At 71.5% G+C, this 54,546-nt stretch carries 56 protein-coding genes (1 of these 56 cut by a window edge); 29 read left to right on the forward strand and 27 right to left on the reverse strand.

Annotated elements, in window-relative coordinates; all coding sequences use genetic code 11:
* Positions 1–101 precede the first annotated feature (101 nt).
* The 8 genes from ACFWJW_RS16165 to ACFWJW_RS16200 all read right to left on the reverse strand — a co-directional run bounded on the left by ACFWJW_RS16165 (position 102) and on the right by ACFWJW_RS16200 (position 6,992).
* Positions 102–965 carry a lysozyme gene (locus ACFWJW_RS16165; RefSeq protein ID WP_387240659.1) on the reverse strand — a complete coding sequence of 288 codons (864 nt, stop codon included), beginning with the start codon at positions 963–965 and terminating at the stop codon, positions 102–104.
* A 386-nt stretch (positions 966–1,351) separates the two neighbouring features.
* Complete coding sequence (locus ACFWJW_RS16170; protein WP_387240662.1) at positions 1,352–2,080, reverse strand: transglycosylase SLT domain-containing protein; 729 nt, start codon at positions 2,078–2,080, stop codon at positions 1,352–1,354.
* A 492-nt stretch (positions 2,081–2,572) separates the two neighbouring features.
* On the reverse strand, positions 2,573–3,421 hold the full coding sequence (locus ACFWJW_RS16175; RefSeq protein WP_387240665.1) for an SRPBCC family protein: 849 nt from the start codon (positions 3,419–3,421) through the stop codon (positions 2,573–2,575).
* Complete coding sequence (locus ACFWJW_RS16180; protein ID WP_387240668.1) at positions 3,418–3,762, reverse strand: ArsR/SmtB family transcription factor; 345 nt, start codon at positions 3,760–3,762, stop codon at positions 3,418–3,420. The genes ACFWJW_RS16175 and ACFWJW_RS16180 overlap by 4 nt, the downstream gene beginning before the upstream one ends.
* A 61-nt stretch (positions 3,763–3,823) precedes the next feature.
* The gene (locus tag ACFWJW_RS16185) at positions 3,824–4,723 is read right to left on the reverse strand and encodes an alpha/beta fold hydrolase (RefSeq protein WP_387240671.1); all 900 of its coding nucleotides are present in this window, start codon (positions 4,721–4,723) and stop codon (positions 3,824–3,826) included.
* A gap of 67 nt (positions 4,724–4,790) precedes the next feature.
* Positions 4,791–6,029 carry a beta-ketoacyl-[acyl-carrier-protein] synthase family protein gene (locus ACFWJW_RS16190; protein WP_387240674.1) on the reverse strand — a complete coding sequence of 413 codons (1,239 nt, stop codon included), beginning with the start codon at positions 6,027–6,029 and terminating at the stop codon, positions 4,791–4,793.
* Entirely contained in the window at positions 6,026–6,259 is a 234-nt protein-coding gene (locus tag ACFWJW_RS16195) for an acyl carrier protein (protein ID WP_387240677.1), read from the reverse strand. Before ACFWJW_RS16195 ends, ACFWJW_RS16190 begins: the two co-directional genes overlap by 4 nt.
* A 271-nt stretch (positions 6,260–6,530) precedes the next feature.
* Positions 6,531–6,992: a MarR family winged helix-turn-helix transcriptional regulator gene (locus tag ACFWJW_RS16200; RefSeq protein ID WP_387240680.1), complete on the reverse strand. Its 462-nt coding sequence runs from the start codon at positions 6,990–6,992 to the stop codon at positions 6,531–6,533.
* Between the two features lie 128 nt (positions 6,993–7,120).
* Here ACFWJW_RS16200 and ACFWJW_RS16205 point away from each other — a divergent pair, with 128 nt between their 5' ends.
* Positions 7,121–7,531, forward strand: a complete 411-nt coding sequence (locus ACFWJW_RS16205; RefSeq protein WP_387240683.1) for an organic hydroperoxide resistance protein — start codon at positions 7,121–7,123, stop codon at positions 7,529–7,531.
* Positions 7,532–7,596: 65 nt separating this feature from the next.
* On the opposite strand, the gene ACFWJW_RS16210 is transcribed toward ACFWJW_RS16205, so the two are convergent.
* From ACFWJW_RS16210 to ACFWJW_RS16225, 4 genes are read right to left on the reverse strand one after another with little or no spacing between them, the layout of a single operon-like run.
* Complete coding sequence (locus ACFWJW_RS16210; protein WP_387240686.1) at positions 7,597–8,988, reverse strand: GH1 family beta-glucosidase; 1,392 nt, start codon at positions 8,986–8,988, stop codon at positions 7,597–7,599.
* Positions 8,985–9,878 carry a carbohydrate ABC transporter permease gene (locus ACFWJW_RS16215; protein WP_387240689.1) on the reverse strand — a complete coding sequence of 298 codons (894 nt, stop codon included), beginning with the start codon at positions 9,876–9,878 and terminating at the stop codon, positions 8,985–8,987. Before ACFWJW_RS16215 ends, ACFWJW_RS16210 begins: the two co-directional genes overlap by 4 nt.
* The gene (locus ACFWJW_RS16220; RefSeq protein WP_387240692.1) at positions 9,871–10,794 is read right to left on the reverse strand and encodes a carbohydrate ABC transporter permease; all 924 of its coding nucleotides are present in this window, start codon (positions 10,792–10,794) and stop codon (positions 9,871–9,873) included. The genes ACFWJW_RS16215 and ACFWJW_RS16220 overlap by 8 nt, the downstream gene beginning before the upstream one ends.
* Positions 10,791–12,104 (reverse strand): ABC transporter substrate-binding protein, encoded by a 1,314-nt coding sequence (locus ACFWJW_RS16225; RefSeq protein ID WP_387240695.1) that lies wholly within the window; start codon positions 12,102–12,104, stop codon positions 10,791–10,793. The genes ACFWJW_RS16220 and ACFWJW_RS16225 overlap by 4 nt, the downstream gene beginning before the upstream one ends.
* A 153-nt stretch (positions 12,105–12,257) precedes the next feature.
* On the opposite strand from ACFWJW_RS16225, the gene ACFWJW_RS16230 reads away from it, so the two are divergent.
* Complete coding sequence (locus tag ACFWJW_RS16230) at positions 12,258–13,592, forward strand: ROK family protein (protein WP_387240698.1); 1,335 nt, start codon at positions 12,258–12,260, stop codon at positions 13,590–13,592.
* Positions 13,593–13,727: 135 nt separating this feature from the next.
* On the opposite strand, the gene ACFWJW_RS16235 is transcribed toward ACFWJW_RS16230, so the two are convergent.
* Positions 13,728–15,425 carry an amidohydrolase gene (locus ACFWJW_RS16235; RefSeq protein WP_387240701.1) on the reverse strand — a complete coding sequence of 566 codons (1,698 nt, stop codon included), beginning with the start codon at positions 15,423–15,425 and terminating at the stop codon, positions 13,728–13,730.
* Between the two features lie 82 nt (positions 15,426–15,507).
* The gene (locus tag ACFWJW_RS16240; RefSeq protein WP_387240704.1) at positions 15,508–17,034 is read right to left on the reverse strand and encodes an APC family permease; all 1,527 of its coding nucleotides are present in this window, start codon (positions 17,032–17,034) and stop codon (positions 15,508–15,510) included.
* A 292-nt stretch (positions 17,035–17,326) separates the two neighbouring features.
* Here ACFWJW_RS16240 and ACFWJW_RS16245 point away from each other — a divergent pair, with 292 nt between their 5' ends.
* Together ACFWJW_RS16245 and ACFWJW_RS16250 are read left to right on the forward strand one after the other, a co-directional pair.
* The gene (locus ACFWJW_RS16245; protein WP_387240707.1) at positions 17,327–18,031 is read left to right on the forward strand and encodes a helix-turn-helix domain-containing protein; all 705 of its coding nucleotides are present in this window, start codon (positions 17,327–17,329) and stop codon (positions 18,029–18,031) included.
* Positions 18,032–18,076: 45 nt separating this feature from the next.
* Positions 18,077–19,414 (forward strand): PP2C family protein-serine/threonine phosphatase, encoded by a 1,338-nt coding sequence (locus tag ACFWJW_RS16250; RefSeq protein ID WP_387240710.1) that lies wholly within the window; start codon positions 18,077–18,079, stop codon positions 19,412–19,414.
* Here the strand turns inward: ACFWJW_RS16250 and ACFWJW_RS16255 are convergent.
* Positions 19,375–19,932, reverse strand: a complete 558-nt coding sequence (locus ACFWJW_RS16255; RefSeq protein WP_387240713.1) for a hypothetical protein — start codon at positions 19,930–19,932, stop codon at positions 19,375–19,377. The two genes, ACFWJW_RS16250 and ACFWJW_RS16255, sit on opposite strands and share 40 nt — an antisense overlap.
* A 339-nt stretch (positions 19,933–20,271) precedes the next feature.
* Between ACFWJW_RS16255 and ACFWJW_RS16260 the strand changes: the two genes are divergently transcribed.
* Positions 20,272–20,523, forward strand: coding sequence for a DUF6400 family protein (locus ACFWJW_RS16260; RefSeq protein ID WP_042158132.1), 252 nt, complete (start codon positions 20,272–20,274; stop codon positions 20,521–20,523).
* Between the two features lie 2 nt (positions 20,524–20,525).
* Positions 20,526–20,756, forward strand: coding sequence for a hypothetical protein (locus ACFWJW_RS16265; protein WP_387240716.1), 231 nt, complete (start codon positions 20,526–20,528; stop codon positions 20,754–20,756).
* Between the two features lie 75 nt (positions 20,757–20,831).
* On the opposite strand, the gene ACFWJW_RS16270 is transcribed toward ACFWJW_RS16265, so the two are convergent.
* On the reverse strand, positions 20,832–21,464 hold the full coding sequence (locus ACFWJW_RS16270; protein ID WP_387240719.1) for a S41 family peptidase: 633 nt from the start codon (positions 21,462–21,464) through the stop codon (positions 20,832–20,834).
* Here ACFWJW_RS16270 and ACFWJW_RS16275 point away from each other — a divergent pair.
* Positions 21,384–22,250, forward strand: a complete 867-nt coding sequence (locus ACFWJW_RS16275; protein ID WP_387240722.1) for a hypothetical protein — start codon at positions 21,384–21,386, stop codon at positions 22,248–22,250. The two genes, ACFWJW_RS16270 and ACFWJW_RS16275, sit on opposite strands and share 81 nt — an antisense overlap.
* A gap of 68 nt (positions 22,251–22,318) precedes the next feature.
* Here ACFWJW_RS16275 and ACFWJW_RS16280 read toward each other — a convergent pair whose 3' ends face one another.
* Positions 22,319–23,188, reverse strand: coding sequence for a hypothetical protein (locus ACFWJW_RS16280; protein ID WP_387240725.1), 870 nt, complete (start codon positions 23,186–23,188; stop codon positions 22,319–22,321).
* 238 nt (positions 23,189–23,426) lie between these two features.
* On the opposite strand from ACFWJW_RS16280, the gene ACFWJW_RS16285 reads away from it, so the two are divergent.
* Entirely contained in the window at positions 23,427–24,287 is an 861-nt protein-coding gene (locus ACFWJW_RS16285) for a hypothetical protein (RefSeq protein ID WP_387240728.1), read from the forward strand.
* A gap of 648 nt (positions 24,288–24,935) precedes the next feature.
* Here the strand turns inward: ACFWJW_RS16285 and ACFWJW_RS16290 are convergent.
* Together ACFWJW_RS16290 and ACFWJW_RS16295 are read right to left on the reverse strand one after the other, a co-directional pair.
* On the reverse strand, positions 24,936–25,808 hold the full coding sequence (locus ACFWJW_RS16290; protein ID WP_387240731.1) for an undecaprenyl-diphosphate phosphatase: 873 nt from the start codon (positions 25,806–25,808) through the stop codon (positions 24,936–24,938).
* A 195-nt stretch (positions 25,809–26,003) separates the two neighbouring features.
* A complete protein-coding gene (locus ACFWJW_RS16295; RefSeq protein WP_387240734.1) occupies positions 26,004–26,705 on the reverse strand; it encodes a TVP38/TMEM64 family protein in 702 nt (233 codons plus the stop codon).
* Positions 26,706–27,070: 365 nt separating this feature from the next.
* Here ACFWJW_RS16295 and ACFWJW_RS16300 point away from each other — a divergent pair, with 365 nt between their 5' ends.
* From ACFWJW_RS16300 to ACFWJW_RS16315, 4 genes are all read left to right on the forward strand, one after another.
* Entirely contained in the window at positions 27,071–27,259 is a 189-nt protein-coding gene (locus tag ACFWJW_RS16300) for a hypothetical protein (protein ID WP_387240737.1), read from the forward strand.
* Positions 27,260–27,368: 109 nt separating this feature from the next.
* Positions 27,369–28,541 carry an elongation factor Tu gene (gene tuf / locus ACFWJW_RS16305; protein ID WP_387240740.1) on the forward strand — a complete coding sequence of 391 codons (1,173 nt, stop codon included), beginning with the start codon at positions 27,369–27,371 and terminating at the stop codon, positions 28,539–28,541.
* Positions 28,542–28,708: 167 nt separating this feature from the next.
* Positions 28,709–29,551, forward strand: a complete 843-nt coding sequence (locus ACFWJW_RS16310; protein ID WP_387240743.1) for a patatin-like phospholipase family protein — start codon at positions 28,709–28,711, stop codon at positions 29,549–29,551.
* Positions 29,552–29,612: 61 nt separating this feature from the next.
* On the forward strand, positions 29,613–30,467 hold the full coding sequence (locus tag ACFWJW_RS16315; RefSeq protein ID WP_387240746.1) for a spermidine synthase: 855 nt from the start codon (positions 29,613–29,615) through the stop codon (positions 30,465–30,467).
* 36 nt (positions 30,468–30,503) lie between these two features.
* Here ACFWJW_RS16315 and ACFWJW_RS16320 read toward each other — a convergent pair whose 3' ends face one another.
* Positions 30,504–31,730 (reverse strand): MFS transporter, encoded by a 1,227-nt coding sequence (locus ACFWJW_RS16320; protein ID WP_387240749.1) that lies wholly within the window; start codon positions 31,728–31,730, stop codon positions 30,504–30,506.
* 313 nt (positions 31,731–32,043) lie between these two features.
* On the opposite strand from ACFWJW_RS16320, the gene ACFWJW_RS16325 reads away from it, so the two are divergent.
* Both ACFWJW_RS16325 and ACFWJW_RS16330 read left to right on the forward strand, forming a co-directional pair.
* Positions 32,044–32,499, forward strand: coding sequence for a DUF4442 domain-containing protein (locus tag ACFWJW_RS16325; protein ID WP_190144151.1), 456 nt, complete (start codon positions 32,044–32,046; stop codon positions 32,497–32,499).
* A 223-nt stretch (positions 32,500–32,722) separates the two neighbouring features.
* Positions 32,723–33,373: a DedA family protein gene (locus ACFWJW_RS16330; protein WP_387240752.1), complete on the forward strand. Its 651-nt coding sequence runs from the start codon at positions 32,723–32,725 to the stop codon at positions 33,371–33,373.
* 130 nt (positions 33,374–33,503) lie between these two features.
* On the opposite strand, the gene ACFWJW_RS16335 is transcribed toward ACFWJW_RS16330, so the two are convergent.
* On the reverse strand, positions 33,504–33,662 hold the full coding sequence (locus tag ACFWJW_RS16335) for a hypothetical protein (RefSeq protein ID WP_387240755.1): 159 nt from the start codon (positions 33,660–33,662) through the stop codon (positions 33,504–33,506).
* A 153-nt stretch (positions 33,663–33,815) separates the two neighbouring features.
* Complete coding sequence (locus ACFWJW_RS16340; protein WP_387240758.1) at positions 33,816–35,870, reverse strand: ATP-binding protein; 2,055 nt, start codon at positions 35,868–35,870, stop codon at positions 33,816–33,818.
* A gap of 296 nt (positions 35,871–36,166) precedes the next feature.
* Here ACFWJW_RS16340 and ACFWJW_RS16345 point away from each other — a divergent pair, with 296 nt between their 5' ends.
* The 8 genes from ACFWJW_RS16345 (at position 36,167) to ACFWJW_RS16380 (ending at position 44,056) form a co-directional block, all read left to right on the forward strand.
* Positions 36,167–37,159 carry an alpha/beta hydrolase gene (locus tag ACFWJW_RS16345; RefSeq protein WP_387240761.1) on the forward strand — a complete coding sequence of 331 codons (993 nt, stop codon included), beginning with the start codon at positions 36,167–36,169 and terminating at the stop codon, positions 37,157–37,159.
* Between the two features lie 778 nt (positions 37,160–37,937).
* On the forward strand, positions 37,938–39,170 hold the full coding sequence (locus tag ACFWJW_RS16350) for an ATP-binding protein (RefSeq protein ID WP_387240764.1): 1,233 nt from the start codon (positions 37,938–37,940) through the stop codon (positions 39,168–39,170).
* On the forward strand, positions 39,167–39,580 hold the full coding sequence (locus ACFWJW_RS16355; protein ID WP_387240767.1) for a roadblock/LC7 domain-containing protein: 414 nt from the start codon (positions 39,167–39,169) through the stop codon (positions 39,578–39,580). The genes ACFWJW_RS16350 and ACFWJW_RS16355 overlap by 4 nt, the downstream gene beginning before the upstream one ends.
* On the forward strand, positions 39,577–39,957 hold the full coding sequence (locus ACFWJW_RS16360; RefSeq protein WP_387240770.1) for a DUF742 domain-containing protein: 381 nt from the start codon (positions 39,577–39,579) through the stop codon (positions 39,955–39,957). Before ACFWJW_RS16355 ends, ACFWJW_RS16360 begins: the two co-directional genes overlap by 4 nt.
* A complete protein-coding gene (locus tag ACFWJW_RS16365) occupies positions 39,932–40,522 on the forward strand; it encodes an ATP/GTP-binding protein (RefSeq protein WP_387240774.1) in 591 nt (196 codons plus the stop codon). The genes ACFWJW_RS16360 and ACFWJW_RS16365 overlap by 26 nt, the downstream gene beginning before the upstream one ends.
* Before the next feature lie 10 nt (positions 40,523–40,532).
* Positions 40,533–41,891, forward strand: a complete 1,359-nt coding sequence (locus ACFWJW_RS16370) for a cytochrome P450 (protein ID WP_387240777.1) — start codon at positions 40,533–40,535, stop codon at positions 41,889–41,891.
* 103 nt (positions 41,892–41,994) lie between these two features.
* A complete protein-coding gene (locus ACFWJW_RS16375) occupies positions 41,995–43,248 on the forward strand; it encodes a cytochrome P450 (RefSeq protein ID WP_387240780.1) in 1,254 nt (417 codons plus the stop codon).
* Positions 43,249–43,294: 46 nt separating this feature from the next.
* Positions 43,295–44,056, forward strand: a complete 762-nt coding sequence (locus ACFWJW_RS16380; protein ID WP_387240783.1) for an enoyl-CoA hydratase/isomerase family protein — start codon at positions 43,295–43,297, stop codon at positions 44,054–44,056.
* 289 nt (positions 44,057–44,345) lie between these two features.
* Here ACFWJW_RS16380 and ACFWJW_RS16385 read toward each other — a convergent pair whose 3' ends face one another.
* Positions 44,346–44,885, reverse strand: coding sequence for a gamma carbonic anhydrase family protein (locus ACFWJW_RS16385; protein ID WP_387240786.1), 540 nt, complete (start codon positions 44,883–44,885; stop codon positions 44,346–44,348).
* Positions 44,886–45,026: 141 nt separating this feature from the next.
* On the opposite strand from ACFWJW_RS16385, the gene ACFWJW_RS16390 reads away from it, so the two are divergent.
* Positions 45,027–45,791, forward strand: a complete 765-nt coding sequence (locus ACFWJW_RS16390) for an acyltransferase (RefSeq protein WP_387240789.1) — start codon at positions 45,027–45,029, stop codon at positions 45,789–45,791.
* 42 nt (positions 45,792–45,833) lie between these two features.
* Here ACFWJW_RS16390 and ACFWJW_RS16395 read toward each other — a convergent pair whose 3' ends face one another.
* On the reverse strand, positions 45,834–46,703 hold the full coding sequence (locus tag ACFWJW_RS16395; protein ID WP_387240792.1) for an EamA family transporter: 870 nt from the start codon (positions 46,701–46,703) through the stop codon (positions 45,834–45,836).
* A gap of 105 nt (positions 46,704–46,808) precedes the next feature.
* On the opposite strand from ACFWJW_RS16395, the gene ACFWJW_RS16400 reads away from it, so the two are divergent.
* A complete protein-coding gene (locus ACFWJW_RS16400; protein ID WP_387240795.1) occupies positions 46,809–47,381 on the forward strand; it encodes a helix-turn-helix domain-containing protein in 573 nt (190 codons plus the stop codon).
* Between the two features lie 56 nt (positions 47,382–47,437).
* A complete protein-coding gene (locus tag ACFWJW_RS16405; RefSeq protein WP_387240798.1) occupies positions 47,438–47,983 on the forward strand; it encodes a YbaK/EbsC family protein in 546 nt (181 codons plus the stop codon).
* 36 nt (positions 47,984–48,019) lie between these two features.
* On the opposite strand, the gene ACFWJW_RS16410 is transcribed toward ACFWJW_RS16405, so the two are convergent.
* On the reverse strand, positions 48,020–48,589 hold the full coding sequence (locus tag ACFWJW_RS16410) for a hypothetical protein (protein WP_387240801.1): 570 nt from the start codon (positions 48,587–48,589) through the stop codon (positions 48,020–48,022).
* A 453-nt stretch (positions 48,590–49,042) separates the two neighbouring features.
* Here ACFWJW_RS16410 and ACFWJW_RS16415 point away from each other — a divergent pair, with 453 nt between their 5' ends.
* Positions 49,043–49,219: a hypothetical protein gene (locus tag ACFWJW_RS16415; protein ID WP_387240804.1), complete on the forward strand. Its 177-nt coding sequence runs from the start codon at positions 49,043–49,045 to the stop codon at positions 49,217–49,219.
* Between the two features lie 248 nt (positions 49,220–49,467).
* On the opposite strand, the gene ACFWJW_RS16420 is transcribed toward ACFWJW_RS16415, so the two are convergent.
* Entirely contained in the window at positions 49,468–49,875 is a 408-nt protein-coding gene (locus tag ACFWJW_RS16420; RefSeq protein WP_387240806.1) for a CoA-binding protein, read from the reverse strand.
* A 172-nt stretch (positions 49,876–50,047) separates the two neighbouring features.
* Complete coding sequence (locus tag ACFWJW_RS16425; protein ID WP_387240809.1) at positions 50,048–50,830, reverse strand: type VII secretion system-associated protein; 783 nt, start codon at positions 50,828–50,830, stop codon at positions 50,048–50,050.
* A gap of 263 nt (positions 50,831–51,093) precedes the next feature.
* Here ACFWJW_RS16425 and ACFWJW_RS16430 point away from each other — a divergent pair, with 263 nt between their 5' ends.
* From ACFWJW_RS16430 to ACFWJW_RS16440, 3 genes are all read left to right on the forward strand, one after another.
* A complete protein-coding gene (locus ACFWJW_RS16430) occupies positions 51,094–51,720 on the forward strand; it encodes a YigZ family protein (RefSeq protein ID WP_387240812.1) in 627 nt (208 codons plus the stop codon).
* Positions 51,721–52,028: 308 nt separating this feature from the next.
* On the forward strand, positions 52,029–53,195 hold the full coding sequence (locus ACFWJW_RS16435; protein WP_387240815.1) for an exonuclease SbcCD subunit D: 1,167 nt from the start codon (positions 52,029–52,031) through the stop codon (positions 53,193–53,195).
* Positions 53,192–54,546: the beginning of an AAA family ATPase gene (locus tag ACFWJW_RS16440; RefSeq protein ID WP_387240818.1), read on the forward strand. Its footprint extends 1,897 nt past the window's final position; 1,355 of the gene's 3,252 nt are visible here — the first part of the coding sequence; the start codon lies at positions 53,192–53,194; its stop codon lies off the right edge, out of view. The genes ACFWJW_RS16435 and ACFWJW_RS16440 overlap by 4 nt, the downstream gene beginning before the upstream one ends.

The following is a 54,546-nucleotide window of genomic DNA, read 5'->3' on the forward strand; positions in this document are numbered from 1 at the left end:
GTCTTTGACAAACACGGGGGCCGGGCCGTCCCCCCCCCCCGCACACGGCCGGTCCCCGGCGCCGCGGTGGGCGCGCCGGGGACCGGCCGTGGCGTTGCGGGTCAGTTGCCGTCCGCGAGAACCCTCAGGCGGGTGTACGAGCCGTTGAAGCGGTTGCGGTCGCCGACGACATGGCCCGAGGAGGTGTGCTGCCAGATGCTGTGGAAGTGCCAGCCGGCCGGCAGCGCGCCCACGGACGAGCCGTAGCGCGGGATCCACAGCGGGTTCGTCCGGCCGAACTTCCCGGAGTTGCCGGTGCACTTCTTCCACCAGTTGGTGGAGGTGTAGATGACCGCGTGGCGGCCGGTCTCCTCCCGGTAGGTGCGCACGAAGTCGCGGATCCAGTTGACCATCGCCCGGTGGCTCTTGCCGTAACAGGTCGCGCCGTACGGGTTGTACTCCATGTCGAGCGCGCCGGGCAGCGTCCGGCCGTCCCGGGACCAGTCGCCGCCGTGGTCGACGAAGTACCGCGCCTGGGAGCCTCCGCTGGAGTGGTCGGGCAGCGCGAAGTGGTACGCGCCATGGATCATGCCGGAGTTGTACGAGCCCCTGTACTGATGCGTGAAGTACGGGTTCGTGTAGCTGGTTCCCTCGCTGGCCTTGACGTAGGCGAAACGCACCCCGGACCTGCGCAGCGAGGACCAGTGGACCTTCTTGTTGTGGCTGGAGACATCGACGCCGGACACACCTCTTCTGACCGAGGACCAGGCCCCGGAACCGCCGGCCGCCGCCCGGTCGCCGCCCTCGTGGGCCATGATCGTGGACCCCATCCAGTCCTGCTCGGGGTGGGCGGGTCTCTTCTCGGCGTCCGACGCCGTGGCGGAGCCGGGCAGCGCGAGGGGCAGAGCGAGCACGGAGAGGAGAGAAAGAGTTCCGGCCGCAAGAGGGACTGTACGGCGGGCCGGACCGGATCTGCGCAAGGGCATCGCATGCCTCCGAAAGCCTTCGGTTGAGTCAGGTTCGGCAGCTTTTGAGCAGAATCCTGCCGATAAGGGACATATACGCAGAACCGGCTGACTCTATGACCCAATGGCCCGTCAGTCCGCCGACCGGCCCTGCATCTCACCCGTCCGGCGGGCGGAAACGGTCCCTCACGCCCCCGTTCCGGGCCCCGGGGTGCAGGACAGAGCGAAGCGGGCCCCGGCACCGCCGGGACCCGCTCCACCGCGCAGCGGCGAACGCGCCATTCCGCCGCTTCGCAAGCTGCTCTATGCCGAGCCTGCCGGCTCGCTTGTGTGGTCCGTCATGTCCCTCGCCTCATCTGGCTCGGCCGGCCTGGGGTGCCGGGTGACGGCTCTTCCGCTCGGTCGGCTCAGTAGGCCGAGTTGACGTTGTCGATCGAGCCGTACCGGTCGGCCGCGTAGTTGGCCGCCGCGGTGATGTTGGCGATCGGGTCGGTGAGCTTATGGGGGGTGCCGGAGACGTGGTAGGCGTCGAAGGTCGGCTGGATCACCTGGAGCAGGCCCTTGGAGGGCACGCCGTTGATGGCGTTGATGTCCCAGTCGTTGACGGCGTTGGGGTCACCGGCGGACTCCCGCATGATGTTGCGGTGCAGGCCCTCGTAGGAGCCCGGTATCCCCTTGGCCTTCATGATGTCGAGCGACTCGCGGATCCAGCCGTCGAGGTTGTTCGCGTAGCGCTTCGGGGTCGCCTTCGGGGCCTTGGGAGCGGCCTTCGGGGCGGCCTTCGGGGCGGCCTTCGGCGCGACCAGGGCCTTGCGCTCGATGGAGCGGTTGGCGGCCTGGTCGGCGGCGTGGTGCGGCTTCTCGGCGGGGGCCACCTTGAGGCCGGCGGCGACGGAGGAGGCGACCGCACGGGCCTGCTTGCCGTCGTCGGCCCGGTCCTTCGCGGTGAGCGGCATGCCGTTGGCGCTGACCGGCTTGACCGCGGCCGGCGCGTGGGCGGCCGTGGTGGTCGCGGCATTGCCGGGCGCCGCGGTGAACGCCAGGGCGGCGGCGCAGCCCGCGGTGGCCACGAGTGCGGCCGAGACCTTGTGCGTACGGGTGAGGCGGACAGTGCGGGGCAGGGTGAACTGGGGCATGCGGAGGTGACCTCTTCCAGGGCTTGGTGGCGGGGGAAACGGCCTTCGGTTGGCGCGTGAGGACCGAGGGTCATTGCCGCGTTACGCCGCTCCGGCTGAGATCGCGGGCTCGTTCTCGGTGCTAACGGGAAACATGGTTAGCGCGAGCCCGGGATGGTGGCAAAGATGCCTTGTACTACCTATCTTCGTGAGATTGGGCGGAATGTCCGTTGTAAATGCCGCGAATCGCGGTAAGGGCGGGGTGGAGCCGCGACTAGGAATGCTCGTACGTGACGTACGTCGCGTGCCCGGCGTCACGCGGACCGGACGTCGCATTCCGCTTCACGGCACCGCGAAGTTGCCTGGCTCACACCGTGCGGGGGGTATTTCCGCGGCGGTGCCGGCGGGTCGGCAATGCGGGTCGGCAATGCCGAGGAGCGGCCCCATGCACGACGCCCCCTATGGAGTCCATAGGGGGCGCGAGTATGCGGTGGTAAAGGGCGAGGCGGGAATTCAGTCCGCCATCAGCTGCGCGGCGAGCTGCTCGATCCGTTCGTGCCAGGCGTCCAGCGCGGCGTCCGTGTCGAAGCCCTGCGGGCCGGTCTGGGTGAGGACGAGCCGGGGGCCATGGCCGGTGCCCCGGCCCAGCTCCCAGCGGACCGTGCCCTCCGGGTGCCAGCGGTACGTCAGCACCGCCGGGGCCGCGACCTCGGTGACGGGCCCGGCCGGCGCCTGCCGGCTGGTGAAGCCCGCCGGCGCGGGCGACCCCGCGGCGGGCTCGTCCCCCGAGGTCAGCGCGGCCCAGACGGTCTCGGTGGACCGTACGAGCTGACGCTCGAAACGGACCCGCGGCCCGTCCGCGGTGTCCTCGACCACCCCGCGCCCGAGGTCGAACTGCTCCAGATACGCCTCGTGCAGCTCGCCCGTGTCGCGCTCGACATGCGGCGAGTCACCGTCGAGCAGCTGGGACAGCGCGGTGAGGCACAGATGCCAGCCGGAGGCGAAGCTGGCGCCGCCGAACCGGTCGCCGAAGGTGTGCACCAGGACCAGCAGCGAGCCGTCGCCGTCCGGGGTGATCTCCCAGCGCAGATGGTCCTCGCCCCACGTGAAGGCGAACAGCCGGGGCTCCTCGGCGTCGGTGACCGTGCCGGTCGTGGCGATATCGCTCACCCCGGGCATGGTGAAGGTCATCGCGCCGCCGGGGCGGAGCTCCACGGCGACCTCGGAGGGGAACCACTGCCCGAGGTGCGCCGGGTCGGTGATCGCCGACCAGACCTTCGCGGGCGGATGGGCGAGTCTGCGCTCCATGCGCAGTGCAGTGTGGCCGTCGCCGGTGGTCAGGGTGTCGGAGTGCGGGTTCATCGGGGGTCGTCCTCCATGGCGTCGAGGTGCCGTTCCTGGGGGCACCTCCCAGCGTTGGCTGGGGGAGCGTCCAGGCGGCCGGTCCACAGATGCCGGTAGTGGGCGAGCCAGGCGTCCAGCTCCGCCAGGGGCTCGGGCCGGAGCTCGTACCAGCGGCGCTGGGCGTCCTGCCGGACCCGGACGAGCCCGGCCTCGCGCAGCACCCGGAGGTGCTTGGAGGTGCCGGGCTGGCTCAGCCCGAGCTGCTGCGTGAGCTCACCGACCAGCCGCGGGCGCTCCAGCAGCAGGTCGAGGATCTGGCGCCGGCTCGGCTCCGCGAGTACGTCGAACGGTAGGGGCATGGCACCAGCATGCCACTCGGGTTATATAGTCGCAAGGGAATGCTGTCGGGGTTCCCGCGGCTCACGCACAGGCCGCACCGGCCGGCGACGGCTCCTCGCGCACCGCCGGCGCCAGACAGGGCGCCGAGCTCAGCGGGCCGTCGGTGAAGAACCGGGCCGCCAAGTCCGCGACCTCCTGCGGGCGTTCGAGCACCACCCAGTGATCGGCATCGGGAATCATCAGAAAGCGGCTGTCCGAGATGGTGGCCGCGAAGTCCCGCTGGCGGGCCGGGGAGGTCACCGTGTCGTGCTCGCCGCTGAAGACCAGGGTGGGGACGTCGGACAGTCCGCCGGAGAAGTCCGGGCGGTCCGAGATCCCGCGGCGCAGCGAGTCGACCGCGTGCCGGGAGTTCCGGGCCGCGTGCAGCATCGAGCGCCGGACATAGCGGTAGGCCAGCTTCCGGCGGGCGACGTGCCGGCGGTCGTCGAGGCACATCAGACCCTGGGCGACCAGGGTGGCGAAGGCTTCGGTGTCGCCCTGCGCGAGATGGTCGGAAGCCCGCCGCCACAGCTCGACCTGGGCGTCGCTGATGTGTGCCGGCACCCCGCCGAGGGCGAGCCGTGCGATGCGCCCGGGGAACCGCCGGGCACACCCGTAGGCCAGCCCCGCCCCGTACGAGAACCCGAAGAGGTTGATCCGCGGGACCTCCAGATCGTCGATGATCCGCTCGATCGCCGCGCACACGACATCGATGCTCGGCCCCGGCGGCAGCGGATCCGCACTGCCCATGCCCGGCAGATCGGCGGTGACCACGTCCGCCACCGGCCCCACGTGATCCTCCATCTGCGGCCAGCCGTACATCCCCTGGAGGGCGCCGCCCAGCACCAGAACGGGCTCGGTGATCCGCTCCGGCTGGCGCAGCCGCCGGTAGGAGTAGGACACCCCGCGTACCGACAAAGAACGGATCATTTCCTCGGACATGGCAGATTCCTTCTCGGGGCACCGGCGGGAGGGGCGCGCGGCAAGGGCGGGCGGTGGCGGACAGGCCCTAGCGGGTCAGTACGAGCGCGGCGTTGTGCCCGCCGAAGCCGAGCGACGTCTTGACCGCGCAGTCGAACGCCGCCTGCCGGGCCTCCTTGCGGACGATGTCGATCGGGATCCGCGGATCCGGCACCTCGAGGTTGGCGGTCGGCGGCACCAGCTGCTGCTCCAGGGCGAGCACGGTGAGCGCGGTCTCGATCCCGCCGGCGGCGCCCAGCGCGTGCCCGGTCATCGCCTTGGTCGAGGTGACCAGCGGGTGATCCCCGAGGACCCGCCGCAGCACGGTGGCCTCGACCCGGTCGTTGACGACCGTCGAGGTGCCGTGCGCATTGACATGGCCGACGTCCCGGCCCTGCACCTGCGCGTCCGCCAGCGCGCTGCGCAGCGCCCGCTCGATGCCGTTGCCCTCGGGATCCGGGGCGACGGCGGCATAGGCATCGCTCGACGCGCCGTAGCCGCGGATGTGGGCCCGGACGGGCGCCCGGCGGGCGCTCGCGTGCTCGGGCCGTTCCAGTACGAGGAGCCCGGCACCCTCGCCGACCACGAAGCCGTCCCGGCCCGCGTCGAAGGGGCGGCAGGCCGTGGCCGGGTCGTCCCGGCGGGTGGAGACCGCCTTCATCTGGCAGGCGCTGGCGATCAGCAGCCGGGACAGCACCGACTCCGCGCCGCCGGCGATGGCGATGTCGCAGACCCCGGCGCGCAGCAGCTGGTGTGCGGTGCCCAGGGCGACGGTGCCGGAGGAGCAGGCCGTCGCCACGCCCATGCTGGGGCCCTGCGCGCCGAGGTCCATGCAGACGCTGCTCGCGGCACTGTTGACGACGGTCAGCGGGGCGAGTTTGGGGGAGACCCGGCGGGCGCCGCGCCCGGCCATCGCGACATGCTGCTGGTCGTAGAACGGCAGCCCGCCGTGCGCGGAGCCGATGACCACCGCCACCCGGCTGCTGTCCCAGGACTCCGGGTCCAGTCCGGCGTCGGCGACCGCCTCCCGGGCGGCGATCACCGCGAGCTGGGAGAAGCGGTCCATCAGCCGCTGGGTGGCCACGCCGAGCAGCTCGGTCGTGTCCAGATCCGCGATGGTGTACATGAAGTCGCAAGGCAGGTCGGCGAGTTCTTCCTGGTGGCTCACGCCGCCGGGCACGGCTTCCTGGGTGACGGTGTGCCAGGTGGCCTTCGCCCCCACGCCCGCCGCGGTCACCAGTCCCAGTCCTGTCACGGCCGCGGAGAACGGCTCCTGGCGGGCCGTCATGCCGGAACGTTGCCGTCGACGGCCGTCACCAGCTGGCCCACGGTGTTCCGCGGGGTCAGCGACACCTCGTCGAGGTCGATGTCCAGCCGCTCCTCGATGAGGACGCGGAGCTCCTCCAGGGCCAGGGAGTCCAGTCGCAGGCTGCGCAGCGGGGTCTCGTCGTTGATGTCGGCGGGGGAAACCCCGAATCGTTGGACCAGCAAGGTGTTGACAACTTCTGCCGCGTTCACGTGGCGCTCCTCCGCTTGTCGTAGGCGATGCTGCCAACCGCGTCGTGGGCGGGATATCACCGGCGGCTCCGGCTGGTTTGACCACCCTTTATACGCCTTTGTGCCGATGACTCCCCAACCTTGGTAGCTCAATGGGGTGATGAGCTGCCGGGGGTGGAGAACGTGGCCGCACCTCGCCTTGCGGACACCGCGGAAAGCACCTACGTACGTAACGCCGCGGACCGCCGAGAGGTACGGGGCGAAGGCCGGTGGACTCGGGGACCGCCCGGCGTCAGACCTCGTCGAGGGCGCTCGTCACCCGGCCCAACAGGCTCTGGAGCGTGCGCAGTTCCTCGATCGTGAGGCCGGTCGCGGCCAGCATCCGGCGGGGGACCGGCAGGGCCTGTTCGCGCAGCTCGTCGCCGGCCGGGGTGAGGTGGATGGTGACCGACCGCTCGTCCTCGGTGCTCCGCTCGCGGCGGACCAGGCCGGCCGACTCCAGCCGTTTGAGCAGCGGGGAGAGGGTTCCGGAGTCCAGCCGGAGCTGTTCGCCGATGGTTTTCACCGGCTGGGAGCCGTGCTCCCACAGAACCAGCATGACCAGGTACTGGGGGTAGGTCAGGCCCAGGCCCTTGAGGGCGTCCCGGTAGACGCCGCCGAAGGCGCGCGAGGCGGCGTGCAGGGAGAAGCAGACCTGGTGGTCGAGGCGGAGCAGTTCGGCGTCGGGTACCGGGGGCCTGGTCGCAGGGGTCATGGACCCAGGTTAGCTCGCCAGGTCATTTAGTTGCGCACAACTGAGTTGCGCACAATTTAGATGTGTGCGACTGTGAGGGACATCGGGCGGCCGGGGCACGGCCGCCGCGCTACCGAAGGGGAACCGTGATGGACGCGCTGTACACCGCTGTCGCCACCGCCAATGGCCGTGAGGGCCGGGCCGTCAGCTCCGACGGCCGGATCGACCTGGCCCTGGCCATGCCTCCCGAGCTCGGCGGCAACGGCGCCGGCACCAACCCGGAGCAGCTCTTCGCCGCCGGATACGCGGCCTGCTTCGCCAGCGCGATGGGCAATGTCGGCCGGCAGATGAAGATCGACACCAAGGACGTCTCGGTCACCGCCGAGGTCTCCATCGGCAAGGACGACACCGGCTTCGGCCTGGGCGTCGTCATGCGGGTGGAGCTGCCGGAGACCCTCGCGGGCGAGACCGGCCGGCAGTTGGTCGAGGCGACGCACCAGTACTGCCCGTACTCCAAGGCCACCCGCGGCAACATCGAGGTCGAGCTGGTCATCGAGTAGCGGCGGGCCGCCCGCCGGACCGGCCCCGGCGAGGTGCGGGGGCCGGCCCGCCGGACGCGGCAGGCTCAGGGCGCGTGCGGGGCGCCGCGGCGCGCATGGCCGCGGATCAGCCCGGCGTAGTGCCGGCCGCTGTCCTTGAGGGTGCGGACCTGGGTCGCACGGTCGACATGGAACAGGCCGAAGCGCTTGTCATAGCCATAGGCCCATTCGAAGTTGTCCATCAGTGACCAGGCGAAATACCCGGCGAGCGGGGCACCCTTACGGGCCGCGCGGGCGCAGGCCGCCACATGCCGGTGCAGGTAGTCGGTGCGCTCGGGATCGGCGACGGTGCCGTCGGGGCGGACCGTGTCCGGGTAGGCCGAGCCGTTCTCGGTGACATGGAGCGTGCGGGCCCCGTATTCGTGGGTCAGCCGCAGCAGCAGTGTCTCGATGCCGTCCGCGTCGATTTCCCAGTCCATGCCCGTACGGGGGACCTGCGGCCGGCGCACCGGGCGGGCGAACGGCGGCGGGCCGTCCGGATCGGTGGCGACCACGGCCGGGAAGTAGTAGTTCAGCCCCAGCCAGTCCAGCGGCTGGGCGAGGGTCTCCGGGTCACCGGCGCGCTCCGGCAGCGGCACGCCGTACACCTCGCGCATGTCCTCGGGGAAGCCGCGGCCGTGCACCGGGTCGAGCCACCAGCGGTTGGTGTGCCCGTCCATCCGCCGGGCCGCCGCGGCATCGGCCTCGGACCCGGTGGCGGGCTCGACGGTGCTGAGGTTGTTCACCAGGCCGACCCGGGCGTCCGGCGCCGCGGAGCGGATCGCCTGGACGGCCAGGCCGTGCCCGAGCAGCAGGTGGTACGAGGCGCGGACCGCCGCGGTGAGATCCGTGTGGCCGGGCGCCATCCGGCCTTCGAGATGGCCGATCCAGGCCGAGCACAGCGGCTCATTGAGCGTGGCCCAGTGGGAGACGCGGTCGCCGAGCTTCCCGGCGACCACGGCGGCGTACGCCGCGAAGTGCTCGGCGGTCTCCCGCACGGGCCAGCCGCCACGGTCCTGGAGGGCCTGCGGCAGATCCCAGTGGTAGAGGGTGACGAAGGGGGCGATGCCCGCTTCGAGGAGCCCGTCGACCAGCCGGTCGTAGAAGGCCAGGCCCGCGGCGTTGACCGGGCCGTCCCCGGCCGGCCGGATCCGCGGCCAGGCGATCGAGAACCGGTAGGCGCCGACGCCCAGTTGACGCATCAAGCCGATGTCCGCGCGCCAGCGGTGGTAGTGGTCGCAGGCCCGGTCCCCGGTGTCGCCGTTGTCGATCATCCCCGGGATGTGGGCGTAGGTGTCCCAGATGGACGGGCCGCGGCCGTCCTCGGCGACCGCTCCCTCGATCTGATAGGCCGACGTGGCCACGCCCCAGGTGAAGTCGTCCGGCAGGGCGGCGAAGTCGATCCGGTCGCTCACGGAGGTCCTTTCGGCAGGGGTCATTTGACGGCTCCGGCGGTGAGCCCGGCCACCAGATAGCGCTGGAGCAGCAGGAATCCGGCGACCACCGGGACGCTGACGACCAGGGAAGCGGCCATCACCTGGTTCCAGTAGACGTCGTTCTGGGTGGCGTAGCCCTGGAGGCCGACCGAGAGGGTGCGGGTGGTGTCGTTGGTCATGACGGACGCGAAGAGCACCTCCCCCCACGCGGTCATGAAGGCGTACACGGCGACCGCGATGATCCCCGGCAGCGCGGCCGGCACCACGACGCGGAAGAGCGCGCCGAGCGGACCGCAGCCGTCCACGTACGCGGCCTCGTCCAGCTCGCGCGGCACCGAGGCGAAGTAGCCGGTCAGCATCCAGATGGAGAACGGCAGGGAGAACGTCAGATAGGTCAGCACCAGCCCGCCGCGGGAGCCGTAGAGGGCGACACCGGTGGTGTTCCCGATGTTGACGTAGAGCAGGAAGAGCGGCAGCAGGAAGAGGATGCCCGGGAACATCTGCGTGGACAGGACCGTGACGGTGAAGATCCGCTTGCCGCGGAAGCGATAGCGGCTCACCGCGTAGGCGGCGAAGACCGCGACGAGCACCGAGCAGACGGTGGCCGAGCCCGCCACGATCAGCGAGTTGAGGAAGTACCGGGCCAGCGGCACCGTGTGCCAGATGTCGAGGTACGGACGGACGGTCAGCTCGCTCGGCAGCCAGCGGAAGGCGCCCGAGACGTCCTCCAGGGGCTTGAGCGAGCTGCTGAGCATCACGTACACGGGCAGCAGTACGAAGCCGGTCAGTGCGGTGAGGAAGATCCGCCGGGTCCAGAGGAAGCTGCGGGGCGGAGCGGTGGGGGAGCGCCGGCGGCCGCCGGGGCGCAGCGGGCGGGCGGCTGGGCTAGGCATCGGCGGATCTCCTTCCGCGCGAGGTGGCCAGGAGATAGCCGGCCGTCACCACCAGCAGGAAGAGCAGCAGCAGGACGGACATGGCCGAGCCGGTACCGAAGTTCCAGGTGACGAAGGAGGACTGGTAGATGTGGATGGAGAGCAGATCCGCGGCCTCCGGGGCGGCCTTGCCGAACAGCACATACGGCGTGTTGAAGTCGTTGAAGCTCCACAGGAAGAGCACCAGCAGCAGCACCTGGTTGATGGGCCGTAAGGACGGCAGGGTGATCCGCCGGATCTGCCGGAGGACGCCCGCGCCGTCGAGCGCCGCCGCCTCGTAGAGGTCCTTCGGGATGCTCTGGAGTGCGGCCATCACCACGAGGAACGCGAACGGCCAGGTCTTCCATACGGAGACCACCAGCAGCGCGACGAAGCTGTTGTCGCCGAGCAGCCAGAAGGGCCGGTCGCCGGTGAGCCCCAGTTGATCGTGCAGTACATGATTGACCAGGCCGTTGTCCCGCTGGAAGAGGAAGGCCCAGGTGATGACCGCGGCGTAGACCGGCAGCGCGTACGGCGTGAGGAAGACCGCCCGCAGCAGGCCGCGGCCCCGGAAGTGCTCCTGGAGGAAGATCGCGGCCGCGGTGCCGAGGAGCCAGCACAGGGCCACCGTCAGCACGCTGAACGCACAGGTGACGAGGAACGAGTGCAGCAGCGTGGCGCCGACCGGGGCGTCGAAGTCCACGGTGACGCGGTAGTTGCTCAGCGCCTTCCAGGGGGCCGCGCCCCAGTGGGCGATCTGGAGCTGGGTCAGTTCCTTGAAGCTCATCACGATGCCGATGACCATCGGGACGAGGTGGACCAGCAGCTCCAGCAGCAGCGCGGGGAGCAGCAGGAGATACGGCAGGCCGGCGCGGCGCAGCCGGGTGCGGCCCCTCATCGCGCCATCTGCTGCTGGGCCTTGGCCAGCCGCGACTTGACCGAGGCGGTGGTCACCGGGTGGCCGGCCGCCGCGTCGGCGAACAGGTCCTTGACGGCGGTGCCGACGGACGTCTCGAACTGGGACTCCTCGGCGATCTGGGGCAGCGGCGCGGCGCTCCTGGTGAGCGTTTCGCGCAGCACCTTGGTGTCCTTGCGGTCGAAGGCCGGGTCCCGCTGGGCGGCCTTGACGGGCGGGATGGAGCCATAGGTCTTGTTGAGCAGCCGCTGTTCGGCGTCGCTCGTCATGAACCGCACGAACTTCTGCGCGCCCCGGAGATTGCGGGTGTTCTTGAAGACGGCGATATTGATGCCCGCGAGCATGGAGTTGATCTGCCGGCCGGTGCCGGGCCTGCCGGACGGGACGGGGACCGGGGCGACACCCCAGTCGCCGGGCTTCATTCCGTCGGCGCTGAAGGTGGTGGCCGCCGCCTGCCACAGCACCATCGCGGTCCGGCCGGTGGCGAAGTCCCGGAGCGACTGGTTCTGTCCGTACTCCGCGTTGCCCGGGGCGATGATCTTGTCCTTGGCCATGAAGTCGATGTACTGCTTGACCGCCGCGACCGCGCCGTCCGAGGTGAAGGCGGGCCGGCCGGCGGCGTCGAAGAAGTCGGCGCCGTGCTGCTTGCCGAGGGCGAACGCCTGGTGGATGTTGTTGGTCAGCTGACCGCCCTCGGCGCCCAGCCCCCACTTGCCGTCCTTGGCGATCCGCTTGCCGTCCGCGACCAACTCGTCCCAGGTGGCCGGGGGTTTGCTGATCCCGGCCTCCTGGAACATCCGCTTGTTGTAGTAGAGCGCATAGGCCAGCGAATACAGCGGTACCGCGGCCGGGTCCTTCCCCGCCGCACCCGTCGCGTCCAGGGCCGGCGCCAGGAACCGGTCGCGTCCGCCGATCGCCGCGAAGTTCTTCCGGTCCCAGGGGAGCAGCGCACCGGTGGCCTGGAGCGAAGCGGACCAGGTGTTGCCGATGTTGAGCACATCGGGGCCCTGGCCCGACGTGGTGGCGGCCAGGATGCGGTTGAGCAGCTCGGGCCAGGGGATGACCTCCAGCTTGACCTTGATGCCGGTCCGCTGCTCGAACTTCTTCAGCTCGGGGCCGAGGATCTTCTTGTCCGCCTCGACGTTCGGCCCCTGGTTGGACGCCCAATACGTCAGCGTCCTGGGGGAGTCGTTGTTGCCACCGCCGCCGAAGCTCGACCCGCCACCGCAGCCCGCCACGGCGGCGAGTGCGGTAACGGTGGCGGTGACGGTCGCGGCTCGGAGTATGCGCATGACGGATACGCCTCTCTCTGAGGAGTCCGAAGGCCGGCCATGTTCCGTTCCTGAACAGCCTCATGGCTTAACTTAGGGTGTGAGTTAAAGCCCGGGGGAAGGGCGCGTCAAGAGAGCGAAAACCGGCAGCCGGCCGGCCGGGAGGGGAACCAGATGGCCGAACGCACCCAGCGCACCGTGCGTGACCTGCGCAGGGCCAATCGCACCGCGGTACTGCAACGGCTGTATGCCGACGGCCCGATGAGCCGGCAGGAACTCGGGCCCGCGACGGGCCTCAGTTCGGGCTCCGTCAGCAACGTGGTCGCCGAACTCACCGAGGACGGACTGCTGGAGGAAGCCGGCGTGGTCGGGTCCGACGGCGGCCGGCCGCGCACCCTGCTACGGGTCGCGCCGGGGAGCGGCTGTCTGATCGGGGTGGACGTGGGCGAGACCCGGGTCAGGGTCGAGCTCTTCGATCTCGCCATGGGGGAACTGGCCTGCGCACAGCTCCCGTTGCGGCACCACGGCTACGACGTTGACCTGGTCGTCCGCCATATCGCCGACGGCATCGCCACCGTGCTGCGGGACGGCGGCGCGTCCCCCGGCCGGCTGCTCGGGGTCGGCGTCGGCGTCCCCGGCATCCTCGACCGGAGCCGGCCCGGCGGCGCGGTCGTGCACGGCCAGACCATCGGATGGGACGCGGTCCCGCTGGAGGAGCTGCTGCACCGCAGCGTCGAACTCCCGCCCGGGGCGGGCTTCTTCCTCAGCAACGGCGCCAAGGCCCTCGGCCAGGCCGAGATGTGGTTCGGCGGCGGCCGCGGCGCCCGGAACGCGGCCATCGTGCTCTTCGGCTCCGGCGTCGGCGCCTGCCTCGTCACCGACGGTGTCATCGACGGCGGGGCACGCGACAGCGCCGGGGAGTGGGGACATCTGACGGTCAGCGTCCGTGGCCGGCGGTGCCGCTGCGGTGCCCGCGGCTGCCTGGAGGCGTACACCGGATCCGAGGCGCTGCTGGAGCGCTGGCAGGAGGCGGGCGGTCAACCACCCGCGGACGCCGACGAGGAGACGGCGCTCGCGGCCCTGGTCGCCGCCGCCCACCCACCGGAGGGCGGTCCGGCCGCCGACCCGGTCGCCCGCACCGTCCTGGACGAGACCGCGGAGTACCTCGGCGCGGGCATCTCCGACCTGATCAACCTCTTCAGCCCCGAACGGGTCCTCATCGGCGGCTGGGCCGGCCTCCAGCTCGGCCCGCACCTCCTCCCCGCCGTCCGCGCCCATGCCACCGCCTACGCGCTGGCGCACCCCGCCGGCCGGGTCACCATCGACCTCGGCACGCTCGGCCCCGACGCCGTCACGGTCGGCGCGGCGACCCTGCCACTGGCGGACTTCTTCGCCAACGGGGGCCGGCGGCGCGCCGTCCCGCCCCCCGAACCGGGGGAGCGGATGACGGTGCCCGGGTGGCGGACGGCACTGGAGGCACGGGCACGGGCACGGGCGGGGCGTGGCTGACGGGCATGGCGGCGCGGCGCCCTGATCCGTCCCCGAGCCTCCGGAAGGTTGGTTGGGGGACGGGCCAGGGCGCGGCCCTGCCGCACGGGCCGACGAGCGAGCCCGTTATCCGTCGCCCTCAGGCGTCACCCGCCCTCAGGCGTCATCCGCCGCGTACACCCGCTCACCCCCGACGAAGGTCTGAAGCACCCGGGCCGCGGCGATCTCCTCGTCGGCGCCGTCGAACGGGTCGCGGTCGAGCACCACCAGGTCGGCGAGCTTTCCGGGCTGGATGGTGCCGGTCTCGTCGAGGTGGTTGGCGTAGGCGCTGCCGGCCGTGTACGCGGCGAGCGCCGCACCCAGGTCGATGCGCTGCTCGGGCAGGAAGACCGGCGCCGGCGGCGGGTCCTCCGGCGCCCGGCGGTTGACCGCGACATGCAGCGCGGCGATCGGGTCGGGGGAGCTGACCGGCCAGTCGCTGCCCGCCGCCAGGGTGGCGCCGGAGCGCAGCAGATCACCGAACGGGTACTGCCAGGCGGCGCGCTCGGACCCCAGGAAGGGAATGGTCAGCTCGTCCATCTGCGGCTCATGGGCCGCCCACAGCGCCTGGATGTTCGCGGTCGCCCCGAGCCGGCGGAAGCGCGGAATGTCCTCGGGGTGCACGACCTGGAGGTGGGCCAGGTGCGGCCGGGTGTCGCGCATCCCGTTGGCCCGCCGGGCCGCCTCGACGGCGTCCAGCGCCTCGCGTACGGCCCGGTCGCCCAGGGCGTGGAAGTGCACCTGGAAGCCTTCCGCGTCCAGCTGGGTGACGTAGCTGCGCAGCGCCTCCGGGTCGATGAAGGAGATGCCGCTGTTGTCGGAGGCACAGCCGCATGCGGTGAGGTAGGGGGTGAGCATGGCGGCCGTGTGGTTCTCGGCGATGCCGTCCTGCATGATCTTGACGCTGGTCGCCCGCAGTCGCCCCGCCGTCAACTCGGCGCGCCGCGCGATGAGTTCGGGGATCTGCTCCGCCCCGCGGGCCCGGTCCCACCACAGCGCCCCGGTCACCCGCGCGGTCAGCTTCCCGTCCCGCCGGGCGGCCACATACGCGGGGGTGACGTCGGGCATCCCCGGGGCGTGGCCCAGCATCGCGTCCTGCCAGGCGGTCACTCCGTACCCGTGAAGGAGGCGCTGGGCCCGGAGCAGCCCCTCGGTCTGCTCGGCGACCGTCGGTTCCGGGATCAGGCCGGCCACCAGCTGCATGGCGCCTTCCTGGAGCATGCCGGTCGGCCGGCCGTCGGCGTCCCGCTCGATCCGCCCGTCGGCCGGGTCCGGCGTACGGTCGGTGAGTCCGGCCCGCTCCAGGGCACAGGAGTTGGCCCAGCCGCCGTGGTGGTCGCGGTTGACCAGGAACACCGGGCGGTCGGGGACCAGCGCGTCCAGGAACTCGCGGGTCGGTGTGCCGCCGGGGAACGCCTCCATGGACCAGCCGCCGCCGGTGATCCAGGCAACGTCCGGATGCGCCGCCGCGTACGCGCTGATCAGCTCGCGGTACGCGTCGGCCGTGACCGCCGCGCTCAGATCACACAGCGCCAACTCCCGCCCGCCGCCGACCGGATGGACATGCGCGTCCTGGAAACCGGGGATCAGCAGCTTGCCGTGCAGATCGACGATCTCCGTGGCGGGCCCGATCAGCGGGCGGACCTCCTCCTCGTGCCCGACGGCGAGGATGCGGTCGCCGCGCACCGCCACCGCGCTCGCCCGCGTGCGGGCGGAGTCGACGGTGTGCACGGGACCGGAGAGGAAGACGAGGTCCGCGGGGCCGCCGGGGGTGGCGGCGGGGGTGTCGGCGTCCGGGGTGGTGCTGAGGTCCATGGGGTGGTTGCTCCAGTGGTGTGGGGAGTGCGGTGGTGAATCGGGCTCGGTAGGTGGGATGAAGGGGTCGGCTCGGTCGTGGTCAGCCCTCCACGGGGGTCGGGAGCGGGCCGCCGTCCCCGTCCATCGGCAGGGTGATCGCATCGGCGTCCGTCCCCTGGCCGGTGCGGAAGTACGGTGCGCGGCGTACCCACTTGGCCCAGGCGGCGGTCGCCAGGCCGGCCAGGACGAACAGGGTGGGGAGCAGCAGCATGAACCAGCCGTTGTCCGGGCTCAGCTCGAAGTGGTCGCTCATGGTGGCGTAGTCCCAGACTAGGTAGAGGCCGAGCCCGAACAGCGTCAGCGCGCTCGCCGCCGGAACGACCACGTCCCGGAGCGCGCGCACGACCCCGGCGCGCAGGCTGTCCCGGAAGCGCACCGCACAGGCGAGCGCGGTGAGTCCGTAGTAGAGGGCCACGGTCAGACCGATGGAGTTGACGGCCGTGAGGATCATGTCGTTGAGCTTGGGGATGCCGACCGCGAGCACGGCGAGCAGTGCCGCGATGGCCATGATCAGCAGAGTGCCCACGGCGGGGGAGCCGTAGCGCGGGTGCACCCGCTGCCACACCGGGCCCAGCGTCCGGTCGCGGGCCATGGCCAGCGTGCCGCGGGCCGTGGGGATGACGCTCGACTGGAGCGAGGCGAAGGCGGAGCACATCAGGGCGGCCAGGGGCAGCGAGGCCCAGGGCTCCGGAGCCAGCGCGTCGCCGAGGAAGGTGAGCGCCTGCGGTCCGTTGTGCAGGAGTTCCCCGGTGCTCATCACCCGCTGGAACGCGAGCGCGCCGACCAGGAACAGACCCATCATCACCACCAGCGCGATCAGTCCGCCGCGGGCCGCGTCGGAGGAGTTGCGGGTCTCCTCGTTGACGCTGAACGCGGCGTCCCAGCCCCAGTAGAAGAACACCGCCAGCACCATCCCCTGGGCCACGGATTGCAGTGAGCCGATCTCGAAGGGGTTGATCCAGGACAGCGAGAACGGCTGGTCGCCGACGAAGAGCGCATAGCCGCAGAAGACCAGCAGAACCGCGTACTCGAAGATCAGCAGCCCCATCTGGAGCCGGGTCGCGGCCCGTACGCCCGTGATGGCGGTGATGGTGACGACGACCAGTGCGACCAGGCCCACGGCGGTGCTGACACCGGTCGAGGCCGGATCCAGCCGGAGCCCCCACACGCTGTACAGGCCCAGCTTGTTGAGGAACTGGAGCACGACGGAGCCGGTCACCGCCCCCGTGTACGCCATGAAGATCACATTGCCGACCAGCACCACCCAGCCGGTCAGGAATCCGGGCCAGGGGCCGATCGACCGGCCCACCCAGGTGTAGCCGCTGCCGCAGTTCGGCTCGCTGCGGTTGAGCCGGGCGTACGAGAGCGCGATGCCGAGGATGGGCACGAAGGCCAGCAGCAACAGGGCGGGGGTCTGCCGGCCGGCGTACGCGGCCAGGGTGCCCATGCCGATGCCGATGCTGGTGGTCGCGGCGGTGCTCGACGCGGCGATCGCCACCCCGTCCTTCACGCCCAGCGAACGGCTCATTCTCGGTGGGCCGGGGTCCTGCTGCACTGCGGAAGGCATGGCACTCACTCCTTGGACGGGCGGGCCGGGCCGGTCTCGGCCGGACCTGGGGGAACGGGGAGGTGCGGGCGGGGGGTGGCGGAGCAGGGCGGCGCGGGCCGGGCCCGGGATCGGGGCCAGGCAGCGTCGTACGGAAGGGGTGGTGCGGGATGCGGCACCGCGGTGGTCCGTGTATGTCCGCCGATGAAACAGGCCGTTGATTCTTGTGTCAACGGTGTTGACGTAACCTGGTGATTAACTGGCTCCGAGAACGGCCCGGGGGCCGGGACGGAGCGAAGCGGAGGGGTACGGCGTGGCGGAGAGCGAGCGCGTCCCGGTCGAGCGCAAGCGGCGCCGGCCGACCAGCTCAGGCGTGGTCCTGTCGGCCGACCTCATCATCGACGCGGCATGTGAACTCATCGACGCCCAGGGGGCGCAGGCATTCACCGTGCGCAAACTCGGCGCGGCGCTGGGCGCCGACCCCTCCGCCGTCTACCGCTACTTCCGCAACACCGAGGATCTGCTGCTGGCGCTGGCCGACCGGCTCATCGGCGAGTCCATGGCCGGCTTCGCGTTCAGCGGCGACTGGGCCGCCGATCTGCGTGACCTCGGACTGCGGGCGTACCGTTCCGCGCTGCGGCACCCGCAGATCGCGGTGTTCAGCACCGTGCGGGTCACCGGCCGGCCCCACGAGCAGCGCGCCGTCGACACGGGCATCGGCCTGCTGCTCCAGGCCGGCTTCGACGACGCCACCGCCGTCCGGCACTACCACACCCTCGTGGACACCGCCCTCGGTCATGCGGCCGTGGACGCCGGCGTCCTGCGGCTGGCGCCCGCCCAGCGCGCGGCGGACGAGCATGCCTGGCAGGACGCGTACGGCGACCTGCCCGCGGACGCGTACCCCAGCCTGCACCGCGTACGGGAGCAGCTGCTGCTCATGGGGGGCTCGGCCGTTGAGCCGGCGCTCGATCTGCTCATCGCGGCCATGCGGCAGGAGGCGGCGGAGCGGTCGCGGTAACGGGATGAGCCGGGCATTCCGCCCGTCCCAGTGCCACCATGAGGCATGCCCTTTCCATGGCCGAGGCAGCTCCGGGGACGACGGGAACTGAGCCGTGTCCTGGTGCTGATCCCGGTCGGGATCATCGTGGCGGTCTGCGCGATCGACGTGCTCGCGCCGCCCGACATCCATCTGGGGCCCCTGCTCGTCGCGGCTCCCGCGATCACCGCGGCCTTCGCCGGTCCCCGTCTGACGGCGGCGATCGGTGTGCTGGCGGTGGCCGCCCAGGTGTTCATCGGCATCGCGCGCCATGTGCTGTTCACCGAGAACCTGGAGGCGCAGATCGCCGCGCTGGTGGTGGTCTCCGCGCTGGTCGTGCTGTTCACCGTGGTCCGGGACCGTAACGAGCGCCGGCTCACCCGGAGCCGCTCGGTGGCCGGTGTCGCCCAGCAGGTGCTGCTCCGGCCGCTGCCCGCGCGCAGCGGCTTCCTGGAGATCGCCTCGCTGTATTTGGCGGCCGAGGAAGAGGCCGAGATGGGCGGTGACCTGTTCGCGGCCGCCCGCACCACCAGCAGCACCCGGCTGATCATCGGCGATGTCCGGGGCAAGGGGCTGCCCGCCTACAGCCATGCCGCCCTGATCCTCGGCGCCTTCCGCGCGGCCGCCCACCGCGAGGCCACCCTGCCCAGGCTGGCCATCCACCTCGACGGCGCCGTCCGCTGGGACAGCAGCCAGTGGCACCACGGGCCGGCGGCCGAGGACGAAGGGGAAGGGGCGGCGGGCCCCGCCCCGGACGCGGCGGCGGGCCCCGCCCCGGACGCGGCGGCGGGCCCCGGCCCGGACGCCGGCGCCGACCCCGCCACTACGGAGGACGCGCCCGACCCCGTCATCGACACCGACGAGACCTTCGCGACCGTGATCCTGCTGGACATCCCCGACCGCAGGCCCGTCGTGGACACCATCACCTGCGGCCACCCGCCGCCGCTGCTGCTGGCCGACGGGCGGGCGCGGACCCTGGCGGCGGAGTGGCCCGCACTGCCGATCGGGCTCGGCGGTCTGCCCGGCGCCCCCGATTACGAGGTCGAGACGTTCCCCTTCGAGCCCGGAGAGCTGCTGCTGCTCTACACGGACGGGGTGAGCGAGGCCCGCGACGACAAGGGCACGTTCTATCCGCTGGCCGAGCGCGCCGGCGCCTGGAGCGACTTCAGTCCGCAGCAGGTGCTACGGCAGCTGCGCACGGAGCTGCTGGCACATACGAACGGCCGGCTGGGCGATGACGCCGCCGCGGTCGCGGTGCGACGCCTGCCCGGCCGGCCGTCGGACGGTGGAGGTGCAGGCGCCCGCCAGGGATTGCGGGACAGCCCTCAGCGTCGCTCGGCGGCCAGGCAGCCACCACAGTTGTAGTAGGTCACATCCCAGTGGTTGCCCTCCTTGTAGTAGACGTTCCCGCCGGCGGAGCGCCACTTGGAGCCGCCGAGGGGGGTGAAGGTGCCGGTGATGTAGTGGGTCAGGCACGTGGAGAGGCTGAAGTCGACCTTGTAGCCGTTCCAGTGGCTGTAGGTGCCGCTCGCATGGCCGGTCTCGGTGCCGCCGGTCAGGTTGATCGCACAGCCGGTCGCGCGCTTGAGCGTGATCACCCCGTCCACGGTGGCCGAGTTGATCTGGTCGAACGAGGTGCAGGTGGCGTTGTTCCGGTCCGCGCAGCCACCGCTGGAGGACCAGCTGATACCGGCCGCCCGGAACTTCGCGGTGGCCTGGGCATGGCTGAGCTTGGCGAACAGCCCGGGAGCCGTCCGCGGGGCCGCTCCGGCGGTCTTGGGGGAACCGGGAGCGGCGGCGGACGAGGTGCCGGCCGCGGCCGCAAGAGCAGCCGCCACGAGCATGACAATGCCGAGCCCGGTCGCCGCCATACGTCGGGGCATGGATACCTCCTGGGGCAGGGGTGGAGGCCCGAGCGTGGCCCGGCCGGCAAGGCGCGTCAACGGGGCCGGTCGCCCGGCACCCCCCGGCCTTCAGCCGTAAGGGCACGGATGAATTTCCTCACGCCATGAATTCTCGAACATATCGGGCATAACATAAAGAATCTTCCCCCGGAATTCCTGAAATGCCCCCATACCTACCGCTTCACCTCATCACGCTCCGCAATCATCCCTCCCCTCCGCCGGCCCCCTGATCCCGCCCGCCTCCCCTGACGCTTCCTCAGTGCCGCCCCACTTGATAGACACGTCCGAATCATCCGCAAGTGGCATGGGACGCGCACCATGAACGACCGCAACACCTCGGAACCCCGGATACCGGAACACCGGACATTCGAGTTCGACCTCACCGCGCACGAAACCCAGCGGCGGACCGAGGTCCTCGCGGCGCTGGGCGACACCTGGGACCCGATCGCGGTGATGGAGGGCGAGGCGGACGCGTACCGGCTCCTCTACTCCGGGCTGGACGCGGAGCAGCAGGCCACCTACGACGCGCTGGTCGCCGCCGGGGTGCTGCCGGCCTCCGGTCAGGGCTGAGCATGCTGCCGCTCGACCCCACCGCCGATATCGGCCGCCGGGCCTGGGTCCCCTGCCCCGGCTGCCAGGACCACCGGGACTGCGGAACCTGCCTCGACGGCCGCACCTGCGCCGACCACTGGCGCTACCTCCTGTCGAACAGGGGCAGTGTGCTGCACCTCCAGTGCCCCAACTGCACCCACCTGTGGGCCTGGCAGTCGGGCTTCGGGGCCGGCGGCCGTACCGATGGCTGACGGCTGACGGCTGACGGGCGCAACGGTCGACCGACGGCCGAGGCCCCACCCGCCCCTCCTGCCGCTCCGGCCCTGTCAGGCCAGGCGCCGTATCGCCTCCCGATGCGCCGTTTCGAGCGCCTTGTCGGCCGGCACGGCACGATCCGGCCGCACTCCGACGCCCTCCCAGTTGCTGCCCGTGACGGCATTGATCGTCCGGGCCGTCGGGACCGTGACGGTGATGTGCGCCGTCACCGGATACCGCTCGGTGGGGTGCGCCCCGCCCCCGGTCGTCTCACCGACCAGCTCGGCACGCCCGAGCGCCTGCAAGGTGTACGCCACGTCCTCGCCGCCCGAGAACGTGGTCGCGCTGGTGAGGACGTACACCGGCCGGACGGGATAGCGCGGCGCGGGCAGCTGCGGCAGGGTCCAGAACTGCCGGGTGGAGTCGGTGGCGCGCTGGTAGAAGTCGTTGAGGTGCACCTGATCGTCGGGGAAGAAGTAGCTGCACCACATCGCGGCGCCCGCTGGCGAGCCACCCCGGCACGGCGGCCGAGCGCGGGTCGGGTCCGCCGGCGGGGTCGGTGGACGGCGGTCTTCGCCTGCCGTGTGCTGCGGCCGGCGCCGGGCGGCGGTAGCGTGCGCTGCATGGAGCTGCAAGCACGATCGCTTTGGCTGTTGACCGAGCCGCTGCACGCCGTGTGCTACTTCGACGAGCGCTGCCGCCACCTGGGCAAAGACCTCGGCCTCAAGGGTTTCTGGATGGGCTATTTCGCCGCGCGCACCGCGCCGTTGGGCGCCGTGGAACCCGCCGCGGCCACGGCCGTCCTCGGGGGCTTCGCCCCGGGGATGGTCGCCCGTGCGCTGCCCGCGGCCTGGAGCATCGTCAGCCCGTCGCATGTCCTCGACGAACGCGGCAGCCGTGCGGCGCACGCCCTGCGTGGGATCGACCCCGAACTGGACCACGCGGCGGCCGAGCTGCTGCCTCCGCTCCAGGCGGTCGTGGACGATGCACCGGCCACCGCGCGGCCGCTGTTCGCCGCCAACCGCGCCCTGTGCGACCACGCCGACCCCGTCGAGCGCTTGTGGCAACTGGCGACCGCTGTCCGGGAGTTCAGGGGCGACGCCCACCACGCCGTGCTCGCCGACGAGGGCCTGGACGGTTGTGAGGCGCTGGTCCTGGCCGCCGCGTCCGGTCGCGTCCCCAAGGACACCATGCGGGAGGACCGCGGCTGGACCGAGGAGGAGTGGGCCGCCGCGACGGACCGGCTGCGCTCCCGTGACCTCGTGGACGCACACGGCGACGCGACCGACCACGGCCGCTGGGAGCGCGAGCGCATCGAGGAGGCCACCGACCGGCTGGCCGGCCGACTGCTGCGCGCACTCCCCGAGGCGGAGACCGAGGGGTTGTTGCACGGCCTGGAACCCGTGGTCCGCCGCATCCTGGCCGCTGATGTCCTCCCCTTCCCCAACCCGATCGGCCTGCCCCACCTCGACGAGCCCGTACGCCGCTGACACCGGCTCCTGGGGCGTGTCCGTGCGTGCCAGACGCCGCGAGCCGGACGGGACTTTGCGGACGCGCCCTAGCCCACCCGCCGGCTCGCCTCCTTGAGCTTCTGTTCCGGGTCCACCGTGTCGGATGCGGGCGGCGCCTGGACCCTGACCGGCTCGTTGACGTCGAAGAAGCGTATGGACAGGTCCAGTGGCCCCTGGGCCGCCCGCGCCCGCTGACGGAACTTCACCGTGCGATCGCCGGGTCCGACCCACAGATCGAGCTTCAGCTCGCGCACCCCGAGCTCCTTGTACTGCTCAAGGACCTTCGTGCGGCGCTCGCCGGTCCCGGACGGACTCTTGGCGGCCGGCTTCTTCGCCGCCTCCGCCACATCGACCACCCCGGCGTAATGCGTCGCCCGCACCCCGTCGACGGTTTCCTCGCGGATCTTCCTGACGTCATCGGACCCGGGCAGCAACGACGCCTGCGCCGCCGGATCCTGGTCGGCCTGCCGCTGCATACCCCCGAAGCCGCCGGCCCCCTGGTCCGTCAGGGCGAGCTTGAGCCAGTGCTTGCCGCCCAGCACGGCAGCCGCTTGCCCACCCCCGCCGACGTATACCGCGCCCCCCACGAGCCGCACCGAGAACTCGCCCTCCTGCACGCCCCCGGACGCCGTCATCCGCATCTCGACGACGCGCGGGCGCAGGCTGAACGACGCCTTGCCCTTGACGGACCCCTGCCCGGGGACCTTGCCGGAGGCGCGATAGGAGAGGGAGTTGAGTCCCGTGCCCTTGGTGACGGCCCGCTGCACCGCGGCGACCGTGGTGCCGTCGGGACGCCGCGACCCGCCGGAACGGTCCTCGGCCGAGCCGCCGGACGTGCACGCCGTCGTGCCGCTCAGCACGGCGGCGGTGAGCAGCGCCCCGACGACGCGGAACGCGGTGCGGGAGCGATGAGCCATGGTCCCCCCATGAACACATGGAAATGCGAAGATGCGACTGATCGAGACAGTAGCTCACGGCACTGACAATCCGCGTTGCGTATTTTCGCGGGCCTGTGGCCAGGGCATATGACCCCGGACGGGGGTACGGGGCGACCCGGCGTCGCACACCCGGGACGATTTTCATCTGGTGGTTCGATGGGTGCTTTGGGGTGCTTTGCTGAGCCAGATCGGGACACCTGCGCCCAAGAGGCGTTGAATGAGTATGGATCCTAGAGAGTTGTGGGACCGCAACGCCGTGCTGGCGGAAGCGTTTTGCCTGGGGGACGAGCGGGTGCGTGAGGCGCAGGCCAGGCTTGACGAGGCCCAGGCCGACCGGTCGCGGGTTCTGGCGGCCTTCGCGGTGACGGTGGGCAGTACCGGCGCGGTGGCCGGGCTGTTCGGTTTGAACGAGCGGGAAGTGCGCATCGCCCGGCGCACGGTGGGCAAGGAGGACGCCCGCGCCGTCGCCGACGAACTGCTGGCGGCCGCCACGCCCGCCGCACCTCCGCGGGAGGCCGAGGAGGCCACCCCGGCCCCTGAGCCCGCGGCCGAATATTCCCACCAGAACGCGTCCGCCGGAGCGCGCCCGGCCGGCGCCACTCGCGAGGCCACCGGCGGCGTGGGGGCCGCGGAGCAGACCTGGTCCCCGGCGATGGACGCGGTGCTCATCGGCAGTTGGCAGACCGGGGTGGATCTGCGGGAACTCGCCGCCGAATTCGGGCTCGACCTCACCCGCTTGGTCACCCGGGCCCAACAGCTCTCCGCCCAGGGGCGGTTCTATCCCGGCCCGGTGGAAACTCACGCGGGACGCCACCGCCGCGGCCCCGGCGATGTTCATGAATCCGAATACTCCATCCCCGCCCAGCAGACCAGCTCGTGGAACGCCGCCCCCTCGGCGCACCCCATGGCATCCGCATGGCACACCGGCACGATGCCGTCCACGGACTCCGTCCCGGACATGGCCGCCCTGGCCTCCGACTGGGACAACGCGCTCGCTCCCTGGGGCACCCTCGCGCCCTCACACGAGGAGGCCGCGCCGGCCCATCAGCCCTGGGCCCAATACCACCTCAGTTCCTGATAGCACCCCGGTTCCTGACGGACCCGATTCGATGCCGATACGTACGTACCCTGCCTCGCGGACCGTCCCCGGCCCGGCCCGGGACGACGCGTCTCCGCCCGGTTCCCCTGGTGCGGGGCCGCGGCAAGGAGGGCAAGAGAGCAGGCCACAGACCTGATGGGCGCGACGCGCGGGCAGGCGCGCCGACGCCCAAGGGGGAGGGGGGACGGGAGGGGGAGGTGGCGCCGGCGGACGGTGCCACAGGGCGTCCGCCCTCGGTCGGCAGGTCGAGGCCAAGGCCGCGGCGGCGCGGTCCCGACGGGCCGCCAGGTCCGGCATGTCCTCCAGATAGTCGGCTGCGAGCTCCTGGCTCTCCTCCGCGGTGAACGTCCGGCAGTCGCGCCACCACGGGGCGACCAGCAGGAGCCACAGGAGTTCTGTGATGCCGAAACCCGCGCTAGCTGGCGCCGCACTCCCCTGCATGACACCGGCCTCGGGCTGCCATCCCACCTCCCAAGTGGGTGGCCCGGGGTCGGCTTTCGCGCGCCCGGGAGTGGGAGATGGGAGACCAATGGGAGACGATCACGGAAATCGCCTCCGGAGCGATGTGAGTATCTGCGAATAGGTGCCGGGCGGCACTAGTTCAAAGACGTAGAGAAAATGCCCGCCCTAGCCCGCCGTCTCCCCCGCATGGGGCGACAGCGTCCCCGCCGCGACCAGGGCGAAGAGGGCTATGCCCAGGAGGATGCGGTAGATCACGAAGGGCATGAAGGACTTGTTGGAGATGAACTTCATGAACCAGGCGATCACCGCGTAGCCGACGACGAAGGCGATGATCGTGGCGAACACGGTGGGGCCCCAGGAGACATGGCCCTGGCCGGCGTCCTTGAGTTCGTAGACGCCGGAGGCCAGTACGGCGGGGATGGCGAGCAGGAAGGAGTAACGGGCCGCGGATTCACGGGTGTAGCCCATCAGCAGGCCGCCGCTGATCGTGGCGCCGGAGCGGGAGACGCCGGGGATGAGCGCCATGGCCTGGCAGACGCCGTACAGGAGGCCGTCCTTGACGCTGAGGTCGGTGAGGGTCTTGCGCTGCTTGACGGCGCGGTGCCGGCCGCCGGTCTCGTCGCGGGCGGCCAGCCGGTCGGCGATGCCGAGGACCACACCCATGACGATGAGGGTGGTGGCGATCAGCCGCAGATCGCGGAACGGGCCCTCGATGGCGTCCTTGAGCGTGATGCCCAGCACACCGATCGGGATCGAGCCGACGATCACCAGCCAGCCCATCTGGGCGTCGTGATCGTGCCGCAGCTCCCGGTTGAAGAGGGAGCGGGACCATGTCGAGATGATCCGCCCGATGTCCTTGCGGAAGTAGATGATGACGGCCGCCTCGGTGCCGATCTGCGTGATGGCGGTGAACGCCGCACCGGGGTCCTGCCAGCCGGCGAACGCCGCGGTCAAACGCAGATGCGCGCTGGAGGAGATGGGCAGAAACTCGGTCAACCCTTGGACGAGTCCGAGGACGAAAGATTCAAACCAAGACATGAAAACTACGCTATCCAAGGGTGATCAAGCGCTGACCTGCGCGAGACGGGAGAAAGCGGACAGTGGCGGCGGATGCGGATCACCGCCGACCGTGGCAGCGTAACGTCCGAAGATGTCCGGCCTGCCAAAGGGTCCGGGACTGCCGAGCCCGCCCCGTGGCGGCCGAGGGGAAATCCGTCGTCTGCCCTGCCGCGTTCAGCGCCCGCGCAGCGCGTTCCGTTTGCGCCACGCCACCGCCAGCGCGCCCAGACCGCTGACGGCGATGAAGCCCAGGGCGAGGAGGAAGACCGGCGAGGTGGGTGTCGCGGCACGCGCACCGGCGACGGCGTACGCCGCGGTGTTCGGGATGCTGCCGAGCGCCGTCGCGAGCAGGAAGGGGAACCACCGCATCCGGGAGACCGCGGCGCAGTAGTTCGTGGCGCAGAACGGCAGGCCGGGGAAGAGCCGGAGGGCCAGCATCGAGCGGAAGCCGTGCTCGCTCAACTGCCGGTCGGCGGCGGTCAGCCAGCGGGCGCGCAGCAACGGACGCAGGGCGTCCTGGCCGAGGAGCCGGCCGAGCCCGAAGGCCAGCCCGGCGCCCAGCACCGTCCCGGCGAGGGCGGCGGCCAGTCCGGCCTGGCCGCCGAAGAGGGCACCCGCCGCGAGGTTGAGGACCGGGCGGGGCACGAAAGCGGCTGTGCACCCGCCGTATACCAGCGCGAAGACCAGGAGGGCGGTCGGGCCGGACAGCCGGCCGGGCCAGCCACCGGTGAGGAGCTGCTGCGGCTGCCAGAGCAGCATCGCGGTCGCGGCGCAGGCCAGCAGGGCCAGCAGCAGCCCCAGCCGGGCCCAGGGGGAGAACAGCACACGCGTGCAGCGCGCGGCGAGGCCGTCGGGCGTTGCGGCGGGCGGGAACATCCGGGGAGCGTAACCGACCGGGGTACCCAGGGGCCGTCACCGGGCCCGTACGCCCCGTGAGCCGAGCCCATCGCCGTACTGGCCCGGCCCCCGGCGGGCGGGGCATGTCGGTCGACGGGCTCGGCGGCGGCCCGTGGGCAGGGCGGCGCCACGTCCCGCGTGGCACCAAACCCTGAGTGGCACCAAAGCCCGCGCAGCACCAAATCCCGAGCAGCACCAAACCTCGGGCGGCGCCAACTCCCGCCCGGCGCCAACTCCCGCCCGGCGCCAACTCCCGGGCGGCAGCCACCCCCGCCCCGCCAAGCCCCGCCCGGCACCGGATAAATCGTTCGACGCCGGGGCGGCCGACCGGCACCATATGACGCATGTCCCGGTACGCCTTCCTCGCGCTCCCGTCCGCAGTCGCGGACGCGCCGAAGGCTGCCGTCGAGCTCCTCGCGGCCCTCGCCGCAGCGGACTTCGCAACCGCAGGTGCCGATGCGGTGGCCGCGGCCACCGCCGTCGCAGCAGCCGCCGTCCCGGCCGCCGCAGCGACCGACGGCGCACGAAGCTGACCCTCTCCGGATCGTCCGGCGGACCCCGCAGGGGGAGGGTCGGCCGGTCCCAGGGGTCCCCACGGCGCCAAGTCGCCGTTCTCACCGCACTGTTGCGAGGAAGAACACCATGCCCAAGACGGCATACGTGCGCACCAAGCCGCACCTGAACATCGGCACCATGGGCCACGTCGACCACGGCAAGACCACCCTGACCGCGGCCATCACCAAGGTCCTCAGTGACCGGGGGAGCGGGACGTTCGTGCCGTTCGACCGGATCGACCGGGCCCCGGAGGAGGCCGCCCGCGGCATCACCATCAACATCTCGCACGTCGAGTACGAGACCGGCACCCGGCACTACGCCCATGTCGACATGCCCGGCCACGCCGACTTCATCAAGAACATGGTGACCGGCGCGGCGCAGCTCGACGGGGCGATCCTGGTGGTCTCCGCGCTCGACGGGATCATGCCGCAGACCGCCGAGCATGTGCTGCTCGCCAAGCAGGTGGGCGTCCGGCACCTCGTCGTGGCCCTCAACAAGGCCGACGCCGGCGACCCGGAGCTGACCGACCTGGTGGAGCTGGAGGTGCGCGAGCTGCTGAGCGGCCACGGCTATGACGGGGAGCATGTGCCGGTCGTAAGGGTCTCGGGGCTGCGCGCCCTGGAGGGCGACCCGCGCTGGACGCAGGCGATCGAGGCGCTGCTGGACGCCGTGGACACCTATGTCCCGATGCCCGAGCGGTATGTCGACGCGCCGTTCCTGCTGCCGGTGGAGAACGTGCTGACGATCACCGGGCGCGGCACGGTCGTCACCGGAGCCGTCGAGCGCGGCACGGTCCGGCTCGGCGACCGGGTCGCGGTGCTCGGCGCGGACGCCGAGACGACGGTCACCGGGCTGGAGACGTTCGGCAAGCCCATGGAGTCCGCCGAGGCGGGCGACAACGTCGCGCTGCTGCTGCGCGGTCTGCACCGTGACCAGGTGCGCCGCGGGCATGTGGTCGCCGCGCCCGGCAGCGTCACACCACGGCGCCGTTTCACCGCCGAGGTGTATGTGCTCTCCACCGAGGAGGGCGGCCGCCGGACGCCGCTCTCCACCGGCTACCGGCCGCAGTTCTACATCCGTACCGCGGACGTGGTCGGCGACCTCGACCTCGGCGAGCGGGGCATCGCCCGCCCCGGCGAGACGGTGACGGTGTCGGTCGAACTGGGCCGGGAGGTGCCGCTGGAGCAGGGGCTGGGCTTCGCCATCCGCGAAGGCGGCCGGACCGTCGGCGCGGGCACGGTACGCACCGTCGAGGAGTGAGACACCGCAGGTCATCAGGCTGCGCCCGGCGCCTCCCCGGTGCCGGGCGCAGCCGCCCGCTGTCCCGGGGGCAGGCGGGGTGCGAAACTGCTCGCCACGGATGACGAGGGCGGTCCGGTCGCGCCATACGGGGCGGCCGGTCGGCCCGAAGGCACGAGGGAGACCCCATGGCGGGTACGGCACTGGTCCTGGGCGGCGGCGGGCTCACCGGGATCGGCTGGGAGATCGGGATGCTGGCCGGACTCGCGGCGGCGGGCGTCGACCTCACCGGGGCCGATGTCGTCATCGGCACCTCCGCCGGCTCGATCGTCGGCGCCCATCTCACCTCCCGGCAGCTGTCCCTGGAGGAGATGTACGAACGCCAGCTCGCCGTACCGGAGGCCCGCTCGGCCGCCCGTATGGGGCCGGCGGCCCTGGCCCGGTTCGCGGCCATCGCGCTGCGCTCCCGTGACACGGTCTCCTTCGGCGTACGCATGGGCAAGCTGGCGCTCGCGGCCCGTACCGTCCCCGAGGCGGAACAGCGCGCGGTGATCGCCCGGACCCTGGACATGACCGACTGGCCGGACCGGCGCCTGGTCATCACGGCGGTCGAGGCGGCAACGGGGGAGCGGACCGCGTTCGACGACACGAGCGGGGTGCGGCTGCTCGACGCGGTGGGCGCGAGCTGCGCGGTCCCCGGCATCTATCCGCCGGTCACCATCGACGGCACCCGCTGGATCGACGGCGGGGTGCACTCCTCCGCCAACGCCGACCTGGCCGCCGGCTACGGCCGGGTCGTGGTCGTCGCGCCGATGGCGGCCTCCGGCGGGCCGATCGCCGGCCCGCGCGCGCAGGGCGAGCGACTGGCGCGCGGCGGCGCCCGGGTGTGTGTGATCACCCCGGACCGGGTGGCGAGGTCGGCGTTCGGCCGTAACGTCCTGGACCCGGCCAAGCGCGCGGACGCGGCCCGTGCGGGTCGTCGGCAGGCCGCCGCGCATCTGGCGGAGCTCCGGCGGGTCTGGTCGGACTGACCGGCCGGTCCCCGCGGCGACCGTGGCCGGGGCGCTCCGCCCGCACCGGCACAATAGGACGGTGGACCAAGCACCCGAGCCGATACCCGTCACCCGGACCGTGGACTGCGGCACCGCCAAGCTGCTGCCGGACGTCGACCGGCCCCGCGCCTGGCTGCTGACCGTGGACGGCGCACCGCAGTCGTACGTGGACCTCGACGCGCCCGCCCATCTGGAATTCGAGTATGTGCGCCGGCTGGCATACGTCCTGGACGAGGTCGCCGCCCCGGGGCGGCCGCTCGACGTGCTGCATCTGGGAGGCGGGGCGCTGACCCTGCCGCGCTACCTCGCCGCCACCCGTCCGCACTCCCGGCAGGACGTCGTCGAAGCCGACCGCCGGCTGCTCGCCCTGGTCACGGAGCATCTGCCGTTGCCCGGCGACAGCGGGATCACCGTGCATGCCGAGGACGCCCGGACGGCGCTGGAGGACGCGCCGGAGGACAGCGCCGATGTCATCGCGGCGGATGTCTTCGGCGGGTCGCGGGTGCCGGCCCAGCTCACCTCGGTCGAGTACGCACGGACCGCCGCGCGGGTGCTGCGGCCGGACGGCTGCTATGCCGCGAACCTCGCGGACAGCGCGCCGTTCGCCTTTCTGCGCGGCCAACTCGCCAATTTCGCCACGGTCTTCGAGCATCTGGCACTGATCGCCGAGCCCTCGGTGCTGCGCGGCCGCCGGTTCGGCAACGCTGTGCTGCTCGCGTCGCAAGTGCCGCTCCCCGTCGCAGCCCTGGCCCGGCGGACGGCCGGTGACGCCTTCCCGGCCCGGGTCGAGCACGGCGCGGCGCTGCGCCGGCTGATCGCGGACGCGGCACCCGTACGCGATGCCGAGGCGGTGGCCTCCCCGGTGCCGCCGGACGGCGCGTTCAGCGTGGGCTGACCCCGGCCCGCTCCGGCCCGGCGCCGCTGCGACCGGCTACTCCGCCGCCGCGGTGTCGGGTTCCGTCGCCCCGGCCGCGCGGGCGGCCGGCACCCCGGCGGCCGGCTCCGCCGTCGTACGCCGCGCCAGCCGCCGGATGTCCGGAACGCACAGCACCGCCGCCGTCAGCAGCACGATCACCGCCGAGCAGCCCCACAGCGCGGCGCTCCGGCCGACGGCGTCCTGCACGGGGCCGGCCAGCGCGGTGGCCGGCGGGACCATGGCCAGCGACCCGAGCCAGTCGTAGGACGAGACCCGGGAGAACTTCTCCTCGGGGATCTCCTGGTGCAGCGCCGTCATCCACGTCACCGCGAAGACCTCGATCGCGATTCCGGTGCCGAACATGACCGCGGTGAGTCCGGCCGCGGGCAGCGGGACGGCGAGCGCGGCGGACGGGAGGGCGAGCGGGAAGACACACAGCGCACCGGTCAGCAGCATCCGTCGTGGTCGCACCCGGGCCATCAGGAGGGCGCCGCCCACGGTGCCCGCACCGAACGCGGCCAGCGCCAGCCCCCAGGGGCCGGGGCCGCCCAGATGCTGCTCGGCGACCAGAGGGCCGTAGACCGCCTCGGCGGCCGACACCACCGCATTGACGAGGGAGAACTGCACCACCACTGACCACAGCCAGGGCCGGGAGGCCACCTCGCGCCAGCCGTCTCGCAGATCGTGCAGCATCCCGCCGCCGGGGGCCCGCTCGGGGACGCCGCTGACGTCGAGGAACGCGCGCAAGGCCGCCGCGAGCGCGAAGGCGGCCGAGTCGACGGCCAGCACCCAGCCGGGCCCGACCGCGGCGACCAGCGCGCCGCCCAGCGCCGCACCGCCGATGTTCGCGCCGTTCATGCCCATGCGGAACACGGCGAAGGCACGCCCGGCCTGCTCGCCGGAGACGCTGGCCAGCACCATGCCCTCGGAGGCCGGCGCGAAGAACGCCTGCCCCGTACCGCCGAGCGCGGCCAGCAGTGCCATCTGCCACAGCCGCGGCTCCCCGGCCAGTACGAGCAGCGCGAACAGCCCCTGGGAGATACAGCTGAGGGCGTTCGCGGCGACCATGACGCGATGCCGGGGGAGCCGGTCGGCGACCGCGCCGCCGATCAGCAGGAAGAAGATCAGCGGGACCGTCCGCGCGGCGGCGACCAGGCCGACATCGGTGGCGGAGCCGCCCGCGGCGAGCACCGCGAAGGCGGTCGCGATCAGTGCGCCGGAGCTGCCGAGGTTCGCGATCACCGTGGCGCCGGTGAGCAGCAGATAGTTACGCCCCGCCCATGGGGGGGACGGCCTTCACCAAGACCGCCGGGAGGATACGGCGACGGACCGCTTACGGCCCGGGGTCTCCGGTCGGTGCCCAGGGTGCGCCGGGCGCCTCGCCCGTCCGCCTCCGCTGTGCTGCTGTCCTGCCCACATGGGCGTCAACGATATGCGGGGCGGGGCGGCCGTCGGCGCGGGTATCGCCCAACGGGCCGGGTCCCGGCGCCGGCGACCGCGCGGCCGGGACGCGGCAGCTCTTCACACCTAAGCTACCGCTAGGTAACATGACCTCATGTCCTCCGAGACCCTGCCGTCGATCGGCGAAATGATGGCGGCATCCGTGCCGATGGCCCGCACCCTGAACCTCGAGTTCACCGAGACCACCGCCGAGCGCGCCGTGGTCCGCATGCCCGACCAGCCCGACTTCCACAACCACGTCGGCGGTCCGCACGCCGGCGCGATGTTCACCCTCGCCGAGTCGGCGAGCGGCGCCATCGTGATGGCGGCCTTCGGTGACCAGCTCGGCCGCGCGGTGCCGCTGGCGGTGCGCGCCGAGATCGGCTACAAGAAGCTCGCCATGGGGCCCGTCACCGCCACCGCGGAGCTCGGCCGGTCGGTGGCCGAGGTCGTCGCCGAGCTCGACGCCGGCGAGCGCCCGGAATTCCCGGTGAACATCGCCATCACCCGCGAGGACGGCGCGGTGACCGGCGAGATGAGCATCGTGTGGACCCTGCGCCCCAATAAGTGAGCCGCCTCTCATGAGGCTCTCGCGGCCCGCCGTGCACCGCGCGGCGGGCCGTCGTCGTGTCCGGGCGCCAGATGTTGCGTAGCGCACGTGGATTCGGCTCCCGGGCGGGCCGATCGAGTACGCTTCCCGGGGCGCGCTGCGGTGCGCCAAGGGACTGATCGGCACGATGTCACGGACGTCGGGCCACGGCCCACGGGGCCCTATACCAGCGGAGGAATCGGCGTTGCACATCCAGGAGTGGCTCGAGTCGGTACCGGCCGTGAGCGTCTACCTCCTGGTGGGGGTGGTGATCGGCCTGGAGAGCCTGGGCATCCCGCTGCCCGGCGAGATCGTCCTCGTCAGCGCGGCGATCCTCGCGGCGACCCAGGACCACATCAATCCGTTCGTGCTGGGCGCCTGTGCGACCGGTGGCGCGATCATCGGTGACTCCATCGGGTATCTGATCGGGCGCAAGGGGGGCCAGCCCCTGTTGCTGTGGGCCGGCCGAAAGTTCCCCAAGCACTTCGGCCCCGACCATGTCGCGATGGCCGAGGCGAAGTTCGACAAGTGGGGTATGTGGGCGGTCTTCTTCGGCCGTTTCATCGCGCTGCTGCGCATCTTCGCCGGCCCGCTCGCCGGCGTCCTCAAGATGCCGTACTGGAAGTTCCTGATCGCCAACGTCCTCGGCGGCATCGTCTGGGCCGGCGGTACGACCGCGCTGATCTACAGCGTGGGTGTCGTCGCCGAGGAGTGGCTCAAGCGCTTCTCCTGGCTCGGACTGGTCGCCGCGCTGCTGTTCGGCCTCGGCTCCTTCCTCCTGATGAAGCACCGGGCGAAGAAGGCGGCCGCCGCCCGCGAGGCGGCGGAGAGCCCGGTCGCGGTGACGGTTGACTGAGCGCGCGGGCCGCTTCCCACGGCTGGCCCATGGGGCGCAACTGCGTGTGAACACCGGTAGTTGCATGCCCGCGTACGGCAACTCACCTACAGGAGATGCCCGTTCGGTCCGGTGAGGGACGGGCATCGCGTCAGGGCATCAGCCAGACGTCGGGTCCGCCGTTGCGCCATTCGAAGATGCCGGTGTCGTCCCAGACGAAAGTGCCGGCACCGAAACCGGCCCGGCGCAGGATCGCGGCCACGTCACCAGGGCGCAGCGCCCGTCCCAGATCCTGTCCGTAGAGGGTCACACGGCGACCGCCTGTGCAGGGCGGATGCACGATCACGGGGGCACGCTTCATAGGCCCCAGCATGCGACCGTCACGCCGCCCCCGCATCCTGAGCGCGACCGGCCCGTCACACACCGTGTCCGACTTCGTGGCGGCCACCGGTCACCCCGGCCTTCATGGCCCCGTCCGCAGCCGCGAGAAGAACGGCTGCGGCGGCACGTCCGGCCCGCCGGGCCGCCACCACGGGACCTCCTCGTCAGGCTCCGGCGGCGGCTCCCCGTCGCGCACCTCACGCCGCAGACCGGACAGCAGCTCGCGGGCCCCGGCGATGAACAGCGGGTCACCGATGAGCTTTTTGGCCGCCAGCGCCGCACGGCAGGCCCGCAGCGCCGCCGCCGGCTCCCCATGGGCGCGCTCGGTCGCCGCACAGGCATACAGGACCGTCGAGTACAGCCAGAAGTCGCCGTCCGAGTGCCGGCTCTCCCAGGCGCGACGGGCCGCGTCCCGGGCCCGCTCCGCGTCGAGCGACGACAGGGCGACGGCGAGCAGCGCCCAGCTGTGGGCCGGCCCCGGGCCGAACCACGGGTCCCGGGAACGGTGCCCGGCCGCCTCCTCCAGACAGGCCACCGCCGCCGCGGTGTTCCCCCGGTACAGCGCCAGCACCGCGTGCGCATGCGCGATACGGGCCAGCCCGTCGGAGTCCGCATGCATCACGGCCGCCGTCCACGCCTCGTCGAGCAGCGCCTCCGCGGCGCCCAGCGCGTGCTCCTGCGCCGCGAGGTATCCGGCCAGCCACAGCGCGCGGGCCCGCAGCGCGGTGTCGTCCCGGGAAAGCAGCAGCAGCCGGTCCAGATGCGCCCGTCCCTCGCGGCGGAAGCCGCAGGCCGCCCAGTGGAACCACAGCGACACCGCGATCTCCAGCGCGCCGAGCGCATCCTCCGCGTCCTGCGGGGGCCGGGTCAGCGCCGCGTCGAGGTTGGCCTGTTCGTCCTCCACCAGGCGTACGGCGACCTGCTGATGGGGGCCCTGCCAGGCGATCTGGGCCTCGGCCGCGAGCGCCGCGCAAGCCTGCCGGAACCGTCGCAGCGCCGCCGCCTCCTCACCCGCCTCACGGAGCTGCGTCCGCCCGAAGTCGCGGGCGGCGCGGGAGAGTCGGTAGCGCGGCGGCAGCACCGCCCCGGTGTCCTCCTGCGTGCCCCCGGCGTCCCGTACGCGCTCCACGACCGAGGCGGTGAGCAGCCGTTCCAGCGCACCTTCGACCGCGGCCGCAGGAACGTCACAGCTGGTGCAGACACAACCGGCGAGCCAGGGGTCGAAATCGCCGGGCAGCACCGAGAGCCGGGCCCAGACCCGCCGGTCGGTGGGCGAGCAGAGGGCGTAGCCCGCGGCCTGCGCGGCGTAGAGCGAGGTGTGCCGCACGGTCGCCGCCGGCCCCGAGTAGAACAGCGGACCGTCCGACCCCACCTGGGCGGCGAGTTGCGGCAACGACATCCGGTCCAGCTGCTGCGCGGCCAGCGTGATCGCCAGTGGCGAGCCCTCCAGCGCCTGGCACACGGCGACCAGGAGCTCCGGCGTGGCGGCCCCGGCCCGCGCGGCCAGCAGCTCGACGGCCGGCCCGGCGATCCCCTCGCCCAGCGTCACCGGAAGCGGCGTGATCGCGACGGTCCGCTCCTCGGGCAGCCCGAGCGCACCCCGCGCGGTCGCCACGATGCGCAGCGTGGGATCGGCCCGCAGCAACCGGCGTACGAGCTGGGCGCATTCGTCGCGCAGCGGATCGCAGTCGTCCAGCAGCACCGTCGCGCGATACCGCCGGCAGTGCGCGGCGAGCGCGGCAATCGCCGTATCGTCCGCCGGAGCGTGCCCTGTTGGAGCCTCCGCCGGTCCCGTACGGCCGTGCACCGGTTCGCCGACGCAGGAGGGGGCGGCCCGCCGGACGAGGGCCGTCGTGGTGTCCCGGCCGGCACCGTCCGCCGGCCGCGCCGCCCGGAGCAGCGCCTCCGTCAGTCCGCCCTCGGGCAGTCCGTCCCAGCAGCCGACGCGGAGGACCGTGCCGTCGTGCCGGGCGGTGTGCTCCTCCAGGACGGCACGGGCCAGCACGCTCTTGCCCACTCCCGCGGCTCCGGTGAGCGTCACGAGCGGGGCGCCGTCCAGCAGCCCGGAAACCAGCTCGTGCTCAACGGCCCGCCCCACTACGCCGGGCAGCGGCCGGCGATCGGCCCTCGCGGTCATCGGTCATCCCCAACCACGGCACAGCGCCGCGCCCTTCGGAATTGGAAACCCACCTTGCCAGAACCGACCGACCGGTAAACAACCCGTGGCCTCATCGAACGAGGGAAACGCGGCCGGTGTACTTGACGTGCCGGTGCGTCATTGCGCGCAGCCGGGAGCGCGGACCACCAGGTCAGGGTGGCCGGGGGCGGTAGCGGGGGCGCCCCGGGCGATCTTGAGGTGATGTCCTGCGACCGGTGGGTTGGTGGCAGCGTGACTGCCCGCGGCCGGCCCGAGAAGCCAAGGAGAACGTCCCGATGAAGTGCCTGCGCGTCCGCGTGGCGGTGAGTGTGGTGGCCCTGGGGCTGTTGACCGGCTGCGGCGATGGCCGGGACACCGTTCACGCCTCCGGTGTGCCGCAGTCGCCGGCCCACGCCGCGGACGCCCGCAACGGACAGCCCCGGGTGGTGCCGCCCCGCGGACCGCGCTCGTCCTTCACCGCGTTCCGTCCGGCCGGGGGCGGCACCCGGGTCGTCGCGACGCGGTGGCACGGCCGCAAGTCCGGTTTCACCGGCGGCATATGGGCCTGGGTGCCGCCGGAGTACCACCAGGCGCGCTACGCCGAGAGCGGCTTCCCGGTGCTGATCGCGCTGCCCGGTGCCTACGGATTTCCGTTCAACTACTGGGCGGGGGAGGGCTTCGCGCTGGAGGAGCGGATCGCGAAGTGGTCGCGGCAGGGCAGGACGCTGCCGTTCATCGTCGTGATGCCGGTGCTCAACCCGGGCCGGACCTACTACGACGGCAGCGACATCCCCGGGCAGCCCAAGATGGGCACCTGGCTGACCGAGGATGTGCCGGACTTCGTGCGGGCCAACTTCCGTACGTACGACAGCCGTGACGGCTGGGCCTTCATGGGCTCCTCGTCCGGGGGCTTCGCCGCGCTGAAGGCCGTCCTCAAGGAACCGCGGAAGTTCAAGGCGGCCGTCGTCAACGGCCCTGATACCGCACCGGATTCACCGCTGTGGCAAGGGCATCCGGCCGAGATGCGGGCCAACGACCCGCGCCATCTGGCCCGGCGGCTGGCCGCGCGCAAGGGCCTGCCGGTCTATCTCGCCTTCGAGCTCGGGAGCAAGGAGGCGGCGGTGCCCGATGTGAAGCGCTTCATCAGAGACTACACCGGCGGACCGGTGCACTCCACGCTCTTCGAGATACCGGACGGTGTGCACAGCGGGCACACCTACATCCGGCGGATGGCCGAGTCCCTGCACTGGATCAGCCGGCGGATGCAGGGCCCCGTACCGTCCGTGTGACGCACCGTCGCCTGGCCGGGCGCACGGCCGGGGCTCCTGTTGCCGCACCCGGTCCACCGGCAAGAATTGCCCGTGACCCGGCACGTGGGCACGGCCGACGGGGCGTCCGAAACCGTCCCGCGCGATGAGGTCGCCCGCTCGATCTCGGGCCATCTGTCGCTCCCGGTGATCCCCAGGGGACCGCGCTCGGTCGACTGCGCGAAGGACCTGCGGGCCGTCAAGGGGCCCGGACCCACTGCACGGCCCACTATCTGCGGGGCACCGTCCGGGACATGACCGTACGGGTCGTACGGGTCCGCGGCGGCAAGATCACCAACGTCCATGACGCCCCCCATCGCTGACGTTTGCTGACCGCCCTTGTACGTTGCGTTCGCGACGTACAAGGGGGCGGTGCATCAACGGTCCGTCAGGAAGCGGGCGGACCGGTTGCGCCGCAGGACCGGCATCAGCGCCCAATGGACCCAAAGTGGGCCTTTGTTGAATCTGCTTCAGATGCTGCAACTGTGCAGATCGCCGTTGGACGGCGGGTGTTGCTGTGATGCTAAGATCATCGCACTTGCCAACCGGGTAGTCACCTGCTAAGGCAAGAAAGAAATTCCGCGCATTGGCCTAAGAAAACCGCCACCCCGGGGAGAACTATGCCATTAGCCGGCCCTTCGATGGCTTTCTGGCAGGCGACTGTGCGCGGCCGTACACGTATGTCTGGGGTCGTGAGTGATTCTCTACGCCGCAGCCAGGCATACGACACCTGGTGGCTCCGTCGTCCGAAGAGAGTCCTATGACGCAATATTTCCAGGATCCAGCGTTCTGGGGATTGATCGCTGGTACCCCTGCTGCTGCCACCGCGATTGTTCGCGGCAGAATGAAGATCGCGGATCTTCGAAAAGAAAAGGCCGAGCTCAAGCAGCACTACGCCAATCTTGAGGATCACTACACGGAGGCCGTCGAAGAGGCCAAGGACCGAGCCGAAGAGGCCACCAAGACGACCTTGAAGGCCGCCATGCGGACCCTTCAGGGCCTGGCGAGCGAACAGCAGCTGGCGATTTCCAAGCTTCAGGACACCTATGGCGAGCACAAGATCCTTCAGGATCTGCTCGACATCGACCACATGAACTCGCAGTTCGCGCGACGGGCCCAGTCCATCGCCGTGCTCTGTGACGGCTGGCTCGGCCGGCGCCGGAACAACGCCTCGCTCTACGATGTGGTCCGCAGCGCCAAGGGCCGTATTCGCCACTTCACCCGCGTCGAGATCCGGTCGCAGAGCAATTTCGCCATCGTGAGCCGCGCGGTGGAACCGGTTGCGCTGGTGCTTGCCGAACTGCTGGACAACGCCACCAGCTATTCGGCGCCGGAAACGATGATCGAGATCAATATCCGGCCGGTGCCCAAGGGCGTCTGCATCATCGTCGACGACGCCGGTGTCGGTATGAACGAGGAGGAGAAGGCCCGAGCCGCTCAGCTGCTGTCGAGCGAGAATGCGGCCAGTGTCTCCAGCCTCGGTAACCCGCCGCAGTTCGGATTCACGGTCATGGGTGTGCTCGCCGCCCGCTACGGCTTCAGCGTATCGGTGGATTCGACCTCTCCCTACGGTGGCGTGCGCGCGGTCGTCCTGCTCCCCGACGATCTACTGACGTCTCTGCACGAGCCCGAGGAGAGCCCTGCCGTGGCTGCGTCCGCTCCGTTGCCGCCTGAGAACGCCCCTGGTCACCCGGCCCCTGGCGCCCCGGCGTCGGCCGTGCACGGATACCCGCCGGCCGGCCCCCCGGCTCCCGGCCCGTCGCCGCTGGGACAGCCGTCCGGTGCCCGTCCGGTTCCCGAGACCACGGCCGGCGGTCTGCCGAAGCGGCGCCGCCGCGGGGCGATTTCCATCGTGCCGACCGAATCCGAGAGCACGGAAGCTCCGGTCCGTGACAGCGCAAAGGCGGCGTCCGTCATGGGCGCATTCCAGCGCGGCACGCAGTCCGGCCGACGTTCCACCAATGCAAGCAGTGAAGGGCCTGAGGTTCAGTGAACTACGATCTGTCGTGGATGCTTGACAGTGCTCTGGAATTGCCGGAAGCACAGCATGCCATCCTCGTGTCCGCGGACGGTCTGCTCATGGCCCGTTCGAAGGACGTCGGCCGGGACCACGCCGATACCGTCGCCGCGGCCATGAGCGGAATGCAGTCGCTGAGCCGTACGGTCGCCGACTTCTGCCTCGGTGGTGCTTCCGCGAACCGGCCGCAATGGCGGCAGACACTGGTCGAGTTCGACCATGGCTGGGTCTTTCTGATCTCGGCCGGCGAAGGCGCCTATCTCGCGGTTTCGGCGTCGCCCGATGTGGACATGGCAGAGATCACTTTCCGTATGCAGCAGCTGGTGGGCCAGCTCGGAAAGGCACTGACCAGCCCGCCTCGTGAGAGGGCTGATATTCAGCCATGACCACCGACGACGAGCCGGAGCTGGAACACGAAGCAGCGGAATTAGTGCGGCCGTACGTCATCACCAACGGCCGCGATCTTCTTGACGGCAGTGACTTCTCGCTGATCACCCTGGTCACCGTGCAAGCGGAACCACCCCGCACGAAACCCCTCGATCCGGAGAAGCTCAGCCTGCTGGAGCTGTGTTCGGGGGGTTTCCTCTCGATCGCCGAGATAGCCGGGCACACCCGGCTCCCGGTGGGTGTCGTCAAGATTCTGGTGTCCGATCTCGCGCGCGAGGGATATCTCTTCTCCCGCGCGCCCATACCTACCGCTCAGCTTGTCGACCGGCAAATCCTAGAGGAGGTGCTGAATGGGCTCCAGGCTCGCTTTGGATGACGGCGTGTACCTGCGCAATTCAGTGCAGACCGCGGCAAAGATCCTCGTGGTCGGACACTTCGCCGTGGGGAAGACGACATTCATCGGGACCATGTCCGAGATTCCGCCGCTGCGGACCGAAGAGATAATGACCCAGGCGGGCGCCGGAATTGACGACCCGAAGGGCGCGCCCGAGAAGACCACGACCACGGTCGCCATGGACTTCGGCCGGCTCACGCTCAGCGAGAAGCTGGTCCTCTACCTGTTCGGAACTCCCGGCCAGCAGCGCTTCGTTCAGGTGTGGGAGGACATGACGCGAGGTGCGCTCGGGGCGCTGGTCCTGGTCGACCCCAAGCGGCTCGACGAGTCGTTCCCTGTCATGGACCTGGTGGAACACTACGGAATCCCCTACGCCATCGCCGTGAACCGCTTCGACGGGACGCCCGCGCACTCGCTCGACGAGATCCGGGAGGCTCTGGACCTGCTTCCCGAGACGCCTGTGGTCAGTTGTGACGCACGGGACCAACGTTCCTCGGCGGATTCGCTGATCGCACTCGTCCGATATCTCCAGTCCCGCCTCAACTAGGAGTTCAGGCATGCAATCTCACTCGGAATTCCAGAGCCCACCGCCCGGCTGCCCCGCGCACGCCGGCGGCGAAAGGGCGCCCCTGCACGGGCCGGAGTTCGCCGCCGCGCCGGACGCTTTCTACGACATGCTGCGGCAGTACGGACCCACCGCGCCCGTCGAGCTGGCTCCCGGAGTGGAGGCCGAACTCGTCACGGAGTACGCCACGGCGCTCCATGTCCTTCAGAATCCGGACACCTTCGCGCGGGATTCCCGCCGCTGGCGCGCGCTGAACGAGGGGCGTGTTCCGCTGGACAGCCCCGTGCTGCCGATGATGATGTACCGGCCGAATTGCATGTTCTCGGACGGTGCGGAGCATCTGAGGCTGCGTCAGGCGGTGACGGAGAGCTTCGGGCGCCTGGACATGCACCGGGTGAGCAGGCATGTCGACCGCGTCGCGGCGTACCTCACCGACCAGTTCAGTGCCCGCGGCAAGGCCGACCTGATCAGCGACTATGCGCAGCTGCTGCCGCTGCTGGTCTTCAACGATCTCTTCGGCTGCCCGGCGGAGATCGGTGACCGGCTGATCAGCGCCATATCCAACCTCTTCGACGGGGTCGACGCGGAGCGGGCCAACGAGGTCATGGCGGGCGCCCTGTTCGAGCTGGTCGGCCTGAAGCGCGTCACGCCGGGCGAGGACATCACCTCCTGGCTGATGCAGCACTCCTCGCGGCTGACCGACGAGGAGATGGTCCATCAGCTCGCGCTGCTCATCGGGGCCGGCACCGAGCCGGTGCAGAACCTCATCGCCAACGCCCTGCGGCTGTTGCTGTCCGACGAGCAGTTCGCCGGGGGCGGTGGCGATCTCCTGGTCGAGGACGCCATCAACGAGGTGCTGTGGAACAGCCCGCCGATCGCCAACTACGCCACCCACTACCCGGTGCACGAGGTGGAACTCTCCGGGAACAAGCTGGCAGCCGGAACCCCGGTGCTGGTCAGCTTCGCGGCGGCCAACGGGGACCCCAGCCTGTCCGCGACCCGGCAGACCTTCAGCAAGCGGGCCCACCTGGCCTGGGGTGCCGGGCCGCACGCCTGCCCGGCGAAGGATCCCGCGCTGCTGATCTCCATACGGGCGATCGAGAAGCTGCTGAACACGCTGCCGGACATCGAGCTGGGTGTGCCGGCCGAGACGCTGACCTGGCGTCCCGGCCCGTTCCACCGGGCGCTCAACGCGCTGCCCGCGCGCTTCACCCCCGTACGCAGCGAGCGACGGGGCCCGCAGTCCGGCGCGGCGGCAGGGTCGGGCGGGGACGCCCGCAACCGGGGACAGCAGAACCGGCCGCAAAAGGGAAGCTGGTGGAGCGGATTCCTCAGCTGGTGGCGTGTGTGATGTTCACGACAGGTTGAATGTCCGCGCGTCGCATGAACGTTCGGCAGTAGGGGTATGCAGGGCTGGCGACTTATTGAGTGATCTTCCGAAAGAAGGTGTCGCCTTGCAGCCCGCCCTGGCCGCTGCCCCCATTGACCGACGCAGTGTGGTTTCGCTTTTCTCCCGTCTGCGCACGGCCGATGGCCAGTCGAATTCATTGCCGTTGTACGCGAAACTCAGGGCGATGGGGGATATCGTTCAGGCGCCCTGGGGAGGGTACTTGGCGACCTCGTACGGGCTGTGCCATCAGCTTTTGCGAAGTAGATCCTGGCGGGTCCCGGACAGTGCCTGGCGGGCCCGCCAGGATGATGCGGCCCGCTGGAACGCCTCCGCGTCACGCCAGATGGGTGACACGCTGCCGATGCTCAACCCACCGCACCACACCCGGGTGCGGCGCTCGTTGGGCAACGTTTTCGACCGTAAATCCCTGGCCGACATGAAGAGTTCGGTCGAGCAGACGACGGGCCGGCTGCTCGACCGTTTCGAAGAAGAACTCGCGTATGGCCCGGCCGATTTCTGTGCCCTGGTCAGTGAAGAACTTCCGGTGATCACCATCGGCGAATGGCTGAAGATTCCGCCCGCCGACTATGGGCTTCTGCGTTCGCTCACCCATGACCAGGTGTACACCCAGGAATTGTTCCCGACGCCGAGTCAGCTCGCGCTCTCCGATGAATCGACTCGTCAATTGCGGCAGTATTTCACTGCCTTGGTGAGCGAACGAAGGCGAAAACCGGGCAATGATCCGGTCTCGTCATGGCTGCGCGTCTGGGACGCACAGGAGCCCGACCGGGAAGCCGCCGACGAGGCCGTCTACGCCCTCACGCTGTTCATGGTCCTGGCGGCACTGGAGACGACCGCGCATGTCCTGTCCAGCGCGGTCCGGCTGCTTCTGGAGCACCCCCGCCAGCTGAACTGGCTGCGGGTCCACCCCGAGCTGATACCGGGCGCGGTCGACGAGGTGCTCCGCTACGACGCCCCGATCCACATGATCAGCCGGGTGGCTCCCGAGGACACCGAACTCGGCGGGGTGACCGTCCGCAAGAACGAGATGGTGCAGCTCATGGTCGGCGCCGCCCATCACGACCCGAACCACTTCGCCGCCCCGGAGGACTTCGACATCCGCCGTGGGGCGTCCCATCTCGGCTTCGGCGGGGGCATTCACTTCTGCCTGGGCAACGCGCTGGCCCGTATGGAGGCGGACTGCCTGCTCACTGGGCTGCTGGAGCGGCTGCCGGGGCTGCGGATCAGCGCCCCGCCCGTCTGGGAGCCCCGTGTGGCCTTCCGCCGCCTGATCACCCTTCCGGTCGTCCGTGTCTGACCGGCACGGGTCTCCCGCACAGCGGAACAACGAATCAAGGAACCCCATGATCCACGACTTCAAGTCCCTCCTCGTGACACAGGAAGGGCCCGTCCTCACGGTGCAGTTGAACAGCCCCGAGACGGGAAACGCCCTCTGCGGTGAGATGCTCGACGAGCTTCTCACCGTACTGGGCGGCCTGGACGACGACTCCGGGATCAGGGTCCTGGTCTTCTCCGGCGCGGGCGAGGACTTCTGTCTGGGGGGTGCCCGCGCGGAATTTCCCGCTCTGCTCGCCGAGGACCCCAGTGGAGTGGGGCTGCGCGCCCTCGGCAACAAGGCGCGCCGGGTGTGCGACGCCCTGGCGAGCACCGACGCGGTGACCATCGCGCGGCTGCACGGCGGGGTGGTCGGGGCCGGTGTGGGGCTGGCGGTCTTCTGCGATCTGCGGGTCGGTGCGGACAACTGCCGCTTCCGGCTGCCGGAACTGGGGCTGGGGGTGCCGCCCGCGTGGGGCGGGATCATGCCGCGGCTGCTGCACGAGGTGGGTGCGGCGAGGATCCGTGAGCTGATATTGACCGCCGAAAACTTCGACGCCACCACCGCACAGGAGCTGTCCATCCTGCACAAGGTCGTCCCGGAGGAGCGGCTCGACCCTGCCGTCACGCAGTGGATCAAGCCACTGGTCCGGCGTTCCCCCTCGGCGCTGCGGACCGCGAAGCTGATGCTGAACGCCTACGCCAACGCCAACCGCCTCGCGGACGCCACCCTGTTCGATGCCGAGCTGCTGTCCTCCGCGCTGACCGTCGCCGCCACCACCCGGCGCTGAAGCCGCCGGCCGCGGCGCGGGCCCGTCCCATGGCCCCCGCCCCGGCGGGCCGCCCCCCCGCGGTCCGGGGCCGCCGGCAGCCCCGGCGGCCGGCGCCGGCCGCGGGGCCCCCCCACCCGCCCCGGGCCCCACACCTTTTGCGTTCCGGCGCTGCTGCCCCGCGCGCGGCCCGGCCCCCCCCCCCCCGGGCGCCCTCCCCCCGGGCCGGGGCGGGGGCCCGACCAAGGGCCCGCGCCGCGGCGGCCGGCCCCCGCGCTGTCCGGGCCGGCCGGATCCCGCGCCGGCCGACTCAGTCCTCGGCGCCCGCGACCGCTTCCCGGTGCTCTGCCGCCAACTCCAGATACATGACCGCATTGAGCTTGATGGTCTCGCGCTCCTCGTCGGTCAGCTGCCGCTTGACCTTCGCCGGAACCCCGGCGACCAGCGAACCGGGCGGGACCTGCATGCCCTGGGGGACCAGCGCCTGCGCGGCGACCAGTGAGCCGGCGCCGATGTGTGCGCCGTTCAGCACCGTGGCACCCATGCCGATCAGGACATCGTCCTCGACGGTGCAGCCGTGCAGCACCGCGTTGTGTCCGACCGAGACCCGCGCGCCGACGGTCACCGGGAAGCCGGGATCCACATGGACCGTGCAGTTGTCCTGGACGTTGCTGTCGGCGCCGAGCACGATCGGGCCGCAGTCCGCCCGCAGCACCGTGTGGTACCAGACGCTGCTGCCCGGAGCCATCGTGACCTCGCCGAGCACGACGGACGTCGGGGCGGTGAACGCCTTCTGATCGATCTTCGGCTCCTTGCCGCCCACCGGTGAAATCAACGCCCGTGCCGTCATCCTGGACCTCCTCGTCGTTCCGCGTCGCGGAGACAGCACCGTAGACGACGGGTGCGGTGCCGGGCGGTGCCGGGAGCCGGTGGGGCGAAGATCACAGCCCGTGGCGGGGCCGTCCGGCCGCGGGCTGAGTACGGTGTGCGAGTGCCGATAAACCAGAACGTGTTCTCGTCTGTCGCGGCCTGGCGGCGCCGGGCCGTGTCGCGCGCCGTCCACCGTGGCGCGCGCTGGGTGCGCGAGGCCGCGGCCGTGACGGCCGAGCGCCCGGGCCCGTACCGCTTCCGCCGGATCGGCACCGGCACCCGGCTCGCCTACCCGCAGGGCACCGTCTTCGGCGACCCGTGGATCGAGCTCGGTGACCACTGCATCATCGCCCAGGACGTGACGCTGACGGCGGGCATGATGCCGGACCTCGATCTCGGTGCGGAGCCGATCCTCACGCTGGGAAACGGTGTGGTGCTGGGCCGCGGAAGCCATGTGATCGCCGATGTCCGGCTGACGATCGGCGATGACTGCTTCTTCGGCCCCGGCGTCTATGTCACCACCACCAACCACAGTTATGACGACCCCGAGGTGCCGGTGGGCAAACAGTGGCCGCGCAGCGAACCGGTCGCCATCGGCCCCGGCAGCTGGATCGGAACCGGTGCGGTCATCCTGCCCGGGGCGCGGCTGGGCCGGAATGTGGTGGTCGCGGCCGGTGCGGTGGTCCGGGGCGAGGTCCCCGATCACGCGGTGGTCGCCGGGGCGCCCGCCCGGATCGTCCGCCGCTGGGACCCCCGGCAGGGCTGGCAGCCGCCGCTGCGCACACCGGCGCCGGTGCCGATCCCCGAGGGCGTCACCCCGGAGCAGCTGGTCGCGCTGGAGGAGTGGCAGGCGGCGGAGGCCGGCGAGGCGTACGAGACGTCCTGACCCGGCGTCAGGTGTGGTGGGCCGCAGGCGGCCCCGCCGCGGTCAGCCGCCGGAGGCGAGCAGGGCCGAGCCGACCAGCGCGAGGGAGGCGCCGGCCGTCTGGATCGCCCGCAGCCGCTCCTTGAGGATGCCGAGCGCGGCGAGTGTGGTGACGACCGGGTAGAGGGAGGCGAGCACCGCCGCCATGGTGACCGGTCCGCTCTGGGCGGCGAGGGCGTAGGTGCCGTTCGCGGCGACATCGGCGATACCGACGAAGCCGAGGGCGGGCAGCGCGTCCCGGAGGGCCGGCAGCCCGCCCTCGGGCAGGGCCGGGGTACCGCGCCGCACCGACGCGTACAGCGCGACGCCGCCGACCGCGACATTGCACAGCCGCTGCACGAACAGGGCGAGGAAGAGCCCGGTCACGGTCGTCGACGCCTCCGAGATCAGCGCCATCACCGCGCCGAAGCCGAGCGCCGAGATCACCGTCAGGGTGATCGTCCGGCCGGCCACGGAGGCACCGCTGATCCGCGGGCCGCCGGCCAGCACGACACCCACCACGGCCACCAGCATGCCCGTGACCTGGAGCAGGCCCGGCCGCTCACCCGCCACGATCCCGACGCCGAGCGGGACGAGCACGGTGCCGAACGAGGCGAGCGGGGAGACCACGCCCATCGGGCCGAGCGCCAGCGCGCGGTAGAAGCAGAGCATGGCGGCGGGGCCGACGACGCCCGCGCCGACCGCGAACCACAGCTGCGGTCCGGCCTCCCGCCAGCCGCCGGTGGCCAGCACGATGGCGCCCAGCGCGACGGCGGCCAGGGCCTGGGAGACCACCACTACGGTCAGCGCCTGGAGCCGACGGGTGAGCAGTCCGCCGCCGAAGTCGGCGAGCCCCCACAGAAGGCTGGTGGCCAGGGCGAAGACCGCTGTCATGGTGAAACCTCGCAGTACAGTGAACCGGACGCTGAAGTACACCACACCGTAGTGCAACAGAATGCACTCGGGTATCGAATATATTGGCCTCGACTTGGACGGACCGTGACGGATCTCGACCAGCTCACCCAGTCGCTCGCCCGCAACCTCAAACACTGGCGCGCCGAGCGCGGCTTCACCCTCGATGCGCTGGCGGCCCGCGCCGGTGTCAGCCGCGGCATGATCATCCAGATTGAGCAGGCCCGTACGAACCCCAGCGTGGGGACCACCGTCAAGATCGCCGACGCGCTCGGCGTCAGCATCACCACGCTCCTCGACTACGAACAGGGCCCGCAGGTACGCATCGTGGCGCCGAAGGAGGCGGTCCGGCTGTGGTCCACCGAAGCCGGGAGCTCCACCACGCTCCTCGTGGGCGCGGAGGCACCCGGACCGTTCGAACTGTGGGACTGGCGGCTGATGCCCGGCGACAGCAGCGGCTCCGATCCGCATCCGCCCGGCACCGTCGAACTGCTGCATGTCCGGGCCGGCACGCTGACGCTGGTCGTGGACGGCGAGGAGCACGCGGTGCCCGCCGGTGCCTCGGCGACCTTCGAGGCCAAGGTCGCGCACGGCTACCGCAACGACGGTACGGAACCGGTCGAGATGACCATGTCGGTGATCATCCCGCCCGTCCGCTGAGACGGCCCGACGGCCGGGCCGTCCCGGCTGTTAGCTTGGCGGGCATGCCCGTGCCGATGGATGCATTTGACGATGTCCGGCCCGCCGTCGAGCGACTGGACCTGCTGCCCGAGCCGGTGGCCGCCGCGATCCGTGCCTGGGGCGGCTCCGTGCCCGTCGAGGAGCTGCGCCACGTCGACACGGATCCGGCGATCGCGGACACCGCACTGCTCGTCGAGCGCTACGGCCCCTGGCTCCTGGAACAGTCGGCGAACTGCGTGGTGGTGGCCGGCAAGCGCGGCGGCGAAACCACCCTGGCCGCCTGTGTCGTCCTCTCGCACACCCGCGTCGACGTCAACGGAGTGGTGCGCCGTCAACTGGGCGCACGCAAGGCGTCGTTCGCGCCGATGGACAGGGCGGTCGGCGACAGCGGGATGGAGTACGGCGGGATCACCCCGATCGGCCTGCCCACCGACTGGCCGCTGCTCGTGGACGCCGCCGTCATCGACACCCCCTACACCCTGATCGGCAGCGGCAGCCGCCGCGGCAAACTCATCGTCCCCGGCAAGGCCCTGGCCGAACTGCCGGGCGCGACGGTGTTGGACGGCCTGGGCGTCGCCTGAGGGCTGCGCGCCCGGCCGGTCGCTTGCGTGCGCGGACTACAGCGGTACCGGTCGGCCGTCCTCCCACAGCGCTGTCACATGGCCGGCGAACCGGTCGTACAGCCCGTCGTCCTCCAGTCGGCGGAGGTGGAGCATGGGGGACTCGTCGCCGAGCAACGAGGCGATGTGCGGGGTCACAAGCATCTGATCATCGAATTGGAAGACGGACAGCGCGATGTGCTGATCGCTGAATCGCGCTTCGATCCCACGGGTCTCGCCCATCTTTCCCAGGGCATCCAGCGTGATCTTGATGCGTGTGCTGACCGTGAGGGGGACGCCCTCCACTTCTTCCCGCTTGCGCGTGACGTCCGACTCCGGATCGCCGATCAGGAAGCGGATCCGGACGCCGGCGTCGGCCTTGGCCTTCAGCCGCGCCCCTAGACGGGGGTGCTGCTGCCACAGGAAGTAATTGGTATAGCCGGCGAACGCCAGATTCTGGGATGCTCCGTCGATGAGCGACGCCCACAGTGACGTGGGGGCGGCGCTGCGAAATGGGTAGGCCGCGATGATCTCGCGGTCGTGCCCCGTCTTGACGTGAGAACGCACCGACTTGGGCCACAGAGCCATGGGGGCTACTCCTAGCGCGCGGCCGACGTCCGCCTGGGTGGATTCGCGGGGAGCCCGGTCAGGGTTGCTCAGCCATCGTTCTACGGTCTTGTGTTCAACCCCGACCATTGTGCTAGCTGTCGGGGCCTCGACGCCGGCAGTCGCCATAGAACTGCCTACGCATGATCCCAACTGCCGCGACTGCACAGCGTGGGTGAAGGTGCGGGACGAGGCGCGCGAACGCCAGGACTACGCGGCAGCTGCGATCGCATCAACGGAGCTACTGCTCCACAACCGGAAAGAGACGTCTGGCGGCGGACCCACCAGACCCCGGTGAGGTCATGACCGGGGCGCTCCCCGCGCCGGGCCAGCACCCGTCGCTTTGCTAAAGGCCGGCGTACCCGGGACGCGCCTGAAGACTTCGTCCACCACTACCCCGGCTACGCCCCGGACAACTACGACCCGCTGATCTTGGTGCGCACGCAGGACGCCATCCGTATCGCCGGGTACGACGTCGACGCGGAGCTGTGGGGAGCCCCGACGGGTGACCAACTCATCGCCGTCTCGGCGAAGTGTCAGCACTCGCCGTCGGACACCGGTCCCATCAAACCCATGCCGACGCCCCGCCCGCCGTGCCGGGACAAGCCGTAACCGACGTCTGCCACACTCGGTGCGTCGATTGGAGCCCCCATGGCTGAGTTGATCAATTCGCGGTACGCCGCCCTCGTGGCTGCCTACCGTGAGACTCAGGTGGAGGAGCAGGAGGAGACGCCCCCTGCACGGGGCTTCATCCTCCCTGATGCTGAGCCCAGGCCCGAGTAACGCAGCGCACCCTCGAAGCCCCGTTCGCGAGCCACGCGGACGGGGCTTTTCAGGCCCGGTGCATTCAGCCCGCCCGCTCAGCCCAGACGCGGCAGTTCGATCGCCGGGCAGCGGTCCATCACCATGGCGAGGCCCGAGTCGCGCACCCGGTCCCAGGCCGCCTCGTCGACCACGCCGAGCTGGAACCAGACGGCCTTCGCGCCGATCGTGACGGCCTCATCGGCGACCGGGCCGGCCAGCTCGCTGTTGACGAAGACATCGACCACGTCGACCGGGAAGGGGATGGCGGAGAGCGAGGGGTAGCCCTGCTCGCCATGGACGCGCTCGGCCTTCGGATGCACGGGCACGATCCGCTTCCCGTAGCGCTGGAGCACCTCGGCGACGCCGTGTGCCGGGCGCTGCTCGTTGTTGGACAGGCCCACGACCGCCCAGGTGTCGCCGAGCTCGGTCAGGATTCTGCGGATCGTGCTGGGGTCGCCGTACACGCACTGCCTCCTGCGAATGGAAGGGTCCTGTGCCGCTCAACGGTCGGCGTGACCAGGAGATTCCCGTCGCGGAGGGCGACCACTCCGCGGAGTGACGGCAGCCGGTGCGCGCCGCACGGCAGACGCCCCGCCCGAAGGGGAAGACGGGCGGGGCGGGTCTCTGCGCGGTGGTTCAGTTCGCGCCGCGGGCCATTCCGCTGCCGGCCATCCCGGCCCCCACCACGGTGCTGCCCTTCGCGGCACGGGCCGGTTTGCCGATCCCCCGGCCGCTGCCGACCGGCTCGGCCCCGCCGGCCCCGGTCCCCGGTCGCGGCGCCACGGGCGCGGCCGGCTCCCGGGCCTCCGTCCCGGACACCCCGGCCAGCGCCGCGCGCAGCTCCTCGGTGTCCACCAGCATGCTCACCGGCCCGGTCGGGTTGAGGTACAGGGCATGCCCCGGCGGCAGCTGCTCGACGAGGTCGGCCACCGGCCGCCGGTCGTACATCAGCCGGCCCACCGATTCGAGGTAGCTCTGCGAGCTGTAGACGGGGATCACGGGGGTGCCCTCGGGCGAGGCGGCGGCCAGGGGCGTACCGGTCGCGGTCACCAGGACGGAGACCTCCGCGCGCGCCAGCGCCTCCGTGACGTCCTGCCCCGGTCCGTAGCCGGTCGCGGCGAGCTGAAGTGCGCCGTCGACCGCGTCCGTCGGCTCGGACCAGTCCAGCATCTGCGGCGACGGCCGGTACTCCGGATTGTCCCGCCACTCCTCGATCTCGCCCGTCGGACCCGACCGCCACTGGCCGATCAGCGCCCAGAGCGGTGGCGGCCCCTCTCCCCGCCAGGTCAGATCCACCATGGCCAGCCAGTGGTCGGGCGCCGTGCGTGCCGCCTCGATGACCTCCGGCGGGGGCTCGGGCATCTCCTCGCCCGTCACCGGAACGCCCGCCGTCATCGCCGACTGTGTGCTCTCTTCCATGCAGCCCTCCGCAAACCGGCCGTTCCTACCTGTACGAGCGGGGCCCCGGAAACACGAGGCTCTCGCACCGCCCTCACAGTGCCCACGGGCAGCGCGGACGTCTCCCCGACGCACCGTGCGGACGGGGCGGGTACGCCGCGTGGCCGTGCGCACTGCGCCCGGACGGCGGACCCCCGCGCCCTTACGGCGGACACCCCCGCGCGGCGCGGACCACCGGGACCGGCCGGTGCCCGGCTGTCAGAGGGGCCGCATAGGCTGGTCCGATGCAGGAGCAGTACCGCACGCTCGCGCGCGAGGGTGTCCACGAGATCGAGATCAACAAGTCCCGCTTCCTCTGCGCGCTCGCGCCCGTCGCGACCGAGACCGAGGCCCAGGACTTCATCGCGCGCATCCGCAAGGAGCACCCCACCGCCCGCCACCACTGCTTCGCCTACGTCCTGGGCGCCGACGGCGGCATCCAGAAGGCGAGCGATGACGGCGAGCCGGGCGGTACGGCGGGCGTGCCGATGCTTCAGATGCTGGTGCGCCGCGAGGTCCGTTACGTCGTCGCCGTCGTCACCCGCTACTTCGGCGGGGTCAAGCTCGGCGCCGGCGGCCTCATCCGCGCCTACGGGGGCGTCGTCGGCGAGGCGCTCGACACGCTGGGCACGGTCACCCGGCAGCGCTTCCGGCTGGTGACGGTCACCGTCGACCACCAGCGGGCCGGCCGGGTGGAGAACGACCTGCGGACCACGGGGCGGGCGGTGCGTGAGGTGACGTACGGGGCGGAGGTACGCATCGAGATCGGGCTGCCGGAGGCCGATCTGGACGCCTTCCGCGCCTGGCTCGCGGACACCACGGCCGGCACGGCGCGGCTGGAACTGGGAGGCGAGGCTTACGGGGAGCTCTGACTGGGCGGGTTCGGCGCGCGGTTGTCGTGGACGGAGGCCGGGTGCGTCGCTGCCCGGGGCCGGCGACAGCTCCAGGTCCCTCTGCGGCAGGCGTTCCGGTACCGCACCGGCGAGCTGATGCCCTTTCTGTTCCCTTGAACGGTCTTGCATCCGCGGACACCTGCACCAGCCACGGATGCAAGAATGAGGCCCGCAAGGAACGGGGTGCGGACAGTGGCCGCCGTGGTGGGAGCCGGTTGCCGGACTGTGCTGGTCGGGCGCTGGTTCGTGGGCTCTCGGAGGGGAAATATGCAGGTCGGAGTGGCTGGGTGAGATTTCTGCACACCTCCGACTGGCATCTCGGACGGTCCTTTCACCGGGTGAATCTGCTCTCCGCCCAGCGCGCGTTCCTCGATCATCTCGTCGAGACGGTGCGCGCCCGGGAGATCGACGCGGTGCTGGTCGCGGGCGATGTCTACGACCGTGCCGTGCCGCCGCTCGCCGCCGTCGAGCTGTTCGACGACGCCCTGCACCGGCTCGCCGGGCTCGGTGTCCCGACGGTGATGATCTCCGGCAACCATGACTCGGCCCGTCGGCTGGGCGTCGGCTCCGGGCTGATGGAGCGGGCCGGCATCCACCTGCGGACCGACCCGGCCGACTGCGGCACCCCCGTGCTGCTCGCCGATGCCCATGGTCCGGTGGCGCTCTACGGGCTGCCGTATCTCGAACCCGCCATGGTCCGCGACACCCTCGGGGCGCGGCGGGCCGACCATGCGGAGGTGCTCGGCGCGGCCATGGAGCGGGTACGGGCCGATCTCGCCGGGCGGCCCGCGGGGACGCGCTCCGTGGTGCTGGCGCATGCCTTCGTCACCGGCGGCGCGGTCAGCGACAGCGAGCGCGATATCACCGTCGGCGGGGTCGCCTCGGTCCCCGTGGCCGTCTTCGACGGGGTGGACTACGTCGCCCTCGGGCATCTGCACGGCTGTCAGACGCTCACCGAGCGGGTCCGCTACTCCGGATCTCCGCTCGCCTACTCCTTCTCCGAGGCCGAGCACCGCAAGTCGTCATGGATCGTCGATCTCGACGCGGACGGCGCCGTGCACGCGGAACGGGTGGACTGCCCGGTGCCGCGGCCGCTGGCCCGTATCCGCGGACGGCTGGAGCAGCTGCTGGAAGACCCCGGGCCGGCCCGGCACGAGGACTCCTGGGTCGAGGCGACCCTCACCGACACCGCCCGGCCCCATGAGCCCATGGCCCGTCTGGTCAAGCGCTTCCCGCACCTCGTCAGCCTGGTCTTCGACCCCGACGACGGGCCCACCCGCTCGCTGGCGTCGTACGCGCAGCGGCTGCGCGGACGCAGCGACCAGGAGATCGCCGAGGATTTCGTGGAACACGTACGGTCCGGCCGTGCGGCCGATGAGCAGGAGCGGGCCGAACTGCGCTCGGCGATCGACGAGGTACGCGTCGGCGACATGGCGGCCGAGGTGGCGCGTTGAGGCTGCACCGGCTCTCGCTCACCGCCTTCGGGCCGTTCGGCGGCACCCAGACCATCGATTTCGACCGGCTGACACGGGACGGTCTCTTTCTGCTGCACGGCCCGACGGGCGCGGGCAAGACCTCGGTTCTGGACGCGGTGTGCTTCGCGCTGTACGGGTCGGTCCCGGGGGCGCGGCAGAGCGGCCAGGCGCTGCGCAGCGATCTGGCGGACCCGCTGACGCTCACCGAGGTCGTTCTCGAACTGACCGTGGGCGAACGGCGGTTGGAGATCACCCGGCTGCCCGAGCAGCCACGCCCCAAGAAGCGGGGCAGCGGCACGACGAAGGAGAAGGCACAGAGCAGGCTGCGGGAGTTCGTGCCGGCCGGGGGCGGGGGACCTGCGGACGGCGACGGGCCGGAGAGCGGCGACGGGCCGGGGGCCGGCGGGCACTGGAAGGCGCTGAGCCGCTCGCACCAGGAGATCGGTGAGGAGATCGGCCAGCTGCTCGGTATGAGCAAGGAGCAGTTCTGCCAGGTGGTGCTGCTGCCGCAGGGCGACTTCGCGCGCTTTCTGCGGGCCGACGCCGAGGCGCGCGCCCGGCTGCTGGGGCGGCTCTTCGACACCCGGCGGTTCGCCGCGCTCGAAGAGCAGTTGACCGCGCGCCGCAGGGTCGCCGCGGACACCGTCACCGCCGGCGACGAACGGCTGCTGGCGCTGGCGCACCGGATGGCACAGGCGGCCGGGGAGAGCGCCGACCTCACCGATCCGTCGGTCCCGGCGCCGGACCGGGCCGGGTCGGCGCCGCAGGGCGCACCGTCGCGCGGACGCACCACGGCGGCCGGTGGGCGCGGGCGTGCGACGGCCGCGACGGCCACGAAGCGGGCGACCGTACCGGGGCAGGCCGGGGCCGTGGAGCCCGGCGCACCGGCCGCATCGGCCCGTAGTGGCGCCGCGGAGGACCCCGCCGCACCGGGCCCCGGCGAGCCGGGCTTCGCGGACGCGGTGCTGGTCCGGGCGGCGGTGGCCCGGGTGAGCGCACGGGAACGGCTGACGGTCGCGGCCTCCGGGCTGCACACCGCCGAGGCCGCCGAGCGGACGGCGGCCGCGCGCTGGGAGGAGTCCCGTGAACGCGACCGGCTCCAGCAGCGGTACGCGGACGCCCGGCGCCGGGCCGCCCGGCTGGAGGCTCATGCCGAGGAGCGAGCCCGTACCCGCGAGCGGCTGGAGCAGGCCCGTGCGGCCGCGGAGGTCGCGCCCGCGCTCGCCCTGCGCGACGCCGCCTGGCGTGAGCTGGACGCCGCACAGCGCGCCGAGCGACAGCACCGCAGCCCGCTGCCGCTGGACCTCGTCGATGCGGAGAGCGAGCGACT

It is taken from the genome of Streptomyces sp. NPDC127097, assembly GCF_042724075.1.
Classification (GTDB): Bacteria; Actinomycetota; Actinomycetes; order Streptomycetales; family Streptomycetaceae; genus Streptomyces.

Coding starts and splice junctions, on each gene's coding strand:
- ACFWJW_RS16165 (WP_387240659.1), bottom strand. CDS start 965: ATGCCCTTGCGCAGATCCGGTCCGGCCCGCCGTACAGTCCCTCTTGCG.
- ACFWJW_RS16170 (WP_387240662.1), bottom strand. CDS start 2,080: ATGCCCCAGTTCACCCTGCCCCGCACTGTCCGCCTCACCCGTACGCAC.
- ACFWJW_RS16175 (WP_387240665.1), bottom strand. CDS start 3,421: ATGAACCCGCACTCCGACACCCTGACCACCGGCGACGGCCACACTGCA.
- ACFWJW_RS16180 (WP_387240668.1), bottom strand. CDS start 3,762: ATGCCCCTACCGTTCGACGTACTCGCGGAGCCGAGCCGGCGCCAGATC.
- ACFWJW_RS16185 (WP_387240671.1), bottom strand. CDS start 4,723: ATGTCCGAGGAAATGATCCGTTCTTTGTCGGTACGCGGGGTGTCCTAC.
- ACFWJW_RS16190 (WP_387240674.1), bottom strand. CDS start 6,029: ATGACGGCCCGCCAGGAGCCGTTCTCCGCGGCCGTGACAGGACTGGGA.
- ACFWJW_RS16200 (WP_387240680.1), bottom strand. CDS start 6,992: ATGACCCCTGCGACCAGGCCCCCGGTACCCGACGCCGAACTGCTCCGC.
- ACFWJW_RS16205 (WP_387240683.1), top strand. CDS start 7,121: ATGGACGCGCTGTACACCGCTGTCGCCACCGCCAATGGCCGTGAGGGC.
- ACFWJW_RS16210 (WP_387240686.1), bottom strand. CDS start 8,988: ATGACCCCTGCCGAAAGGACCTCCGTGAGCGACCGGATCGACTTCGCC.
- ACFWJW_RS16215 (WP_387240689.1), bottom strand. CDS start 9,878: ATGCCTAGCCCAGCCGCCCGCCCGCTGCGCCCCGGCGGCCGCCGGCGC.
- ACFWJW_RS16220 (WP_387240692.1), bottom strand. CDS start 10,794: ATGAGGGGCCGCACCCGGCTGCGCCGCGCCGGCCTGCCGTATCTCCTG.
- ACFWJW_RS16225 (WP_387240695.1), bottom strand. CDS start 12,104: ATGCGCATACTCCGAGCCGCGACCGTCACCGCCACCGTTACCGCACTC.
- ACFWJW_RS16230 (WP_387240698.1), top strand. CDS start 12,258: ATGGCCGAACGCACCCAGCGCACCGTGCGTGACCTGCGCAGGGCCAAT.
- ACFWJW_RS16235 (WP_387240701.1), bottom strand. CDS start 15,425: ATGGACCTCAGCACCACCCCGGACGCCGACACCCCCGCCGCCACCCCC.
- ACFWJW_RS16240 (WP_387240704.1), bottom strand. CDS start 17,034: ATGCCTTCCGCAGTGCAGCAGGACCCCGGCCCACCGAGAATGAGCCGT.
- ACFWJW_RS16250 (WP_387240710.1), top strand. CDS start 18,077: ATGCCCTTTCCATGGCCGAGGCAGCTCCGGGGACGACGGGAACTGAGC.
- ACFWJW_RS16255 (WP_387240713.1), bottom strand. CDS start 19,932: ATGCCCCGACGTATGGCGGCGACCGGGCTCGGCATTGTCATGCTCGTG.
- ACFWJW_RS16260 (WP_042158132.1), top strand. CDS start 20,272: ATGAACGACCGCAACACCTCGGAACCCCGGATACCGGAACACCGGACA.
- ACFWJW_RS16265 (WP_387240716.1), top strand. CDS start 20,526: ATGCTGCCGCTCGACCCCACCGCCGATATCGGCCGCCGGGCCTGGGTC.
- ACFWJW_RS16275 (WP_387240722.1), top strand. CDS start 21,384: ATGGAGCTGCAAGCACGATCGCTTTGGCTGTTGACCGAGCCGCTGCAC.
- ACFWJW_RS16280 (WP_387240725.1), bottom strand. CDS start 23,188: ATGGCTCATCGCTCCCGCACCGCGTTCCGCGTCGTCGGGGCGCTGCTC.
- ACFWJW_RS16285 (WP_387240728.1), top strand. CDS start 23,427: ATGAGTATGGATCCTAGAGAGTTGTGGGACCGCAACGCCGTGCTGGCG.
- ACFWJW_RS16290 (WP_387240731.1), bottom strand. CDS start 25,808: ATGTCTTGGTTTGAATCTTTCGTCCTCGGACTCGTCCAAGGGTTGACC.
- ACFWJW_RS16295 (WP_387240734.1), bottom strand. CDS start 26,705: ATGTTCCCGCCCGCCGCAACGCCCGACGGCCTCGCCGCGCGCTGCACG.
- ACFWJW_RS16300 (WP_387240737.1), top strand. CDS start 27,071: ATGTCCCGGTACGCCTTCCTCGCGCTCCCGTCCGCAGTCGCGGACGCG.
- tuf (WP_387240740.1), top strand. CDS start 27,369: ATGCCCAAGACGGCATACGTGCGCACCAAGCCGCACCTGAACATCGGC.
- ACFWJW_RS16310 (WP_387240743.1), top strand. CDS start 28,709: ATGGCGGGTACGGCACTGGTCCTGGGCGGCGGCGGGCTCACCGGGATC.
- ACFWJW_RS16325 (WP_190144151.1), top strand. CDS start 32,044: ATGTCCTCCGAGACCCTGCCGTCGATCGGCGAAATGATGGCGGCATCC.
- ACFWJW_RS16340 (WP_387240758.1), bottom strand. CDS start 35,870: ATGACCGCGAGGGCCGATCGCCGGCCGCTGCCCGGCGTAGTGGGGCGG.
- ACFWJW_RS16345 (WP_387240761.1), top strand. CDS start 36,167: ATGAAGTGCCTGCGCGTCCGCGTGGCGGTGAGTGTGGTGGCCCTGGGG.
- ACFWJW_RS16350 (WP_387240764.1), top strand. CDS start 37,938: ATGACGCAATATTTCCAGGATCCAGCGTTCTGGGGATTGATCGCTGGT.
- ACFWJW_RS16360 (WP_387240770.1), top strand. CDS start 39,577: ATGACCACCGACGACGAGCCGGAGCTGGAACACGAAGCAGCGGAATTA.
- ACFWJW_RS16365 (WP_387240774.1), top strand. CDS start 39,932: ATGGGCTCCAGGCTCGCTTTGGATGACGGCGTGTACCTGCGCAATTCA.
- ACFWJW_RS16370 (WP_387240777.1), top strand. CDS start 40,533: ATGCAATCTCACTCGGAATTCCAGAGCCCACCGCCCGGCTGCCCCGCG.
- ACFWJW_RS16380 (WP_387240783.1), top strand. CDS start 43,295: ATGATCCACGACTTCAAGTCCCTCCTCGTGACACAGGAAGGGCCCGTC.
- ACFWJW_RS16385 (WP_387240786.1), bottom strand. CDS start 44,885: ATGACGGCACGGGCGTTGATTTCACCGGTGGGCGGCAAGGAGCCGAAG.
- ACFWJW_RS16395 (WP_387240792.1), bottom strand. CDS start 46,703: ATGACAGCGGTCTTCGCCCTGGCCACCAGCCTTCTGTGGGGGCTCGCC.
- ACFWJW_RS16405 (WP_387240798.1), top strand. CDS start 47,438: ATGGATGCATTTGACGATGTCCGGCCCGCCGTCGAGCGACTGGACCTG.
- ACFWJW_RS16410 (WP_387240801.1), bottom strand. CDS start 48,589: ATGGCTCTGTGGCCCAAGTCGGTGCGTTCTCACGTCAAGACGGGGCAC.
- ACFWJW_RS16425 (WP_387240809.1), bottom strand. CDS start 50,830: ATGGAAGAGAGCACACAGTCGGCGATGACGGCGGGCGTTCCGGTGACG.
- ACFWJW_RS16430 (WP_387240812.1), top strand. CDS start 51,094: ATGCAGGAGCAGTACCGCACGCTCGCGCGCGAGGGTGTCCACGAGATC.